52 protein-coding genes (2 of these 52 only partly in view) are annotated in these 55,682 nt (G+C 66.2%); 25 read left to right on the forward strand and 27 right to left on the reverse strand.

The window, feature by feature from the left end; translation table 11 throughout:
* Both WJ542_RS24295 and speB read left to right on the forward strand, forming a co-directional pair.
* On the forward strand, nt 1–77 hold the end of the coding sequence (locus WJ542_RS24295; RefSeq protein WP_411192020.1) for an aldehyde dehydrogenase. The gene continues 1,414 nt to the left of window position 1, outside the view; the window shows 77 of its 1,491 coding nt (coding positions 1,415–1,491); the start codon falls outside the window, past its left edge; it ends in the stop codon at nt 75–77.
* Between the two features lie 2 nt (nt 78–79).
* Nucleotides 80–1,042 (forward strand): agmatinase, encoded by a 963-nt coding sequence (gene speB / locus WJ542_RS24300; RefSeq protein WP_411192021.1) that lies wholly within the window; start codon nt 80–82, stop codon nt 1,040–1,042.
* Nucleotides 1,043–1,051: 9 nt separating this feature from the next.
* Here the strand turns inward: speB and WJ542_RS24305 are convergent, their stop codons facing one another.
* Nucleotides 1,052–1,495 carry a MarR family winged helix-turn-helix transcriptional regulator gene (locus WJ542_RS24305; protein WP_411192022.1) on the reverse strand — a complete coding sequence of 148 codons (444 nt, stop codon included), beginning with the start codon at nt 1,493–1,495 and terminating at the stop codon, nt 1,052–1,054.
* A gap of 145 nt (nt 1,496–1,640) precedes the next feature.
* Between WJ542_RS24305 and WJ542_RS24310 the strand changes: the two genes are divergently transcribed.
* Nucleotides 1,641–3,176 carry a DHA2 family efflux MFS transporter permease subunit gene (locus WJ542_RS24310; RefSeq protein WP_411192023.1) on the forward strand — a complete coding sequence of 512 codons (1,536 nt, stop codon included), beginning with the start codon at nt 1,641–1,643 and terminating at the stop codon, nt 3,174–3,176.
* A 72-nt stretch (nt 3,177–3,248) separates the two neighbouring features.
* Entirely contained in the window at nt 3,249–4,220 is a 972-nt protein-coding gene (locus tag WJ542_RS24315; protein ID WP_411192024.1) for an AEC family transporter, read from the forward strand.
* 14 nt (nt 4,221–4,234) lie between these two features.
* On the opposite strand, the gene WJ542_RS24320 is transcribed toward WJ542_RS24315, so the two are convergent.
* The 3 genes from WJ542_RS24320 to WJ542_RS24330 form a co-directional block, all read right to left on the reverse strand.
* Nucleotides 4,235–5,080 carry a carbohydrate ABC transporter permease gene (locus WJ542_RS24320; protein WP_411192025.1) on the reverse strand — a complete coding sequence of 282 codons (846 nt, stop codon included), beginning with the start codon at nt 5,078–5,080 and terminating at the stop codon, nt 4,235–4,237.
* Complete coding sequence (locus WJ542_RS24325; RefSeq protein ID WP_411192026.1) at nt 5,077–5,985, reverse strand: carbohydrate ABC transporter permease; 909 nt, start codon at nt 5,983–5,985, stop codon at nt 5,077–5,079. Before WJ542_RS24325 ends, WJ542_RS24320 begins: the two co-directional genes overlap by 4 nt.
* Nucleotides 5,986–6,171: 186 nt before the next feature.
* Nucleotides 6,172–7,404: an ABC transporter substrate-binding protein gene (locus tag WJ542_RS24330; protein ID WP_411192027.1), complete on the reverse strand. Its 1,233-nt coding sequence runs from the start codon at nt 7,402–7,404 to the stop codon at nt 6,172–6,174.
* Nucleotides 7,405–7,743: 339 nt separating this feature from the next.
* Here WJ542_RS24330 and WJ542_RS24335 point away from each other — a divergent pair, with 339 nt between their 5' ends.
* The 3 genes from WJ542_RS24335 (at nt 7,744) to WJ542_RS24345 (ending at nt 10,593) form a co-directional block, all read left to right on the forward strand.
* Complete coding sequence (locus WJ542_RS24335) at nt 7,744–8,517, forward strand: SDR family oxidoreductase (RefSeq protein ID WP_411192028.1); 774 nt, start codon at nt 7,744–7,746, stop codon at nt 8,515–8,517.
* 78 nt (nt 8,518–8,595) lie between these two features.
* Entirely contained in the window at nt 8,596–9,657 is a 1,062-nt protein-coding gene (locus WJ542_RS24340) for an ABC transporter ATP-binding protein (protein ID WP_411192029.1), read from the forward strand.
* A 60-nt stretch (nt 9,658–9,717) separates the two neighbouring features.
* Nucleotides 9,718–10,593: a MurR/RpiR family transcriptional regulator gene (locus WJ542_RS24345; RefSeq protein ID WP_411192030.1), complete on the forward strand. Its 876-nt coding sequence runs from the start codon at nt 9,718–9,720 to the stop codon at nt 10,591–10,593.
* Nucleotides 10,594–10,611: 18 nt separating this feature from the next.
* Here WJ542_RS24345 and WJ542_RS24350 read toward each other — a convergent pair whose 3' ends face one another.
* The 3 genes from WJ542_RS24350 to WJ542_RS24360 are packed head-to-tail and all read right to left on the reverse strand — an operon-like array spanning nt 10,612 to nt 13,832.
* A complete protein-coding gene (locus tag WJ542_RS24350) occupies nt 10,612–12,072 on the reverse strand; it encodes a cytochrome P450 (protein WP_411192031.1) in 1,461 nt (486 codons plus the stop codon).
* Between the two features lie 51 nt (nt 12,073–12,123).
* Nucleotides 12,124–12,954 carry an IclR family transcriptional regulator gene (locus WJ542_RS24355; protein ID WP_411192032.1) on the reverse strand — a complete coding sequence of 277 codons (831 nt, stop codon included), beginning with the start codon at nt 12,952–12,954 and terminating at the stop codon, nt 12,124–12,126.
* Entirely contained in the window at nt 12,942–13,832 is an 891-nt protein-coding gene (locus WJ542_RS24360) for an IclR family transcriptional regulator (RefSeq protein ID WP_411192033.1), read from the reverse strand. The genes WJ542_RS24355 and WJ542_RS24360 overlap by 13 nt, the downstream gene beginning before the upstream one ends.
* Nucleotides 13,833–14,132: 300 nt before the next feature.
* Between WJ542_RS24360 and WJ542_RS24365 the strand changes: the two genes are divergently transcribed.
* The 6 genes from WJ542_RS24365 (at nt 14,133) to WJ542_RS24390 (ending at nt 20,106) form a co-directional block, all read left to right on the forward strand.
* The gene (locus WJ542_RS24365) at nt 14,133–15,092 is read left to right on the forward strand and encodes an MBL fold metallo-hydrolase (RefSeq protein ID WP_411192034.1); all 960 of its coding nucleotides are present in this window, start codon (nt 14,133–14,135) and stop codon (nt 15,090–15,092) included.
* A 77-nt stretch (nt 15,093–15,169) separates the two neighbouring features.
* Entirely contained in the window at nt 15,170–16,882 is a 1,713-nt protein-coding gene (locus WJ542_RS24370) for an FAD-dependent oxidoreductase (RefSeq protein WP_411192035.1), read from the forward strand.
* A gap of 56 nt (nt 16,883–16,938) precedes the next feature.
* On the forward strand, nt 16,939–17,169 hold the full coding sequence (locus tag WJ542_RS24375; RefSeq protein WP_411192036.1) for a DUF2783 domain-containing protein: 231 nt from the start codon (nt 16,939–16,941) through the stop codon (nt 17,167–17,169).
* Between the two features lie 245 nt (nt 17,170–17,414).
* Nucleotides 17,415–18,632: a Crp/Fnr family transcriptional regulator gene (locus WJ542_RS24380; RefSeq protein ID WP_411192037.1), complete on the forward strand. Its 1,218-nt coding sequence runs from the start codon at nt 17,415–17,417 to the stop codon at nt 18,630–18,632.
* Nucleotides 18,633–18,657: 25 nt separating this feature from the next.
* Entirely contained in the window at nt 18,658–19,431 is a 774-nt protein-coding gene (locus tag WJ542_RS24385) for a flagellar motor protein (RefSeq protein WP_411192038.1), read from the forward strand.
* A 15-nt stretch (nt 19,432–19,446) separates the two neighbouring features.
* Entirely contained in the window at nt 19,447–20,106 is a 660-nt protein-coding gene (locus WJ542_RS24390) for an OmpA/MotB family protein (protein WP_411192039.1), read from the forward strand.
* Between the two features lie 15 nt (nt 20,107–20,121).
* Here the strand turns inward: WJ542_RS24390 and hydA are convergent, their stop codons facing one another.
* The 5 genes from hydA to WJ542_RS24415 form a co-directional block, all read right to left on the reverse strand.
* Nucleotides 20,122–21,576: a dihydropyrimidinase gene (gene hydA / locus WJ542_RS24395; protein ID WP_411192040.1), complete on the reverse strand. Its 1,455-nt coding sequence runs from the start codon at nt 21,574–21,576 to the stop codon at nt 20,122–20,124.
* Between the two features lie 40 nt (nt 21,577–21,616).
* Nucleotides 21,617–23,122, reverse strand: a complete 1,506-nt coding sequence (locus WJ542_RS24400) for an NCS1 family nucleobase:cation symporter-1 (RefSeq protein ID WP_411192041.1) — start codon at nt 23,120–23,122, stop codon at nt 21,617–21,619.
* A 37-nt stretch (nt 23,123–23,159) separates the two neighbouring features.
* The gene (gene preA, locus WJ542_RS24405; RefSeq protein ID WP_411192042.1) at nt 23,160–24,437 is read right to left on the reverse strand and encodes an NAD-dependent dihydropyrimidine dehydrogenase subunit PreA; all 1,278 of its coding nucleotides are present in this window, start codon (nt 24,435–24,437) and stop codon (nt 23,160–23,162) included.
* 58 nt (nt 24,438–24,495) lie between these two features.
* The gene (locus WJ542_RS24410) at nt 24,496–25,881 is read right to left on the reverse strand and encodes an NAD(P)-dependent oxidoreductase (RefSeq protein WP_411192043.1); all 1,386 of its coding nucleotides are present in this window, start codon (nt 25,879–25,881) and stop codon (nt 24,496–24,498) included.
* Between the two features lie 113 nt (nt 25,882–25,994).
* Nucleotides 25,995–27,260, reverse strand: a complete 1,266-nt coding sequence (locus tag WJ542_RS24415; RefSeq protein WP_411192044.1) for a Zn-dependent hydrolase — start codon at nt 27,258–27,260, stop codon at nt 25,995–25,997.
* A gap of 421 nt (nt 27,261–27,681) precedes the next feature.
* On the opposite strand from WJ542_RS24415, the gene WJ542_RS24420 reads away from it, so the two are divergent.
* Complete coding sequence (locus WJ542_RS24420) at nt 27,682–28,404, forward strand: TetR/AcrR family transcriptional regulator (protein WP_411192045.1); 723 nt, start codon at nt 27,682–27,684, stop codon at nt 28,402–28,404.
* Nucleotides 28,405–28,440: 36 nt separating this feature from the next.
* Here WJ542_RS24420 and WJ542_RS24425 read toward each other — a convergent pair whose 3' ends face one another.
* Nucleotides 28,441–28,923: an Lrp/AsnC family transcriptional regulator gene (locus WJ542_RS24425; protein WP_411192046.1), complete on the reverse strand. Its 483-nt coding sequence runs from the start codon at nt 28,921–28,923 to the stop codon at nt 28,441–28,443.
* 357 nt (nt 28,924–29,280) lie between these two features.
* Here WJ542_RS24425 and WJ542_RS24430 point away from each other — a divergent pair, with 357 nt between their 5' ends.
* The gene (locus tag WJ542_RS24430; RefSeq protein ID WP_411192047.1) at nt 29,281–29,907 is read left to right on the forward strand and encodes a LysE family translocator; all 627 of its coding nucleotides are present in this window, start codon (nt 29,281–29,283) and stop codon (nt 29,905–29,907) included.
* 73 nt (nt 29,908–29,980) lie between these two features.
* Here the strand turns inward: WJ542_RS24430 and WJ542_RS24435 are convergent, their stop codons facing one another.
* The 3 genes from WJ542_RS24435 to WJ542_RS24445 form a co-directional block, all read right to left on the reverse strand.
* The gene (locus WJ542_RS24435; RefSeq protein ID WP_411192048.1) at nt 29,981–31,054 is read right to left on the reverse strand and encodes a DUF2242 domain-containing protein; all 1,074 of its coding nucleotides are present in this window, start codon (nt 31,052–31,054) and stop codon (nt 29,981–29,983) included.
* A 205-nt stretch (nt 31,055–31,259) separates the two neighbouring features.
* Nucleotides 31,260–32,615, reverse strand: coding sequence for an APC family permease (locus tag WJ542_RS24440; RefSeq protein WP_411192049.1), 1,356 nt, complete (start codon nt 32,613–32,615; stop codon nt 31,260–31,262).
* 153 nt (nt 32,616–32,768) lie between these two features.
* Nucleotides 32,769–33,593: a carbon-nitrogen hydrolase family protein gene (locus WJ542_RS24445; protein ID WP_411192050.1), complete on the reverse strand. Its 825-nt coding sequence runs from the start codon at nt 33,591–33,593 to the stop codon at nt 32,769–32,771.
* Between the two features lie 156 nt (nt 33,594–33,749).
* Between WJ542_RS24445 and WJ542_RS24450 the strand changes: the two genes are divergently transcribed.
* On the forward strand, nt 33,750–34,589 hold the full coding sequence (locus tag WJ542_RS24450) for a helix-turn-helix transcriptional regulator (protein ID WP_411192051.1): 840 nt from the start codon (nt 33,750–33,752) through the stop codon (nt 34,587–34,589).
* A 45-nt stretch (nt 34,590–34,634) separates the two neighbouring features.
* On the opposite strand, the gene WJ542_RS24455 is transcribed toward WJ542_RS24450, so the two are convergent.
* The 3 genes from WJ542_RS24455 to WJ542_RS24465 all read right to left on the reverse strand — a co-directional run bounded on the left by WJ542_RS24455 (nt 34,635) and on the right by WJ542_RS24465 (nt 36,072).
* Nucleotides 34,635–35,060 (reverse strand): rubredoxin, encoded by a 426-nt coding sequence (locus WJ542_RS24455; protein WP_411192052.1) that lies wholly within the window; start codon nt 35,058–35,060, stop codon nt 34,635–34,637.
* 50 nt (nt 35,061–35,110) lie between these two features.
* Nucleotides 35,111–35,248, reverse strand: a complete 138-nt coding sequence (locus tag WJ542_RS24460) for a hypothetical protein (protein WP_411192053.1) — start codon at nt 35,246–35,248, stop codon at nt 35,111–35,113.
* 266 nt (nt 35,249–35,514) lie between these two features.
* A complete protein-coding gene (locus tag WJ542_RS24465; protein WP_411192054.1) occupies nt 35,515–36,072 on the reverse strand; it encodes an FUSC family protein in 558 nt (185 codons plus the stop codon).
* 62 nt (nt 36,073–36,134) lie between these two features.
* Here WJ542_RS24465 and WJ542_RS24470 point away from each other — a divergent pair, with 62 nt between their 5' ends.
* Complete coding sequence (locus tag WJ542_RS24470; RefSeq protein ID WP_411192055.1) at nt 36,135–37,088, forward strand: hypothetical protein; 954 nt, start codon at nt 36,135–36,137, stop codon at nt 37,086–37,088.
* A gap of 16 nt (nt 37,089–37,104) precedes the next feature.
* Here the strand turns inward: WJ542_RS24470 and WJ542_RS24475 are convergent, their stop codons facing one another.
* The 5 genes from WJ542_RS24475 to WJ542_RS24495 form a co-directional block, all read right to left on the reverse strand.
* Nucleotides 37,105–37,818 (reverse strand): GntR family transcriptional regulator, encoded by a 714-nt coding sequence (locus WJ542_RS24475; RefSeq protein WP_411192056.1) that lies wholly within the window; start codon nt 37,816–37,818, stop codon nt 37,105–37,107.
* 13 nt (nt 37,819–37,831) lie between these two features.
* Complete coding sequence (locus WJ542_RS24480; protein ID WP_411192057.1) at nt 37,832–39,190, reverse strand: aspartate aminotransferase family protein; 1,359 nt, start codon at nt 39,188–39,190, stop codon at nt 37,832–37,834.
* Nucleotides 39,191–39,326: 136 nt separating this feature from the next.
* Nucleotides 39,327–40,988, reverse strand: a complete 1,662-nt coding sequence (locus WJ542_RS24485) for a SulP family inorganic anion transporter (RefSeq protein ID WP_411192058.1) — start codon at nt 40,986–40,988, stop codon at nt 39,327–39,329.
* A gap of 208 nt (nt 40,989–41,196) precedes the next feature.
* A complete protein-coding gene (locus WJ542_RS24490) occupies nt 41,197–41,610 on the reverse strand; it encodes a DoxX family protein (protein ID WP_411192059.1) in 414 nt (137 codons plus the stop codon).
* Nucleotides 41,611–41,728: 118 nt separating this feature from the next.
* The gene (locus WJ542_RS24495) at nt 41,729–42,454 is read right to left on the reverse strand and encodes a pirin family protein (RefSeq protein WP_411192060.1); all 726 of its coding nucleotides are present in this window, start codon (nt 42,452–42,454) and stop codon (nt 41,729–41,731) included.
* A 111-nt stretch (nt 42,455–42,565) separates the two neighbouring features.
* Here WJ542_RS24495 and WJ542_RS24500 point away from each other — a divergent pair, with 111 nt between their 5' ends.
* The 3 genes from WJ542_RS24500 to ahpF all read left to right on the forward strand — a co-directional run bounded on the left by WJ542_RS24500 (nt 42,566) and on the right by ahpF (nt 46,075).
* Nucleotides 42,566–43,474, forward strand: a complete 909-nt coding sequence (locus tag WJ542_RS24500) for a LysR family transcriptional regulator (protein ID WP_411192061.1) — start codon at nt 42,566–42,568, stop codon at nt 43,472–43,474.
* 305 nt (nt 43,475–43,779) lie between these two features.
* On the forward strand, nt 43,780–44,343 hold the full coding sequence (gene ahpC / locus WJ542_RS24505) for an alkyl hydroperoxide reductase subunit C (RefSeq protein WP_027795001.1): 564 nt from the start codon (nt 43,780–43,782) through the stop codon (nt 44,341–44,343).
* Nucleotides 44,344–44,473: 130 nt separating this feature from the next.
* Nucleotides 44,474–46,075, forward strand: a complete 1,602-nt coding sequence (gene ahpF, locus WJ542_RS24510) for an alkyl hydroperoxide reductase subunit F (RefSeq protein WP_411192062.1) — start codon at nt 44,474–44,476, stop codon at nt 46,073–46,075.
* Nucleotides 46,076–46,186: 111 nt separating this feature from the next.
* On the opposite strand, the gene WJ542_RS24515 is transcribed toward ahpF, so the two are convergent.
* Both WJ542_RS24515 and mprF read right to left on the reverse strand, forming a co-directional pair.
* Complete coding sequence (locus WJ542_RS24515; protein ID WP_411192063.1) at nt 46,187–47,566, reverse strand: virulence factor family protein; 1,380 nt, start codon at nt 47,564–47,566, stop codon at nt 46,187–46,189.
* On the reverse strand, nt 47,563–50,172 hold the full coding sequence (gene mprF, locus WJ542_RS24520) for a bifunctional lysylphosphatidylglycerol flippase/synthetase MprF (protein ID WP_411192064.1): 2,610 nt from the start codon (nt 50,170–50,172) through the stop codon (nt 47,563–47,565). Before mprF ends, WJ542_RS24515 begins: the two co-directional genes overlap by 4 nt.
* 264 nt (nt 50,173–50,436) lie before the next feature.
* Between mprF and WJ542_RS24525 the strand changes: the two genes are divergently transcribed.
* The 5 genes from WJ542_RS24525 (at nt 50,437) to WJ542_RS24545 (ending at nt 55,286) form a co-directional block, all read left to right on the forward strand.
* Nucleotides 50,437–51,600: a porin gene (locus WJ542_RS24525; protein ID WP_411192065.1), complete on the forward strand. Its 1,164-nt coding sequence runs from the start codon at nt 50,437–50,439 to the stop codon at nt 51,598–51,600.
* A gap of 246 nt (nt 51,601–51,846) precedes the next feature.
* Nucleotides 51,847–52,062: a hypothetical protein gene (locus WJ542_RS24530; protein ID WP_411192066.1), complete on the forward strand. Its 216-nt coding sequence runs from the start codon at nt 51,847–51,849 to the stop codon at nt 52,060–52,062.
* On the forward strand, nt 52,040–52,771 hold the full coding sequence (locus WJ542_RS24535) for a GntR family transcriptional regulator (RefSeq protein WP_411192067.1): 732 nt from the start codon (nt 52,040–52,042) through the stop codon (nt 52,769–52,771). The genes WJ542_RS24530 and WJ542_RS24535 overlap by 23 nt, the downstream gene beginning before the upstream one ends.
* Before the next feature lie 378 nt (nt 52,772–53,149).
* Complete coding sequence (frc, locus tag WJ542_RS24540; RefSeq protein ID WP_411192068.1) at nt 53,150–54,397, forward strand: formyl-CoA transferase; 1,248 nt, start codon at nt 53,150–53,152, stop codon at nt 54,395–54,397.
* A 76-nt stretch (nt 54,398–54,473) separates the two neighbouring features.
* Entirely contained in the window at nt 54,474–55,286 is an 813-nt protein-coding gene (locus tag WJ542_RS24545; RefSeq protein ID WP_411192069.1) for a fumarylacetoacetate hydrolase family protein, read from the forward strand.
* A 43-nt stretch (nt 55,287–55,329) separates the two neighbouring features.
* On the opposite strand, the gene WJ542_RS24550 is transcribed toward WJ542_RS24545, so the two are convergent.
* A protein-coding gene (locus WJ542_RS24550; RefSeq protein ID WP_411192070.1) for a LysR family transcriptional regulator crosses the window boundary here: on the reverse strand, nt 55,330–55,682 show its end. 592 nt of this gene lie beyond the right edge of the window; 353 of the gene's 945 nt are visible here — the last part of the coding sequence; the start codon falls outside the window, past its right edge — the gene reads right to left on this strand; it ends in the stop codon at nt 55,330–55,332.

Genomic DNA, 55,682 nt, shown 5'->3' on the forward strand with positions numbered 1-55,682 from the left:
GCAACGGCCGCGACAAGTCGCTGCACGCCCTCGAGAAGTACACCGAACTGAAATCCACGCTCGTGCGGCTGCGCTAACCATGACCGACATTATCCATGGCGACGGCGCGATCCGTCGCCGGTCGCTTTACGGCTCCTCGGTCGAAAATACCTACGGCGGCGTGCTGTCGTTCATGCGGCGCAACTACACGCGCGAACTCGACGGCGTCGATGTCGTCGTTTCGGGCGTGCCGCTCGATCTCGCCACCACGTTCCGCTCCGGCGCGCGCCTTGGGCCCGGCGCCGTGCGCGCGGCCAGCGTGCAGCTCGCCGAGCTGTATCCGTATCCGTGGGGCTTCAATCCGTTCGACACGCTTGCCGTGACCGACTACGGCGACTGCTGGTTCGACGCGCACAATCCGCTCTCGATCAAGCCCGCCATCATCGAGCACGCGCGCACGATCCTGCGTTCGAACGCGAAGATGCTCACGTTCGGCGGCGATCACTTCATCACGTATCCGCTGCTGGTCGCGCACGCGGAGAAATACGGCAAGCCGCTTTCGCTGATCCATTTCGATGCGCACTGCGATACCTGGGCCGACGACTCGCCCGACAGTCTCAACCACGGCACGATGTTCTACAAGGCCGTGAAGGAAGGCCTGATCGATCCGAAGACCTCGGTGCAGGTGGGCATCCGCACCTGGAACGAGGACTTCCTCGGCATCAACATCCTCGACGCGGCGTGGGTGCACGAGCACGGCCCGGCGGCCGCGCGCCGGCGCATTCTCGACATCGTGGGCGACCGCCCGACCTATCTGACCTTCGATATCGACTGCCTCGATCCGGCCTTCGCGCCGGGAACCGGCACGCCGGTGCCGGGTGGGCTTTCGTCGGCGCAGGCGCTCGCGATCGTGCGCGGGCTCGAAGCCGTGAACCTGATCGGCGCGGACGTGGTGGAAGTGGCGCCGGCCTACGACCAGAGCGAGATCACCGCCATTGCGGCGGCGCACGTTGCGTGCGATCTGCTATGCCTGTGGCGCCAGCGCAAGGTGGCGGGCAAATAACGCGGCGCGTTAGCGCTCCACGAGCGGTCCCAGATTGGCGCGCACGCGTTGCAGCATCTGGCTGAACTGCCCGGCTTCTTCAGGCGTGAAGCCCGCAAGGGCTTCCGCCTGCACCTCGTCACCCACGCGGCGCGCGGCCGCGAGCACGCTTTCGGCCTTCGGCGTGAGGCTCACCTGTAGTTCGCGACGGTCGTTCGGATTCGCCGCGCGCACCACCCAGCCGTTTTCCTCCAGTCTTTCCAGCATCCGCCCCGCCGAGATCGGCGCCACCTCCAGGCGCTGGGCGAGACTCACCTGGTTCATGTCCCCGTAATGCGCGAGGTACGCGATGATCCGGCACTGCGCGCGCGTGAGGTCGAGCGACGACTTCGCAAGGTCGTCGTAGCGTTTGCCGTAGAGCCGGCCCACTTCGGCGATCAAGAAGCCGAAGCGTTGTTCGAGGTCGGTAGCCATGGCGGGATTATACGGAGGCGCGGCGCGGACAGGTCGCGCTGGAGCAGGTCGGGGGGGCGGTGGGGCCATTCCCCGATTGCGTCAGGGGGCTCGATCCGTATAATAAGCATGCTTATTATCTCCCTCACGCTCCGCTCTTCACACGATGACCGCAGTCGCGCCGGGCGGCCAGGCCGCGCCGCTCAACCGGGGCATGATCACGCTCTCGATCATGCTCGCCACGCTGATGCAGACGCTCGACAGCACGATCGCCAACGTCGCGCTGCCGCACATGCAGGGCTCGATGGCCGCTTCGCAGGACGAGATCACGTGGGTGCTCACTTCGTATATCGTCGCCGCGGCCATCGCCACGCCGCTCACAGGCTGGCTGGCCGACCGGATGGGCGTGAAAAAACTGCTGGGCGTGGCGATCGCCGGCTTCACTCTGGCGTCCGCGCTCTGCGGGCTTTCGGAGACGCTCAGCGAGATCGTTGCCTCGCGGCTCCTGCAGGGCGTGTTCGGCGCTTCGCTCGTGCCGCTCTCGCAGTCGATTCTTCTCGACATCAACCCGCGCGACCGCCAGGGCCAGGCCATGGCCGTGTGGGGCATGGGCGTGATGGTGGGCCCGGTGCTGGGTCCCACGCTCGGCGGCTGGCTTACGGATAGCTACAACTGGCGCTGGGTGTTCTTCATCAACGTGCCGATTGGCGCGTTCGCGTTCTTCGGCGTTTCGACCTTCATGCCCACGCGCGAGCCGGCGCGCGAGGCGCGCTTCGATATGTTCGGCTTCGCCACCCTCGCGCTGGCGATCGGCGCGTTGCAGGCGCTGCTCGACCGCGGCGAGCAGCTCGACTGGTTCGGCTCGATGGAGATCCGCATCGAGACGCTCGTCTCGGTGCTCAGCTTCGCATTCTTCGTCGTGCACACGGCCAGTTCCGGGCCGGGCACGTTCTTTCGCTACCAGTTGCTCAAGGACCGCAACTTCGCAACGGGCACGTTCTTCATCTTCGTGATCGGCGCGGTGCTGTATGCCACGCGTGCGCTGCTGCCGCCCATGCTGCAGGGCTTGATGGGTTATCCGGTAGCCACCACGGGCCTCGTTACCGCGCCCAGCGGTGCGGGTACCATGGTCGCCATGCTGATCGCCGGGCGCATGCTGAAACACGTGGATGCGCGCGCGCTGCTGCTGTTCGGCTTCGTGGTGTCGGCGTACGCGCTCTGGCAGATGATGCAGTACACGATCGTGCTCTCGGCCTCGGACATCGTGTGGCCGGGCGTGGTTCAGGGCTTCGGACTCGGCTTCGTGTTCGTGCCGCTTTCGGCGCTCACGTTCTCCACGCTCACGCCGCAACTGCGCGCGGACGGCACGGCCACCTACAGCCTGATGCGCAACATCGGCAGCAGTATCGGCATTTCGATCGTACAAACCTTCGTCACGCGCGGCACCCAGGTCGCGCACTCGGATCTCGCCGCGAACGTCACGCCGTTCAATCCTGCCTTCCAGACGATGCTTTCGTCCGGTTCGCGTTACGATCTCGCCGTGCTCAACCAGTCGATCACGCAGCAGGCGCAGATGATCGCCTATCTGAACGACTTCAAGATGATGTTCGTCGCGACGCTGCTGGTGATTCCGCTGCTCGTGCTGATCCGGCCTTCGGGCGGCAGCGCGGGTGCCGACGCGGGCCATGCCGCGATGGATTAGCTGTCCGCCGCCACGTATCCATCTTCGTCTCTCAACGCGCGCCGCTCATGCGCGCCTGCCACACCGGATCTCATGCTTTCCGCCGTATCCATTCTGTTGCCCGTATTCGGGCTGATCTTCGCAGGCTTCGCGTGCCGCCGCTTCGGCGTGCTCGGGCCTGCTGCCGCGTCCGAACTGAACCGCTTCGTCGTGTGGCTCGCGCTGCCGGCGCTGCTCTTTCATATCCTCGCGCACGCAAGCTGGCGCGAACTCTTCCAGCCGGCCTTCGTTGCCGCGTTCGGCGGCGCGGCGCTCATCGTATTCGCGGCCGTGGTGGGCGTGCGGCTCTTCCTGCGCCGCCCGCTTGCCGATGCGAGCATCGACGGCCTTGCCGCCGCCTATCCGAACACGGGCTACGTGGGTTTTCCGCTGTGCATGATCGCGTTCGGCCCGTCGAGTCTCACGCCTACCACCATCGCGACGATCCTCGTCGTCTGCGTGCTGTTTGCGATTGCGATCGTGCTGATCGAAACGGGCCTGCAAAGCGAGCGGCGTCCGCATCACCTCGCGATCAAGGTCGTGCGCTCGCTGCTGCGCAATCCGCTGCTGGTGGCGCCCGCGCTGGGCGCGATCGTTGCGGGCACACACGTCACGCTGCCCGAGAGCGCGGAGACGTTTCTCAAGCTGCTGGGCGGCGCGGCGAGCCCGTGCGCGCTGGTGAGCCTGGGGCTCTTCCTGGCGGAGCGGGGTAATGAGGCAGCCGCAAAAGCAACCGCGGATAAAACGACGGAGAAACGCGAATCCTCATGGTGGCTCACGCTTTCGAAACTCGTGGCTCAGCCGGCGCTGACCTGGTGGCTTGCCGAGCGCGTGTTCGCGCTGCCGGCGCCGCTCGTCCAGATGGCCGTGCTGCTCGCGGCGCTGCCAACGGGCACAGGCCCCTTCATGCTGGCCGAGTATTATCGCCGCGAGGCGCATGTCACGTCGCGCACCATTCTGCATTCCACGGTGGGCTCGCTCGTGACGCTCACGCTGCTGTTGCTGCATCTGCGGCACGGAGGCTGAGGGCGTAATCCGCCTTACTTGACGGCACCCAGCGCGAGCCCCTTCACCATATACCGCTGCAGCCACGCGAACACCACCGAAACTGGTAGCGTGGCGGCAAGCGTGGCGGCCATCACGAGCTCCCATTCGACGGTGTACTTGCCGGCCACCATGTCGGTGACCTGCACCGTGAGCGTCTTGTTCTCGGGCGAGCGGATCAGCGTATAGACCACTGCGAACTCGTTCCACGCGCTGATGAACGTGAAGATTGCCGTCACCACCACGGCGGGCACCGCGAGCGGCAGGAACACGCGGAACACGGCGCCCGTGCGGCTGCAGCCTTCGAGCCATGCCGACTCTTCGAGATCGCGCGGCACCGTCTGGAAGTACGACGAGAGCATCCACACCGCAAAGGCGATATTGAACGCCGCATACGAGACGATCACGCCGATCTTCGAGTCGACGAGATTGCCGTCGCCCCAGGGAATCATCGCGGCGAGCCGGAACAGACCGACGACGAGCAGAATGGGCGAGAGCATCTGCGTGACGAGCAGGAACTGGCGATAGAGGCCGCGGCCGCGAAACGGAAAGCGCGCGAGCGCGTAGGCGGCCGGCAGGCTCACGGCGAGCGCGAGCGCGGTCGAGCACACGCTCACCTCGATGCTGTTGCGCAGCGCGACCCCGAAGTTGGCGGCCTCCCACATGTCGACGTAGTTCTGCCAGCGCCAGTGCATGGGCAGCCAGCGCGCCGGATAGACGAACACCTCGGAGGCGGGCTTGACCGACGTGAAGAACATCACGGCGAACGGAAACAGCACGACGATCACGAGCGGCGAGAGCGCGAGCCAGCAGAGGAGCGAGCGTTTGAGTTTGCTGTTCATGCGAGGTCTCCTTCCGCGCTGCCTCCACGCTTTGCCTGCAGCCGCAGATAGGCCACGGAGAACGCGAACAGGATCACGAGCATGACGAGCGAAACCGCCGCCGCTTCGCCGGGGCGTCCCAGCCTGAAGCCCAGTTCGTAGAGGTAGGTAACGAGAATGTGGGTGCTGTCGTCGGGGCCGCCTTGCGTCATGACCCAGATGATCGGAAACGAGTTGAACACGTAGATCACGTTCAGCAGGATCGTCATGTTGATGAACGGCTTGAGGAGCGGCAGCGTGAGCTGGCGGAACTGCTGCCAGGCACTGGCGCCGTCGATGCGCGCCGCCTCGTAGATGTCGCCCGGCACCGAAGAGAGCCCGCCCAGCAGGATCGTGGTGGTGAACGGAATCGACACGAGGATGCCCACCGCGATTTCCACGGGGAAGGCATATTCGGGCGTCGCCAGCCAGTGGATCGGCCCCGAGGTGAGGCCGAGGCGTTGCAGCGTCACGTTGACCATGCCGTAGTCGTCGTTGAATGCCCAGCGCCATACCACGGCCGTCATCGTGAGCGAGACGGACCACGGCAGCATGATGATCGTGCGCGCGACGCCGCGCCCGTAGAAGTCCTGATTGAGCACGAGCGCAACCGGCACCGAGATCAGCACCGTGCCGGCCACCACGAAGAAGGTCCAGACGATGGTGTTCTTCAGCGCGGAGAGAAACACCGGGTCGCTCAGGACGTTATAGAAGTTCTGCAGGCCGCTGAAGTCGCGGATCTGCCCGAAGCGCGAAACATCGTGCAGCGAGTAGAACACGATGTTGAAGATCGGATAGCTGATGATGAAGAGCGCGAGCACCAGACTCGGCACGATCAGAAGCCAGGGCGCGCGGGGCGCGACGACGGCACGGTTGGAGCGGCTCATGCGGTTGGGTTCGCGGGTTCGGCCGGGAGCGCCGCCGGCCGCCTGACTGGCGGGCTGCGCTTGGCCCGGGTGTTTCTGGGGACCGGAAGTCATATCGTCAAAGCGTCGTTGCCCCGTCATTACGGCGAGGCTCCGGCGGCTCGGGGCATGTCGTGCGACACGCCCCGGGCCGCTTTCAGGCACGGCTTACTTGCCGAGCGACTTGTTCGCTTCGTCGGCAGCCTGGTTCAGCGCGTCGGCGGGCTTGGCCTTGCCGAGGTAGATCGACTGCATCCCGTTCGTCACGGCCTTCGCGGTGTCTTCCCAGCCCGTCACGGTCGGCGCGAACTTCGCGTGCGGCAGCAGCGCGACGAAAGCCTTCGTGTCCGGATCCTGGAACGCCGGGTCGGTCGCTTCAGCCTTCGTGGTCGGCAGGAAGCCTTCCGTGCTCGTGAACTCCACGCGCGGCTCTTTCGTGAACAGGAAGTCGAGGAACTTCCAGGCTTCCTTCTTCACCTTCGAGTTCTTGAACATCATGATCGAGTCGGTCACCGCGTAGGTGGCCGGCGTCGTGCCCACCGGGATCGGGTCGATGCCGTACTTGATGTTCGGGGCTTCCTTCTTCAACTGCTTCGCGAGGAACGGCGCCGAGATCATCATCGCCACGCGGCCCTGCTTGAAGAGGTTCTGCACGTCTTCGCGGCTGTAGCCCGTCACGCCCGGCTCCGTGAGGCCCTCGTCGATCATCGTCTTGTAGAGCGTCGCGGCCTTGATGCCGGCCGGCGAGTTGAACGCCGCCTTGCCGTCTTTGCCCACCACTTCGCCGCCGTTGGTCCACAGCGCGTAGTAGAAGTACACGTCGGTTTCGATTTCCTTGCCCTGCAGGCCGAAGCCGGCAATGCCCTTGGCCTTCAGCTTCTTCGAGGCGTCGATCACGTCAGCCCAGGTCTTCGGACCGTTCGGATAACCGACCGATGCGAGCATGTCCTTGTTGTAGTACAGCGCGCGCGCCGAGGCAGCGATCGGCAGGCCGTAGATCTTGCCGTTGATTTCGCCTGGAGCGAGGAACGGGCCGATGAAGCGCGCCTTGAAGCTCGGGTCCATGTAGCCGTCGAGCGGTTCGGCAATGTCGTCCTTCACGAAGTCGAGCAGCCAGCGCGTGCCGATGATCGCGAGGTCGGCGTTGGCGCCGCCGGAGATGTCCGTTTGCAGCTTCTGTTGCAGCGAGTCCCAGTTCACGTCTTCGATCTTGATCGTGGTGCCGGGGTTGGCGGCCTCGAACTCCTTGGCCATTTTCTCGAAGTACGGAGCGGTGGAGTCGCTGTAGTGCGCGACGGTCACGCGGACCGTATCGGCGTGCGCCGCGACCGCGAGGCCCGCGAATGCGAGCGCGGCGGCGAGCTTGCCGAGCGTGGTGGTTGCACGTTGCTGAAACGACATGCTGTCTCTCCTTGTGGTTGTTCCTGGCTGGTTCAGGTTCTTGCCGCCGCCGTCGCCGCGGTTGTCACGGTTCTCGCTGCCCGGCTGCCGGGTTGCGTTGTTTGAAAAAATCCTACAGGATGAAAAAAACATTGTCACCTGGGAAACGCGATATTGTTTTTTCCTTCGTAGCTTGCCTAACATGCTGTAAAACTGGGGAAATTCCTGCGTTGCAGCAGATTGGGCAGTGCGCGTTAACCCGAATGTCGCTGCGTTTCACGTAGCGAGTCTGTTGGAAATTTACAGGCCCGGCGGCACGGCTGGCGGACCTGGTGGGTGAATTCTTTCGGAGAGCCGACGATGAGCCGGGTGGTGCTGGTGACGGGCGCGAGCGGCGGCATAGGCCGCGCGCTGTGCAAACGCTTTCTCGACGCGGGCGATACGGTGCTCGCGCTCGACCGCAACGAGGCGGGCGTCGCGGCGCTCGCCGCCGAATTCGGCACGAGCCGGCTGGAGCCGCTCGTCGCCGACGTGAGCGATGACGGTTTCGTGACAAGTGCCATTGCGGCGGGCGTGGCCGCGCGCGGTCCCGTGGACGTGGCGGTGGCGAACGCGGGCGGCGCGGCCGGCACGACGCTCGCGCACACCGACGCCGCGAAGTGGCGGCGCGACGTCGACCTGAACCTGAACGGCACGTACTACACGATCGAGGCGGTGCGCCGGTCGATGATCGAGCGGCGGCGCGGGGCGATCGTGATGATCGGCTCGGTGAACGGGCTCAGCGCGCTCGGGCATCCGGCCTACAGCGCGGCGAAGGCCGGGCTCGTGAGCTACACGAAGGCGCTCGCGATCGAGCTGGGCCAGTACGGGATTCGCGCGAACCTGGTTTGCCCGGGTACGGTGAAGACGCCCGCGTGGCAAAAGCGCGTCGACCAGCATCCGCAGATCTTCGAAGAACTGAAGAAATGGTATCCGCTAGGCGACGTGGCCGAGCCGGAGGATATTGCCGATGCCGTGCAGTTTCTCGCTTCGCCGCAGGCGCGCGTGATCACGGGTGTCGCGCTGCCCGTGGACGCGGGCCTCATGGCCGGCAACCGGATGATGGCCAACGAGCTGACGCTCGATCCGCTCTGAAGCCGGATTCCGAACCGGCACACACGCACGAATAACGCCAATACGCGCACGAGAGCGCAACCAGCGAACGAGGACAGCATGGCAGCGGTACAACTGAACGGCATCTACAAGCGCTACGGCGAGACCCAGGTCGTGCACGGCGTCGACCTCGACATCGAGGACGGCGAATTCGTCGTGCTGGTCGGCCCGTCGGGCTGCGGCAAGACCACGCTCATGCGCATGATCGCCGGGCTCGAAGATATCAGCGGGGGCGAGCTCACCATCGGCGGCGCGCGCGCGAACCATCTGCCGCCGCAGCAACGCAACGTGTCGATGGTGTTCCAGAGCTACGCGCTCTATCCGCATCTTTCGGTGTACGACAATATCGCGTTCGGCCCGCGTATTCGCAAGGAACGCGAGGAGGGCTTCAAGCCGCGCATCGAGGCGGCGGCGAAGATGCTCAATCTCTCGAACTATCTGGAGCGCCTGCCGCGCGCCCTCTCGGGAGGCCAGCGCCAGCGCGTGGCGATGGGACGCGCGGTGGTGCGCGAGCCCTCGCTCTTCCTCTTCGACGAACCGCTTTCGAATCTCGACGCCAAGCTGCGCGTGCAGATGCGCACCGAAATCAAGGCGCTGCACCAGCGGCTGCGCAACACGGTGGTCTACGTGACGCACGACCAGATCGAGGCGATGACGATGGCCGACCGGATCGTCGTGATGAACTCGGGGCGCATCGAGCAGATCGGCCGGCCGCTCGATCTTTACGACAAGCCCGCGAACCTGTTCGTCGCGGGCTTCCTCGGCTCGCCCTCGATGAACTTCGTGGCGGGCAAGGTGATGAGCGACGCGCGCGGCACGGCGCTCGTGCTGGACGACGGCGTGCGCATTGCGATACCCGAAGGCAAGGCGGAAGCGGGCGCGTACGCGACGCTCGGCATCCGCCCCGAGCATATCGAGGCGGGCGGCGACGTGCCGTTCAACGTCGAGGTGATCGAACCGACTGGCGCCGAGACCCATCTGTACGGGAAAATAGGCGGTTCCACCTGGTGCGTCACCACGCGCGCCCGGCCGCAGGTCGGGCCGGGGCAGCGCATGACGCTCGGTCTGCCTCTCGCGCACCTGCATCTGTTCGACACCGAAAGCGGCAAGCGGCTCGATTGAGACTGAACGGAATACGACACTGAGCGTCGGGCGCATCGGTCAATCCATGGGATATTGAGCTTGCCGGTCTCCAACCTGATCCATCACATCCGCAATGTGGCCGAGTCGCTGCGGCCCGCGGAGCGCAAGGTCGCCGAGATGGTGCTCGCCGACATCGACTTCGCCATGCGCGCGAGCATCACCGAACTCGCGCAGCGCGCCGAGGTTTCGGAGCCCTCGGTTACGCGTTTTTGCCGCGCGGTGGGCGCGCACGGCCTGCGCGACTTCAAGATGCGGCTCGCGCAGAGCGCGGCGGGCGGGTTGCCGTATGCGGCGGCGTCGGCCGAGGTGGCTAGCGGCGACGCCGTCGGCACGCTGCTCGACAAGGTGACCGAATCGGTCGTCCAAGGCATGACGCTCGCTCGCGCGTCGCTCGATCCTGCCGTGTTCGAGGCTGCGATGGCCGCGTTGGGCAGCGCGCGGCGCGTCTATTTCTTCGGCGTGGGGGCGGGTTCGGGGCTCGTGGCGCAGGATGCGGCGCTGCGCATGCTGCAGCTCGACGTCGCCGCGAGCGCGTTCACGGACGCGCATTTGCAACGGCTCTACGCGGGCCTGCTCGAACCCGGCGACGTGGCGTTCGCGATCTCGCAGTCGGGCCGCAGCGTGGAGGTGAACGAAAGTATCCAGATCGCGAAGGAGCGCGGCGCGACCACCATCGCGCTGACGAATGCAGGCTCGCGGCTGGCCTGGATCGTGGACATTCCGCTGCTGCTGCGCGTGCCCACGACGACCGAGCCGCAGGCGCCGGGCGTGGCGCGCCTCGCGCATCTGGCGGTGATCGACGCGCTCGCGATAGGCGTGGCGCTCGGACTCAAGCCGAAGACGCTCGAGAAGATGCGCGACGCGCAGGCGCGCAGCGACGGCGAAACGCCCGAAGTGGCCAGCGACGATACCTGAGGCGGTGCTTGAAGCGGCTCAGGCCGCCGGGCGCGGTACGAGTCTCACTGGCATGGTGTCCGGCACCATCGTGAACTGCTGGACCTCGGTGATTTTCCCGGGGTCGATCATCAGTTCTACCTGGAATTCCTTCATCAGCATCGAAAGCGCGAGGCGCATCTCCACGGTCGCGAGATGCCGACCGGGGCATACGCGCGGTCCCGCGCCGAACTGCAGGTAGGCGCGCACGTCGTGCGCGCCGCGCGGCTCGCCTTCTTGCCCCTCTTGCTCCTGACGCTCCTGGCGGCGCAGCCAGCGATAGGGATCGTAGCGCTGCGGGTCGGCGAAATTTTTCTCGTCCAGCATCGCGGGGCGTGAGAGGAAGAACATGCGTGTGCCCTTCGGTAGCGCCACGTCGCCCACCACCACATCCTCCAGCGGCTCGAACGAATGGATCGAGGCCACGGGGCGCAGGCGCGTCGCTTCGATGCAGATGGCCTCGAAGAGGTCGAGGTCTTTCAGCGTCGCGTAATCGGGGCACACGGGGGCGTTGCCCAGCACGCGGCGGGCTTCGTCGCCAAGCGTTGCCTGTAACGCCGGATCGGCGGCGAGATAAGGCACGGTCCATGCGATCGAGTGCGCCGTGGTGTCTTCGCCGGCCAGCAGCAGCGTGATCACGTTTGCGGCGATGTGCGCGTCGGTGATCGTCGAGCCCGGCTCCTGCTGCTGCACGAGCATCGCTTCGAGCAGGTTGCGCGGCGTTTCTGGGGGATCGTCGCGTATGCGTTCGCGCGCGCGTTCCATCGTGGCGCGCACGTAGCGGTGCACCTCGGCCAGCGACGCCTCGAGCTTGCGGTCGCGCGGCAGCTTCACATAGCGCCACCAGGGGAACAGCGCGTTGGTGCGCGACATCACGCCCGGCAGGATTTGCGCCAGATGCTCCTGGATCACGCCCTGGTCGCGTTCGAGCGTGCGCGGGTCGTCGCCAAAGGCGAGCGCGCTCGTGACGTCGACGGTATAGCGCTTCAGGTCCTCCACCATTTCCACGGTCTCGCCGCGTTGCGACGCGCGCAGCCAGCGTGCGCGCAGGCGGGCGGTGATGTCGGCGAGCGTGGGGTAGAAGGCCTTGACGTTCGGGATCGAAAGCGCCTGCATCACGAGGCGCCGCTGCGGTTCCCAGGCGGCGCCTTCGGCGGAGAAGAGGCCGTTGAAGCCCATTTCGCTGAACACGGCTTCGATGGGCTGATAGCGGCGATAGCGGTGCGGCCGCTCGCGCATGATGCCCTGGATCAGTTCGGTATCGGTCCAGATCGTGATGGGCACGCCCGCGACTTCGAAGCGATACGGCGCCCCCAGTTGGGCGGCCCAGTCTTCGAGGATTCGGTGCAGCCGCGGCGGCGCGAGCTGCAGCAGGTTGCCGATGAGCGGCAGGCCGCGCGGACAGGGCAGGTCGGCGATGGTCCGCGGCGTCGTGCGGGGTCCGGCGGATGCCGTGCTCATGGATGGGGTCCTCGGGCCTGGGCCGTGTTTGGTCACGCGAATCGAGGGCGATTATAGCGGCGCGGCCGCTGCGCCCTCCATATACCCGAAGCGCCGCGAGAGCCGTTGCGCGGCGGCCAGCAGCTCCTGCGCGGGCGGGCATTCGCTGGCCGTTTCCATGATGCCCGAGGGGCCCATCAGCGCGAGCACGAGGCACACGTTGCCCGTGTGATCGAAGACCGGTGCGGCCACGGTGCTGATGCCGGGCACGGGCTTGTCGAGCGCCGTGTCGATGCCCGTTGCGCGGATCGCCGCGAGCCGCTCGCGGTACGCGGGTGTTTCGCCCTCGCGCGCGGGCGCGCCGGCAAGCCGCAGCGCGTCCTGCGCGAGCAGTTCGGCGCGCACTTCGTCGTCGAGCCAGGCAGCCAGGACTCGGCCGATCGCCGTGTGCACGATCGACATGACCGTACCGGGCCGCAGGCTCACGTGCAGCGGCCACGCCGATTCTTCGAGCCGCACGACCGTCGGGCCGAGCGGTCCCGGCACGGCCAGCGCGACGCTCATGCCGGTGGCGGCGGCGAGGCCCACGAGCTCGGCGTCGGCCTCGCGCACGGGCGAGAGGCGCGCGAGGCCGATGAGCCCGAGTTCGAGGCCAAGCGGGCCCGCTTCGTAACGGCCCGCCGCGTCGCGCGCGACGAGGCCGATCTTTTGCAGGCTCACGAGATGCGGGAATGCCTTGGCGGGGACCATGCCCGCCAACGCCGCAAGGTCGCGCAGCGCGAGCGGGGTGCCCGCCGCGACGAGCGCCGCGAGCAGCTCGCCCGTCACGTCGAGCGACTGGATGCCGCGTTGCGGCTTGTCCGCGGGCGCTTCCTGCGCGGTTTGCTGGCTTACTCGGGGCATGGTTGTGTCGATGGAAAAGCGGCCGCGCCGATCCTGCCGGCGGCATCGCGCAGCGCGCGTACGACCGCGCCGTTCTCGCGTACGTCGAGCGCGCCGGTGGCGCCGATGGCCGTGAGCGTGAGCGCCAGTTCCCCATTGCGGCCGCGCACGGGCACGCAGACGCTGCTCACACCGGGGCTGGGCGCGTCGACGCCGTAGTCGAAGCCGCGCGCGCGGATGGCCTCGAACGTGGCGGCGAGGGCGGCGTCCGGCGCGTCCGGGTGGGCCGTGGCCGGCACGGCGGCGGCGGCGTTGGCCGTGCCGCGCCATACCGGCTGCGCGCTCTGGCCGGCCCACATCGCGCGCAGCGCATCGGGCGCGAGGAACGCGCAGAACACGCGGCCCGTGGACGTGGCCGGCAACGACATCACGGTGCCCACGTGCAGGTTCACGTGCAGCGGCAGGCTGGCATGCTCGTAGCGCACGATCGTCGGCCCCTGCGGCCCGGCGATGCACAGCGCCACGCTGCAGCCGAGCGTTTGCGCCAGCGCCGAGGCCTGCGGCACCGCCTCGCGCAGCGCGCGCTGCTGACCGAGATGCAGCAGGCCGAGGCGCAGCGCGAGCGGCCCCGGCTCGTAGCGGCCCGAGAGGGAGTCGCGCTTGATGAGCCCAAGGCGCGTAAGGCTCACGAGATACGCGTGCGCCTGGCTCGACGGCAGATCGCCGCTGGCCGCGAGGTCGCCGGGCGCGAGCGGCGCGCGCGCGTCGGCGAGGGCGCGCAGCAGGCGGCCGGCCACCTCCACGCTCTGGATGCCGCGCTGGGTGCGCGCGAGGGCCTCCGTCCCGGTGTCGCCGGGGGGCTCGGTCAGGCTCGCGCGCTCGTTGCGACGTCGGTTCACAGCGATTCTCGGGTTCAAAAAGGGCACATGGTAACTGAACAACCTGCGCGAACGGCCCACTGCGGTGGTCTCGCTGTCTTATTAAACAATAGCGAGTATATTCGCTATTGACAAACAAAAACGGGAGAGCCTAATATGGCCTCACCCCGGCAGAACAGCCGTTCATTCAAAATCCAACACGGGGCGAGACATACACCGGCCGGCGCGCTGCCAGTGGCATTTGTCACTTCCGCGTCCCGGCACGGTCGGCCCTGAGCCCTCGCCCCGCGTCCCTCACGTCCCACGATACGGAGACTCACGATGGCAAAGGCGTTCGCATCCCAGGCCGACCTCGAAGAGAAAAAGGTCACGTTCACGCAGCTTTCCGAAAACGCGTACGCGTACACCACGGAAGGCGATCCGAATTCGGGCGTCATCATCGGTGACGACGGCGTGCTGATCGTCGACACCACCGCGACGCCGGCCATGGCGCAGGATCTCATCGCGAAGATCCGCAGCGTCACGGACAAGCCCATCAAATACGTCGTGCTCTCGCACTACCATGCGGTGCGCGTGCTGGGCGCTTCGGCGTACTTCAAGGAAGGCGCGCAGCAGATCATCGCGAGCCGCGGCACGTACGAGATGATCGTCGAGCGCGGCGAGGCCGACATGAAGTCGGAGATCGAGCGCTTCCCGCGCCTCTTCGCGGGCGTGGAAACCGTGCCGGGCCTCACGTGGCCCACGCTCGTGTTCGAGAAGGAAATCACGCTGTTCCTCGGCAAGCTCGAAGTGAAGATCGCGCATCTGGGCTCGGGCCACACGAAGGGCGATACGGTGGTGTGGCTGCCCTCGCAGAAAGTGCTGTTCTCGGGCGACCTCGTGGAATACGACGCGGCGTGCTATTGCGGCGACGCGCAACTGGCCGACTGGCCCGCCACGCTCGAAGCGCTGCGCGCGCTCAAGCCCGAAAAGCTCGTGCCGGGCCGCGGCCCCGCGCTTCTCACGCCCGCGGAAGTGGACAAGGGCCTCGACTATACGAAGGACTTCGTGACGACGCTGCTCGCCCAGGGCCGCAAGGCCGTGGAGCGCAAGCTCGACCTCAAGCAGTCCATGGCGCTCACGCGCGAAGCGATGGACCCGAAGTTCGGCCAGGTCTTCATCTACGAGCACTGCCTGCCGTTCGACGTTTCGCGCGCCTATGACGAGGCGAGCGGCATCACGCATCCGCGCATCTGGACCGCGCAGCGCGACAAGGAGATGTGGGACGCGCTGCAGGATTGAGGCACGGTGAAATGGCGCTTTGCATGGGACCAGAGTAAGTGCTGAAGCACTAACTCTGGTCGACAGGAGACACAAAGATGATCGATTATCAGGCGCTGACGTTCGAATACGCGCGCTGCCATGAACAGGGTGCGGCCGGGGATACGCGCCTGCACCCGGTAGCGGTGGTGGGCGCCGGGCCCGTGGGGCTCGCGACCGCCATCGACCTCGCGCAACAGGGCGTGTCCGTCGTGCTCGTCGACGACGATTGCACGCTCTCCACCGGCTCGCGCGCCATCTGCTTCTCGAAGCGCTCGCTCGACATCTTCGACCGCCTCGGCTGCGGCGAGCGCATGGTCGAAAAGGGCGTGAGCTGGAATGTGGGCAAGGTGTACCGCAAGGACGAACTGGTCTACACCTTCAACCTGCTGCCCGAGAGCGGGCACCATCGTCCGGCTTTCGTCAATCTTCAGCAGTACTACGTGGAAGGCTTCCTGCTGGAGCGCGCCCGCGAGCTGCCGAACCTCGAAATCCGCTGGAAGAGCAAGGTGACGGGGCTCGCGCAGCGCGGCACGCGGGGCACGGAGGGCGCGCACGTCGCGCTGACCGTCGAGACGCCCGATGGTCCCTATGAATTGCTGGCGCGCTACGTGGTGGCGTCGGACGGCTCGCGCAGTCCGCTGCGCAAGGCGATGGGCCTCGATAGCCACGGCCGCACGTTCAAGGACCGCTTCCTGATCGCCGACGTGAAGATGGAAGCCGACTTCCCGACCGAACGCTGGTTCTGGTTCGATCCGCCGTTCCATCCTAACCAGTCGGTGCTGCTGCATCGCCAGCCCGACAACGTCTGGCGCATCGACTTCCAGCTTGGCTGGGATGCCGATCCCGTGCTGGAGAAAACGCCCGAGCGCGTGATTCCGCGCGTGCGCGCGCTGCTCGGCCCGGACGTGAAGTTCGAGCTGGAGTGGGTCAGCATCTACACGTTCTCGTGTCTGCGCATGGACCGCTTCCGGCACGGCAACGTGCTGTTCGCGGGCGACTCGGCCCACCTCGTGTCGCCGTTCGGCGCGCGTGGCGCGAACAGCGGCTTTCAGGATGCCGAAAATCTGGCATGGAAGCTCGCCGCCGTGCTCGAAGCCCGCGCGCCCGATGCGCTGCTCGACACCTATGCGAGCGAACGCGAGTACGCGGCCGACGAGAACATCCGCAACTCCACGCGCTCGACCGACTTCATCACGCCGAAGAGCGCGGTGAGCCGCGTGTTCCGCGACGCCGTGCTGACGCTCGCGCGCGACCATGCGTTCGCACGCCAGCTCGTGAACAGCGGGCGGCTTTCGGTGCCCGCGGTGCTGAGCGAGTCGTCGCTCAACACGGCCGACGAAGACGCATTCGCCGGACGCATGGTGCCGGGCGCCTCCTGCGCCGATGCGCCGGTGACGGACGCGCAGGGTCGCGAAGCCTGGCTGCTCGCGCAGCTCGGCGACTGCTTCACGGAGCTCGTCTTTTGCGCGGCGGGCGCGGCTCTGGATACGCAAACGATTGCGTCGCTCGATTCGCTCGCGAATGGGCCCGTTCCGGCAAAAATCGTGGCGGTGGTGCAAGGCGAAGGTGCGGTGCCGTCGGGACTGCCAGGTTCTGCGACGATCCTGCGCGACAGCGAGGGGCTCGCGGCGCAGCGTTACGATGCCGAGGCGGGGGCGTTCTATCTGATTCGTCCGGACCAGCACGTCTGCGCGCGCTGGCGGCGTGTCGACACGGATCGCCTTGCGCATGCCCTCAAGCGGGCACTGTGCGTGCAAGGCACGGCATGACGGCTGGCTGCCGCGCGAGCAGCGGCCAGCGCAATGAAAACAGGCAGGAGACAACCATGCTCAACACCCAACCGAACCTCACGCGTCCCGACGACTTCTACGAAGCGCTGATCGACATGCATCGCGATCTGGACGAAGCACAGAGCCAGTCCGCCAACGCCCAACTGATTCTTTTGCTGGCCAACCACGTGGGCGAGCACGAAGCGCTCATGGAGGCGATCCGCTACGCGCGCGGCGGCGTGGTCGCGCCTTCGTCGAACGGCGCGGACGGCAAGCTGGCCGCTTGATTAGCACATGATCCGCATGGCCAGCGAGGGCTGGCCATGCAACGTCCTTTTCGTACTACCTTTCCCCCTCGCGCTTTCGCGCAACTTTCGCCGCGCTTACCGTATCGCCACCCATGCGTAATGATTAAAGAGCGTGGGGGTCAAAGCCGTTAACGCGCCATATAGCAGCCACGAAGCAGCCACGAACAGCCGCACCGCAACGGGTCGGCAGCGTGCTGCCCATATGCCACACCGGGGGAAAGGCTTTGAATCGCAATCAGACATGGTCGCGCACGGCGTCGCCGGGCGAGATCATCTACTCCGAAGGCTATTCGGGGGAACGCGTCATCTATGTGATCGCCGACGGAAAAATAGAAATCTCGACACGCTGTGACGAAAAGAAGGTCGTGGTGGCGACACTCGGGCGGGGCGAATTCTTCGGCGAGACCGCCTTGCTCGGCGCGGAGCCGAGAAGCAACACGGCGAAAGCGTTGACGTTCTGCCAGTTGACGGTCGTACCGGTCAGCATCGTGGAAGAAGAACTGGAGCGCGTCTCGCCGCTCCTGCGGCATATTTCGCGCACCCTGATCCGGCGCGTGAAGGCCAAGGACGATCTGCTAGCAACATACACGCACGCCGACTTTCTCCCCGGTGTACTGTCGTATGCCCATGTGCTCGCGCTGATGGCCGGCGCCGAAACGCGCGAGGAGCGCGGCGCCTGGGGCCGGCAGGGCGCCGCGGGCGAAGTCTCCGTCTCGCTTGCCGACGTGGTTCAGAAGTGCCGCGCCGTGGCGGGGCATTCGCGCCCGCACGTGATGGCCATGCTCAAGCGCATGGAGAAGCTCAACCTCATCGCGATCGAGGCGGCGCAGACCGCCGGCTATACCGGCTCGGGCCTGGCGGAGTCTGCCGTCGCCGAGGGCCCGCTCGGCCGCCAGGTCGTCAGCTTCGATCCGGCGCGGATCGTCGATCGCGCGGCGCAGGTGGCCGACCGCGATCTGGACGTTTCCATCAACAGCGAGCTCGAACTGATCGAGCTGGCCGACCTCGAGGCGCTGATCGGCGTGGAGCGCAAGATCATCCTCAACAAACTCTCGCACGGCGAGATCGCCGACGAAGTGTTCGCGTTCCGCAAGTCGAAGGTACTCAACTACGTCGAAGAGAAGGGCGTGGCGTACTTCACGAAGCGCACGGTTCGCGGCGCCGGGGCGCTCAACTCGCTCGACGACCTCGTGTTCGTGGACGAGCGCACGCTGTTCGAGGCCGTAAGCGGCATGGACACCTACGACCTCGCGAAGCTGCTGGCCTGCGTGAACGACGCGTCGCTCTCGTCGCGTCTCATCTCCGTGATGGGCGAGGTGCGCAAGAACGAGGTGTCGTGGCTCATGCGGCGCGAGATCAAGATCGATCCGGCGGAAGTGGCGGAAATCGAGCAACGCCTGATCGAGTCGGTACGCGCCCTCAAGCAGGTGCCCGCCATCTGAGACCGGTAACGACAGCGGAGAAAACATGGATTTTCTGACCTTGTTCGGAGTCCTGCTGGGCGGGGCGGCCGTGGTCGTGGGCTATGCGCTGGAAGGCGGGCACGTGGTGGCCCTCGTTCAGCCCGAAGCGCTCGTCATCGTGCTGGGCGGCACGCTGGGCGCGGTGATGATCCAGAACACGTGGGCGAAATTCGTCGACGCGCTAAGGCATCTGCGCATGGCGTTCGTCAAGGCGCCGCAGGTCGATCAGGCGAGTCTTGCCGCCGTGCTCGAATGGGGCGACGAAGCCAAGCTCAACGGCATGCTGGCCTTCGAATCGATGAACCTCGACCCTGTGCATCCGTTCGCGCGGCGTGGGCTGGAATTGCTGGCGAACGGCGTGACGACGGCCGTGCTCGAAGACGCGCTCAATCGCGAACTGGAGGCCTACGGGCGCACCCGCATGGCGGCGGCGCGGCTGTGGCAGCAGGCGGGCGGCTATGCGCCCACCTTCGGCATTCTCGGCTCGGTGCTCGGCCTCATCCAGGTGACGGGCCACCTCATCGACCCTTCGAAGCTCGGGCAGGGCATTGCCGTTGCTTTCGTGGCGACGCTTTACGGGCTCGCCTTCGCGAACCTCGTGTTCCTGCCGGTGTTCGGCAAACTGCGCGCGCATATCGAAAGCGAGCTGCGCCTGCGCAAGCTCTACCTGGATGGGTTGCTTGCCATCTCGCGCAAGGAAACGCCCGCCACGATCGCGACGCGTCTCGCGGGCGACGTGCGCGACCACGCCTCGCGCTCGCTCGAACTCGCGCACTGATCTGGACGCATGCCGATGCCGACCGAAAGCCATCTTCCGTTCATGGCGCAGGACGCTCAGGAAGAAGAGAGCCACGACGCGCAGTCGTCGCGCTGGCTCATCTCTTACGCCGACCTCATCACGACGATGATGGTCCTGTTTCTCGCGCTCTACGCCATGGAGCTCGCGAAGAACAAGGAAATGGAGATCCGCTACCAGTCGTTGGCGGCGACGTCGCAACCGGTGGCCGCCGCGCCGCCGGCAGCCGGGCAGACGCTGCTTGCGTCGCTCGAGCCGCTGCGCGAGCGCGGCGAGATCACGATCGTGCGCGCCGCGCACGGCGTGGAGATCGGCATCAACGCGAAGATCCTGTTCGACGCGGGCGACGCGCGCCTCCTGCCGGACGCGTTCGGCATGCTGGACAATGTGGCGGACGTGCTGCGCGAAGTGCCTTCGGGCAATGTCCTGGTCGAAGGCCATACGGACAGCACGCCGATCGCGAATGCGAAATACGCGTCGAACTGGGAACTTTCGTCGGCGCGGGCCGGCGCGGTGGTGCGCTACCTTGTCGAGCGCGGCGTCGCGCCCCGGCGGCTCACCGCCATCGGCCGCGCCGACAACTTTCCGCTCGTCGCCGCCGACGATCCCGCGAGCCGGGCGCAGAATCGCCGCGTGACGATCTTCGTGGAGTACTGACGAGCTGGCTGGTCTCTAGTTCTTGTCCCCCTCGCGATGCACGGGCTGCGTCTCCTTCAGGCTCTTCGCGAGCCGCGAGGCCTCCACATAGCCCGGATTCGCGGGCCGCTTGAGATAGCGGCCCGCGCCGCGCCGCGCGCGCAGATCGCCGTTGGCCCACACCAGTTCGCCCTGCGCGATCGTATGCGTGGGCACGCCGCGCACGGTCATGCCTTCGAACACGTTGAAGTCGACGTTCTGGTGGTGAGTCTTCACTGAGATCGTACGCGTGGCCTGCGGGTCCCAGACGACGACATCGGCATCGGCGCCGGCATCGATCACGCCCTTGCGCGGGTACAGATTGAAGATCTGCGCCGCGTTCGTGGAGGTGACGCGCACGAACTCGTTGGGCGTGAGGCGCCCCGTGTTGACGCCCTGATCCCAGAGCACGGCCATGCGATCCTCCACGCCGCCGCAACCGTTCGGAATCCTCGTGAAGTCGTCGCGGCCCATGGCCTTCTGCGAGGCGCAGAACACGCAATGGTCGGTGGCCGTGGTATGCAGCAGGCCGCCTTGCAGACCGCGCCAGAGGGCGTCGCGATGCTCCTTCGTGCGGAACGGCGGGCTCATGACGTGCGCGGCGGCGCGCGTCCAGTCGGGATCGCGGTAGACGGATTCGTCGATCACGAGATGCCCGGCCAGCACTTCGCCGAATACGCGCTGGCCTTCGCCGCGCGCGCGGGCGATGGCTTCGAGCGCATCTTTTGCCGAAACGTGCACGATATACACGGGCACGCCCAGCACCTGCGCGATGCGGATCGCGCGATTGGCCGCTTCGCCTTCCACCTCGGGCGGGCGCGAAAGCGGATGGGCTTCCGGCCCGGTGAAGCCGCGCGCGAGCAGTTGCCGTTGCAACTGGAAGACGAGCTCGCCGTTCTCGGCATGGACGGTGGGCAGCGCGCCCAGTTCGAGCGAACGCGCGAAGCTGTTCACGAGGATTTCGTCGTCGGCCATGATGGCGTTCTTGTACGCCATGAAGTGCTTGAAGCTCGACACGCCATGATCGTGCACGAGCAGGCCCATGTCGCGATGCACGCTCTCGTCCCACCACGTCACGGCCACATGAAAGCCGTAGTCGGCCGCGGCCTTCTCCGCCCAGCCGCGCCACTCGCGAAATGCTTCCATGAGCGGCTGCTTCGGATTCGGAATCACGAAGTCGATGATCGACGTCGTGCCGCCCGCGAGGCCCGCTGCCGTGCCCGTGAAGAAGTCGTCGCTCGCGGTCGTGCCCATGAACGGCAGTTCCATGTGCGTGTGCGGGTCGATGCCGCCCGGCATCACGTACTGGCCGCCCGCGTCGACCACGGTTGCGCCCGCGGGCGCTTCCAGCGCGGTGCCGACGGCCTGGATGGTGCCGCCCTCGCACAGGACGTCCGCGCGCCAGGATTTGTCGGCGTTGACGACGGTGCCGCCTCGAATCAGGATCGCCATGATGCAATGTCTCCTTCGGTTGATGCCGTGACGGATTCGCTCACGCGCTCGCGATGCTCGGGCGGCGGCTCTTGCCGAGCTTCATCAGCACGCCATAGACGAGCGCCGCGATAGCGAGGCCGACGAACCACGCATAGGTGTAGAGCCCCTTGAACGCGTCGGGTACGGCCGGAAACGCGGCCGGAAACGCCACGTTCAGAAAGCCCGGCAGGTTCGGCAGCACGCCCGCGAGGAGCGCGATGACGGCGGCCGGATTCCAGCCGTTCGAATAGGCGTATTCGCCGCTCTCCTCGAAGAGCTGTTCGGTATCGAGCCGCGTGCCGCGAATCAGGAAGTAGTCGACCATGAGGATGCCGGCCACAGGGCCGAGCAGCGCGGAATAGCCCACGAGCCAGGTGAAGATATAGCCTTGCGTGGTGGCGAGAATCTTCCACGGCATCATCACGATGGCGATGGTCGCCGTGATCAGGCCACCCGCCTTGTACGAGATGCCCTTGGGCCAAAGGCTCGAAAAATCGTAGGCCGGGCCGACGAGGTTGGCCGCGAGATTGCAGCACATCGTGTCGAGCGTGAGGATCACGAGCGCGATGCCCACGCCGATGCCTTCCATGCGGCTCGTGAGATCGATAGGGTCCCAGATGGCCTTGTTGTAGATGACCACGGTGGCCGAGGTCACCACCACCGAGACCACCGAAAGCAGGGCCATCGGCACGGGCAGGCCGATTGCCTGGCCCACGAACTGGTCCTTCTGGGTTTTCGCGAAGCGCGTGAAGTCGGGAATGTTGAGCGCGAGCGTGGCCCAGAAGCCCACCATTGCCGTGAGGCTCGGCCAGAACGTGACCCAGAAGAGCCCCGCTTTCTTGCCGCCGGGCGCGAACTGCGAAGGTTGCGAGAGCATCGAGCCCACGCCGCCCGCCTTCGAGCAGGCCCACCAGACCAGCGCGACGCACATCACGACCTTGATCGGCGCCGACCAGCTTTCGAGCCAGCGGATCGAGTCGGTGCCGTGCACGATGAAGTAGATCTGCAGCGCCCAGAACAGCAGGAAGCATGAGGCCTGGCCAATCGAGATGCCGAGGAACGGCAGCGCGTCGCCCACGAGCGCGTTGTGCGTGAGGATGTTGGCGAGCGTATAGATCGCGCTGCCGCCCAGCCAGGTCTGGATGCCGTACCAGCCGCAGGCCACGATCGCGCGCAGCATGGCGGGCAGCTTCGCGCCCTGGGTGCCGAACGACGAGCGCACGAGCACGGCATACGGAATGCCGTACTTCGCGCCCGCGTGGCCGATCAGCAGCATCGGCACGAGCACGATGGTGTTGCCCAGCAGCACCGTGAGCACGGCCTGCCACGGCGACATGCCCTGCTCCGTGAGGCCTGCCGCGAGCATGTACGAGGCGATGTTCATCACCATGCCCACCCACAGCGCCGCGAAGTGGTACCAGCGCCACGTTCGCTGCGCGGCGCCGGTGGGCGCGAGGTCGTCGTTGTATAGCTCGCTTTCGCTGCGGCGCGCGCTCGCGTCGCCGGGTACGGCTGGCTGGCTCATGGTGCGGGTTCTCCGTGGCTTGTCGTGTAGTGGGGAATCAGGCCGCCTTGGGATCGGCCACGCGCCCCGGGTTGTTCGGATGCGTGGTCCAGTTCGAATAGCGGCCCGCGTCGACGCGCTCCATCGTGATGCACTGGTCGACCGGGCACACATGCATGCATAAATTGCACCCGACGCAGTTCGCATCGATCACCTCGAAATGGCGCTTGCCGTCGCGCGTGGCGCTGATGGCCTGGTGCGAGGTGTCTTCGCAGGCGATGTGGCACAGGCCGCACTGGATGCAGCGGTCCTGGTCGATGCGCGCCTTGATGTCGTATTCGAGGTTCAGGTATTGCCAGTCGGTGACGTTGGGCACGGCGCGCCCGCGAATCGCGTCGAGGTTCGCGTAGCCCTTGTCGTCCATCCAGTTCGAGAGGCCGTCGACCATGTCCTCGACGATACGGAATCCGTAATGCATCGCCGCGGTGCAGACCTGCACGCTGCCCGCGCCCAGCACGATGAATTCGGCGGCGTCTCGCCAGTCGGAAATGCCGCCAATGCCCGAGATGGGCAGCCCCTGCGTTTGCGGGTCGCGCGCGATATCGGCGACCATGTGCAGCGCGATGGGCTTCGCGGCCGGGCCGCAGTAGCCGCCGTGCGTGCCCTTGCCGTCCACGGTGGGCAGCGGCGCCATCGCGTCCAGATCCACGCCCACGATCGAGTTGATCGTGTTGATGAGCGAGACGCCGTCCGCGCCGCCCTTGAGCGCCGCGCGGGCGCCGTGGCGAATGTCGGTGACGTTCGGCGTGAGCTTCACGAGGCAGGGCAGGCGCGTGCCTTCCTTCACCCAGCGCGTGACCATTTCGATGTATTCGGGCACCTGACCCACGGCCGCGCCCATGCCGCGCTCGCTCATGCCGTGCGGGCAGCCGAAGTTGAGCTCGACTGCGTCGGCGCCCGTGTCTTCCACCTGCGGCAGGATCCATTTCCAGTCTTGCTCGTTGCACGGCACCATCAGCGAGACGATCAGCGCGCGGTCGGGCCAGGCGCGTTTCACCTCGTGGATTTCGCGCAGGTTCACGTCGAGCGGGCGGTCGGTGATCAGTTCGATGTTGTTCAGGCCCGCCATGCGCTGGCCGCGCCAGGTGGTGGCGCCGTAGCGCGAGCTCACGTTGACGACGTGCGGGTCGAGCCCGAGCGTCTTCCAGACCACGCCGCCCCAGCCGGCCTCGAAGGCGCGGTTGACGTTGTAAGCCTTGTCGGTGGGCGGCGCGGAGGCAAGCCAGAACGGGTTCGGCGAATGGATGCCGGCTATCGTGCAGCGCAGATCGGCCATGTTGGGACTCCTTTCCTGATCGTTCGTGTTGGTCGTTCGCCAGGTGCGGCGGTTGGTTTCAGGCGGCCTTCCCGGCCTGTTCCGCGAGATAGCGGTCGATCGCGCGGGCGGCGAGCTTGCCGTCCTGCACGGCCTGCACCGTGAGGTCGGTGGCGCCGTGACCCGCGCAGTCGCCGCCGGCCCAGACACCGGGGAGCGACGCGGCGCCGTCCGCGTCGACGGCAATGCGCGTTCCGTTCGCCGTCAGTTGCAGTGCGTCGAGCCCTTCGGGCGACAGCTTCTGGCCGATGGCCTTCAGCACCATGTCGGCTTCCACGCGCACGGTCTCGCCCGTGCCCTTCACTATGCCGTCCGCCGCAAGCGCGCTGCGTTCGAACTCCACGGCCTCCACATGCGTGCTGCCCAGTATCCGCACGGGCCTGGCCCACTCCATCAACATCACGCCTTGCGAGCGCGCGAATTCCTGCTCGGCCCACGTTGCGCTCATCTGCGCGGTGCCGCGCCGGTAGGCCAGCGTCACCTGCTCCGCGCCGAGCTTGCGGCTCTGCACGGCGGCATCGATCGCCGTGTTGCCGCCGCCGATCACGACCACCCGGCGCCCGACCGGCAGCCAGGAGAGATCGCGCGTGGCGCGCAGGCGCGCGATGAAATCGACGGCATCGCGCACGCCCGGCAACGTTTCGCCTTCGATCCCGAGCGCTTGCGTGCCGCCAAGCCCGATGCCGAGGAACACGGCATCGTAGTGCTCGCGCAGTTGCGCAAAGGCGAAGTCGCGGCCGAGCTGTTGCCCTTGCCGCAACGAGATGCCGCCGATAGAGAGCAGCCATTTCATTTCACGCTGCGCGTAGTCGTCCACCGTCTTGTACGCGGCAATGCCGTATTCGTTGAGGCCGCCCGGTTTTTCCCGGGCGTCGAACACGGTCACGTCATGGCCGGCGAGCGCGAGCGTATGCGCGCAGGCGAGCCCGGCCGGACCCGCGCCGACCACGGCGATGCGCCGCCCCGTCTCGCTCGTGCGCTTGAAGAGCGGCGGCGCGCCTGCGGCTTCCCGCGCCATCTGGAAGTCGGTGGCGTGACGCTGCAGCGCGCCGATGCTGACCGGTTCGCCATCCTGATGATTTCTCACGCAGGCGCCTTCGCAGAGAATTTCCGTGGGGCACACGCGCGCGCACATGCCGCCCAGCGGATTCGCGCTGAGTATGTCGCGCGCAGCGCCCTTGAGATTGCCGTTGCCGATCTTGCGGATGAAGCCGGGAATGTCGATGCCGGTGGGGCAGGCGGCGACGCAGGGCGCGTCGTAGCAGTAATGGCAGCGATCGGCGGCGACGATGGCCGCATCGACCGAAAGCGGCGGTGCGACGTCGGCGAAATTGCAGCCGAGTTGTTCGGCACTGAGACGGCCTGCGGCGACATCGGCCGCGGCGTTTTTGGTGGGCTGGGACATCCGGGTGCTCCTTTCGAGGCAAAACACGGGTCCACCGGCTCGCGCAAGGCGCGAGCCGGTACGTGGGGAAACGGGGAGTGCAGCGCGGCGCTACGGCCGCTTTTCTTTCGCGTTTAGCCGGGCTCGCTCGCGCGTTCGAGCATCGCGTGCAGCAGCACGTTCGCGCCGGCCTCGATCCATTCGAGCGTCGCGTCTTCGATCTCGTTATGGCTGATGCCGTCGACGCACGGCACGAACACCATCGACGTGGGCGCCACGGTGGCCAGATAGCAGGCATCGTGGCCCGCGCCCGAAACGATGTCGCGGTTCGAATAGCCGAAGCGGTCGGCGGCGGCGCGCACGGACTTCACGCAAGCCTCGTCGAACGGCACCGGCGCGTAATAGAAGATCTGCTCGACCTGCGCTTCCAGCTTGCCTTGCTCCGCGATCTTCGCAATCCCATCGCGCAGTTCGGCGTCCATCTGTGCGAGTACCTCGTCCAGCGGATGGCGAAAATCGACGGTGAAGAACACGCGCCCGGGAATCACGTTGCGCGAGTTCGGGTGCACCTGCATCATGCCGACCGTCGCGCAGGCGAGCGGGGCATGGCGCAAGCCGATCTCGTTGACGAGCTGCACGACGCGCGAGGCACCCAGCAGCGCGTCGCGCCGGCGCGGCATCGGCGTGGGGCCGGCATGCGCCTCCTGACCCGTCAGGACAACTTCATACCAGCGCTGGCCCTGCGCGTCGGTGACCACGCCGATGGTCTTCTTCTCCGCCTCGAGGATCGGTCCCTGCTCGATATGCAGTTCGAACGCCGCGTGAATCTTGCGCCCGCCGCACGGCAGATCGCCCGCGTAGCCAATGCGCTTCAGCTCTTCGCCAATGGTCTTGCCGTCCACGTCCTTGCGCGAGAGCCCGTAGTCGAGCGTGAACACGCCCGCGAACACGCCCGAGGCCACCATCGCGGGCGCGAAGCGCGAGCCTTCCTCGTTGGTCCAGATCACGGTTTCGACCGGATGCTCGGTTTCGATGCCGTGATCGTTCAGCGAGCGGATCACCTCCAGCCCGCCCAGCACGCCGTAGATGCCGTCGAAGCGGCCGCCCGTGGGCTGCGAGTCGGCGTGCGAGCCCGTCATCACGGGCGGCAAGTCGTTGTTGCGGCCCGCGCGCCGCATGAAGACGTTGCCCATCTGGTCCACGCTGATTGTGCAGCCCGCCTCTTTGGCCCACTGCACGATGAGGTCGCGGCCCGCTTTGTCGAGATCCGTGAGCGCGAGGCGGCACACGCCGCCTTTGGCCGTCGCGCCGATCTTCGCCATTTCCATCAGGCTGTTCCACAGACGCTGGCCATTCACGTGGATCGCGGTGGTCAGCGCGGCTTCGCTTACTGCGTTCATGCCGGTCCTCCTTTCGAGCAGATCGGGTGGTCGAGGTCTTGCGGACTTCCGTTCGCAAGACGCGGTCGTGTTCAGAAAGCGTGCATCTCTGTCATCATCTGGGGCAAGTTGCGCAGCGGCGGTGCATGCGCGCAAGCGTCCTTCGAACCCGCGCATCCCGCACTCGCGAATCCTGTCCGATTGGACAGGTTGTAGGCGATAAACCACGCGATTTCAATACGGTATTGCCAGCGAAAAGCGTGCCATCGATGCTGCACTGCGTGATAAGCAAGCTCGCAGCAAGCCCACGATGAGCCCGCGGCGAGCAAGCGGTGCGCGATGCGATTGCGCACGGCGAAGCGGGCACTGTGACTACAATGAAACCGGCACGCTGCGGCCGATAGGCCGCGATGCCTTGTTTTCCTTGACCGGAACGAATGCCATGCGCGACGACGACACGACCACGCCAGCCGCGAACCTCGCGACGCGCCCTCCGCGAGCGGGTCGCGAAACCGCTGACGCGGCGCACAAGCCGGCGCCCCGGCGCAAGGCGGCGATACGGGCTTCGAACGAATCGCATCTGCTGGCGTGCGCGGAAGCCGTGTTCGCCGAACGCGGCTTCGAAGGCGCGAGCACGGCGCTGATCGCCGAACGCGCGGGCCTGCCGAAGGCGAATCTGCACTACTACTTCCCGACCAAGCTCGCGCTCTACTGGCGTGTGCTCGACGACGTGTTCGAGGAATGGAACGCGGCCGCCGACACCTTCGACGCGAGCGACGACCCGGTCGAGGCAATAGGCGGCTACGTGCGCGCGAAGATGGCGCTCTCGCGGCGCAGGCCGCTAGGCTCGAAGGTCTGGGCGAACGAGATCATCAGCGGCGCGGCGCACATGCAGGACATTCTGCTCGAACGCGTGAAGCCGTGGATGGAGACGCGCGTGAAGCTCATCGAGCGGTGGGTGGAGGAAGGCTTGCTTGCCCCCGTGGACCCGAAGGCGCTGCTCTTCATGATCTGGGCCACGACCCAGCATTACGCCGACTTCGAAGCGCAGATACGGGCGCTCGCGGGCAAGCGCGCGCTCTCGGCGGCGGGATTCGAGTCGAGCACCGAGGAAGTGGTGCGCATGATCCTGCGCGCGAGTGGGGCGCGCTCGCCGCAGGCGTAAAGGGGCAAGAGGGGTAAGGACTGCCCGCGCCGCGGCTCAAACCTGCATCGACGGCACGTCCTTCATGCAGCGCAGCGCGAACATCGACCGGCTATGCCGGATGCCCGCAATGCGATAGAGCTTCTCGCGCAGGAAGCGCTCGTAGCCGGCCGTGCCGTCCACGGCGACCTTGATCCAGTAGTCGTACTCGCCGGAGACCAGATAAGCCTCCAGCACCTCGGGCAGCGCCGCGAGCGCCTCGCCGAAGCGGGCGAGCGCGTCGTCCTCATGGCGGTCCAGCGTCACTTCGAGGATCACGATGTCCGCGTAGCCCAGCTTCTTCTGGTTCACGAGCGCGACATAACCGTCGATATAGCCGTCGGCTTCGAGTTGCCGCGTGCGGTTCCAGCATGCCGTGGTCGACATGCCGGCCTGCTCGGCCAGTTCGGCGTTGGAAAGACGCGCGTTCTTCTGCAGTGCGCGCAGGATCTTACGGTCCTGGCTGTCGAGCGTGCGGGCGGGGCGTTCGCGTGCGGTCATCGTCGGAAAAGAATCGTGTTCAGGAAAATGCGATTCTAGCGGAAGAACGTTCCGTCAATTTGCGCAATCAACCCTAAAACAGGAAGCCTTTCCAGCGCCTCGGCCGGTATATTTTCCAACGTGCCTTCATGCCCGGCACGACCCGCCCAGTCACCTCGCCGGTGCGGGGTGCGCCGCCGCAGCCACGAGCCAAGGCGGACCGTCAGGCCGACAGAGCGGTTCAGCCCGCCGTCCAACCGCCGGCCACCGGGCGTTTCGCGCGAACCCTGCGTCAGGAGGCGCGCCCGACGGGCCTGAAGGCATGCACACACACGCCGCTTCAATCGCACCCCTGCACTTCCCGTAGAAGAACCAACGATGTCGATCCAGTTGTACCTGTCTTTTTTCGCCGCCGCGCTCGTCCTCGTCTATACCCCCGGTCCCGTCAATGTGCTCACGATGAGCCAGGCCCTGCATGCCGGCTGGCGCGAGGCCTTGCCCTGCGTCTGGGGCGGAACGCTCGCCGTGCTGCTGCAGCTCGTCTTCACCGCGCTATGCCTCAACTCGCTGTTGCTCGTCAGTGAGCATTCGCTCACCGTGCTGCGCTGGCTCGGCGCGGCCTATCTCGTTTGGTTGGGGTGCAAGCAATGGCGCAGCCGCGATCCGGCCGGCTCCGGCACCCTCGCCGGGACCACCGGCGCGGGCCGCAGCGCGCTGTTCTGGCGCGGTTTCGCGACTTCGGGTCTAAATCCGAAAACCCTGCTGTTCTTTCCCTCGTTCTTCCCGCAATTCATGAGCGCGGACGCTGGCTGGAGCGCCGATCGCCAGTACCTGCTGCTGGCGACGACTTTCGCGGTCCTGTTTGCGGGCGGGGTGGCGTCGATGGCGCTGTTTTCGCACCGGCTGCGCCACGTCCTGCAGCGGCCAAAGCGCATGCGCGCCGTGAACCGCCTGATGGGCAGCCTGCTCGTCGGGATGGGGGCGATGATGGCCGGATTGCGCTGACGCGAGAATGGCCCGTACGAGGCAAGGAGCGGCCGTTAGTGGGCGCTCGCTTCCTGAGGATGCCTTCGTACGTTCAAGGTGCCGCGGGCGCCGTGGCGGCCGATTCTGCCGCGTTGGCGGCGCTCGCGGGCATCGCCATTGCCGCCGGCGTAGTGTTGGCCGGGGCCGCTTGCGCGGCGTTGGCTGCGGCCGGAGCGGCTGCCGAAGCGAGCGTGGTGGTGCCGCTGGCGAACAGGGGCGGTTCGGCATCCGCCTGGGCCGGGGCGGCGTCTCCCGTCATCGCGGCCGAGCTTGCCGCTGCAGCGGGGGCAGCGGGAGCGGCGGCCGGGACTGCCGCGGCACCCGAGGCCGGCGCCGGCGCGACCGGCACCGGGAGCGCCACGCCAGTCGCCGCACCGCTGTGCACGACGCCGGTCTGCGCCGCCTGTGCGGCAGGCGGCGTGGGCATCGTCGCCGGCGATGCGGCGGGATGCGCGGGCATGACGTCAGCAGGCGCGGGAGCCGTGGCCGTTGCCGGTGTCGTGACGGGGGCGAGCGGCGTGATCTTGATGCCGTCGTCGCCCGGCACCGGCTCGCTGCGCACCGCGGTGGACAGATAGTGCCCGACCAGATCGAAGAAACGGTCGTAGAACGCGCCGGACTGGATCGTCTCGCTCGAAATTTTGACCATCGAGTCGCTGTTCGAGCGGATCGGCAGCGAGACCGACCCCAGGATCGAGAGGCCCACGCTCGCCGAGGTATCGCTCTTCTTCAACGCATAGCCGCTTTGCACCGCGTTCACATAGACCATGCTCGCGTTCGTCGAATCGCCGGGCGTGCAGACCACGTGCACCTCCACGACGATGTGGGAGTCGGCGGCGGGCTGGAAATCCTTGCTGGCGTCGACGGTGTCGCTGTGCGGCATCGTCGTCATGTAGCCCTGGCTCAGCAGGGCGCGGCGCGCGCTTTCGCAGGCATCGGTGCTCGGGTAGCCGAAGCTGCGCGAGAACTGATTGGGCGCCGTGCTCAGCAGTTGATCCTCCTGGAACTTCGGCTGCGACGACGAGCACGCGCCGAGCGTGAGGACGGCGGCCGCACAGGCGGCAACCAGCGGACTGAACAGGGACGGGGCGACGGTCGGAAAACGGGACATATTCGGAGCGGACATTGCGGCAATGCATCGGACGGCATGCATTGTAGTTCGGTTCAGGGTGGCGTGACCGAAGTGTTATTTATCCGTTCGTACCCCGAAAGCTCGGTGAAGGGCGCGCGTGGTCCACGCACGCGGCCATAAAGCAAAAGCGGGCTGTGCCCGAAGGCGCAACCCGCTTGCAGTCCGATCAGAGTCCGGCGTTTCGGTCGGGCGTGACCGCTCAGACCGCCATTTCCGGCGGCGCGCGGCGGAAGCCCCGCGTAATCCAGCCAAGGTAGGCAAGGCCGACCACGAACCAGATGGCGCCGAGGACCAGCGCGGTCTTTTCGAGGCTGACGAGCAGCCAGATGTCGGTAATGGCGCCGATGAGCGGGAACACGAGGCCGCCGAGCAGGCCAAAGGCGCGCGTTTTCTCGCCGCCCGCGAAGTACTGGCGGATCACGCAGAGATTCACCGCCGTGAACGCGAGGAATGCGCCGAAGTTGATGAACGAGGTGGACGTGGCGACGTCGAGCTTCAGCGCGATCAGGCCAACCACGCCCGCAATCGCGATGTTGATGGCGGGGGTGCGAAAGCGCGGGTGGATGAAGCCGAAGATCGACTTCGGCAGCACTTCGTCGCGGCCCATGGCGTAGAGCAGACGGCCCACGCTGGCCTGTGCCGAGATGCCCGAGGCGAACTGCGCGAGGATCAGGCCGGCGAGGAAGATCGAGACGAAGATGTCACCGCCGACCTTGCGCGCGATTTCGAACGCGGCCGAGTCCGGGTCCTTGAAAACGGCACCCGGATGCGCGAGTTGCAGCGTATAGGCGGCAATCACGAAGATCGCGCCGCCCACCAGCGCGATCAGCACGATCGCACGCGGAATGGTCTTCTCGGGTTCGATGGTTTCTTCGGTGAGCGTAGAAACCGCGTCGAAGCCGAGGTACGAATAAGCGGCGATCGCGGCGCCCGCCATCGTGGCCGAGAGCGGCACGTGCGCCTGGAAGAACGGCTGCGCGGAGACGAGGCCGCCGGGGCCGGCCGCCGCCGCGACGTAGTGGCAGCACAGCACGACGAACATCGCGACGATGACGAGCTGCACGATCATCAGCACGATGTTGAAGCGGTTCGCGAGTTCGATGCCGAGGATGTTGAGCCCGCTCGTCAGCACGATGAACGCGACGATCCAGATCCAGGTGGGAATGCTCGGAAACGCCGCGCCGAGATAGGCCGCGCCGATCAGCCAGATCACCATCGGCAGGAAGAAGTAGTCGAGCAGCGTGGCCCAGCCGATCAGGAAGCCCAGATGCGCGCTGAACGTCTTGCGCGTGTACGTGTAGGCGGAGCCGGCCACCGGGAAGAGGCGGGCGAGCTTGCCGTAGCTGAGCGCCGTGAACACGATCGCGACGAGCGCGATCAGGTAGGCGAGCGCGGCCGTGTCCTGGGCTGCGCCGGCGAGCACGCCGTAGGTGCCGTAGACGATCAGCGGCGCCATGTAGGCGAGGCCGAACAGCAGCACGGAGGGCAGGCCGAGCGCGCGCTTGAGATGAGGTTCGTGGGCGCCTGGGGCGGTCGGCGGGGCTGAGGGCTTCATGATGCTTTGTCTCCTGATGGACTGCGCTGAGGTACTGCGGTCCTGCATGCGGGCGCGGCACGCCACGGCCGCCCGCGCGAGGGCGGAGCGGGCCACGGTAAGCCGTGCGGGGGGACCGGTCGGCGCGCGTCGCACGCCGCCGGTCGATTCGGGTCAGCGTGCGCGGATCTTCAGCGAGCGACGTCCTTGCGCGTCGTTCTCATCCGCGAGATTCAGCGCGATGCGCGCATCGTGCAGATAGCTGTAGTGTTCGCGGCTTTGCGTGAGCAGCGCGCGGTCCGCCGTCACGGCGAGCACGGCGTCTTCGTTCTTCAGTTCCGCGAGCACGTCGCCGAACGGGCTCACGAGCGCCGATTCGCCGGGGAACGTGAGGTTGTCGTCGCCGTCGCCGATGCGGTTCACGAGTGCCGCGAATACCTGGTTCTCCATCGCGCGCGTGACGATCGCGCGGCGATGCACGGGACCGTACGGATCCATGTTGCCGTTGGTGACGATCAGCATCTCGGCGCCGAGATGGCCGAGCGCGCGCGCGCCTTCGGGAAACTCGATGTCGTAGCAGATCAGCAGGCCGACGGTTATGCCCTTGAATTCGCAGACCTCGAAGCGGTCGCCCGGCGTGAATACGCCGACGTCGGTGGCCCACAGATGGGTCTTGCGGTAGCGCAGCGCGAGTTCGCCGCGCTCGTCGATCAGGACTGTCGTGTTGTAGAAGCGGTCGCCTTCGCGCTCGGCAAGGCCCACTGCCACCGCCACCTTCGCGGCGCGCGCGGCATCGCGCACGGCGGTGAGCGACGGGCCTCCGATGGCCTCGGCCACATCGCGCACGGTGTCGCGCGTGGGAAAGCCCGTGAGCGTGGCTTCGGGAAAGACGATGAGGTCGGTGCCTTCGCGGCGCTTGCCGATGGTCTCGATGACGCGGGCGAGGTTGGGTGCGACCACGCCATCCTGGAGCGGAATCTGGGCGAGTTCGAGTTGCATCGGCTGTCTCCGGTAATGCCTGTTTCTGCGGGCCTGCGAGCGACCGTGACCGGTAACGGTCCGATAACCCGGGCGCCTGGGCGTCTGAGCGGCTATTATCACCACGTTATTTTTGTCCAGAAATTCCCCAACCGGGGTACCCTGATCGGAGGACTCATGGAACACGACTGGCAGGACCGCGCGTTCCATCATCACATCGCGACCCTGATCGACGCCCTCGACAGCCCCGATTTCTGGACGCGCATGACGCGCGTGATCGAGCGCTACGTGGCCTTCGACAACTGGGTCTCGCTCGTCTTCATGCGGGACCGCGCGCCCTTCGTCTGCGCCGAGTCGCCGATGCCGGACGGCACCGTGGATCTGCTGTTTCGCGCCTACCTGGAGGGGATGTACCAGCTCGACCCGTTCTGGATCGCGGCGTGCGAAAGGGCGCGCACGGGCCTCGTCACGCTTGCCGAAGTCGCGCCCGACAACTTCCGCATGACGGACTACTATCAGCGCTACTTCAAGAGCAACATCATCGGCGACGAAGTGCAGTTCAACCTGCCGCTCGACGCGCAGCGCACGCTGATCTTCTCAATCGGGGCGAAGCACCATTACGCCGAGCGCGAGATTGCGCAGTTCGCGTTGTTCGCGCCGTGGATCGTGGCGCTCATGCGCCAGCGCGCGCCGTACGAGCATTTTGGGCAGGGCGGTTCCGAGGCCGTGCCGGACGAGGCGGCCGCACTCGTGGCGCCGGGCCGCGAACGCGACGACGCGCGCCGCTTCGAGGCCGTAGCCCAGCAAAGCGGCCGCGTGCCGCTCACGGCGCGTGAAATCGAAGTGGTGCGCCTGAGCCTCAGCGGCTTCTCCACGCGCGCGATTGCCGAGCGTCTGGAGATCTCGTTCGAAACCGTGCGTGCGCACAAGAAACACATCTACGCGAAGCTCGGCGTGAGTTCGCAGTCGGAGCTGTTCGCGCTGTTCTACGAGACGGGGGTGAGCGAGGGCGGTTGAGCGCCGGCGCACCCGGCGCGACGGCGCTGGATGCTCATCTGGCGCTCAGAATTCGACGAGCGCGAAATCTTCCTTGCCCACGTCGCAGAGCGGGCAGCGCCACCCGTCGGGTACGTCGGCCCAGCGCGTGCCGGGCGCGAGGCCGTCGTCGGGGGCGCCTGCCGCTTCGTCGTATACCCAGCCGCAGATCACGCAGACCCATTGCTTGAAACCGTTATCCGAAGCAGCTGCCGTCGCGGCGCTCGCTGGCGCTTGCGCGGCGATGGGGGCTTCGGCACGCGGCGGCGTATCGAGCGCCACGACGAGCGGCGCCGAGGTGCCGCCTTCGCGCGCGGCTAGTTGCGTTTGCAACGTTTCGAGGAGCTTCGCGGCTTCGTCGGCGGTAAGGTCGATCCAGTAGGGATCGCCTGCGCCGTCATTCAGGCGTTCGGGGGAGAACTGGATTTCGAGGGCGACGCCTTTCTTGTACATGCGTATCTAACCGAGAGCGGGAGAGCGGACTGCCCGCGCCCCGGCCGGCTTCAGAGGAAGTACCGGGCCGCGAGCGACACCGCGAGCCCGCTCGCGGCGATCAGCGCGAGCATCTGGAGCAGCGTGATCGACTTGTTCGACGAGGCGGGCAGGTTGGCGGGGGCAGGATTACGGGAAGTCGTGTTCATGGTGCGTGTGGCCGTGCAGTGAGCGTGTGTTGGCGTTTCGGCGCGCCCGGAGCGACGCGCGGCGCGAGAGTGTCGCACGAAATCGCATCTGCGGGGGCGCTTTGGCGCGGGCTGCGCCGCGCGGTCGCATGGGGTGGCCCCTGCGTAGCGGTTGGCGAGCCGTTGCACGGCGCCCCCCGATTATCGCCGCTAAACGGGGGCCGATTCGTGCGCGGGGGGAGATGAATTATTTCCCGATGGTGAGTATCGCGAGTATCGGCGGCCGCCTAGGCGTGCAGCCATTTGCGTTCGACGTAGGAGAACAGCCAGCACACCGGCAGCGCGCACAGCATGCCGAGGGTGACCTCGGCGCAGCGGAACAGCGCGACGGTCCAGACCGGGCCGTGCGTGGGCACGAGCAGCACGACGGTGGTCGTGATCCCGGCGAGCCGCGCGGCCGTGCTGACTTTCAGGCACCAGCACACGACGATCACCACGGCCACCGCCGCGAGATAGACCGCGATGTTCTCCGTGCCGAGCGTGGCCGCCGCGAAACCGCAGACTCCGCCGGCCAGCGCGCCGATGAACTGGTCGCGCGACTGGCTGAGCGTGTCCGCGTAGTCGTGCTGCGTGACGGCGATGGCGGTGATGGCGGCCCAGAAGGCCTGCTCGGTGTGCAGGGCGCGGCCGATGCTGTAGGCAAGGCCCGCGCCGCACACGGCGCGTAGCGCCATCAGCAAGCCCTGCGCGGCGCGGCTCTTGAGCGGCAGGCTCTTGAGCGCGCCCAGCGCGGATTGCTGCAGCGATGTCAGGTAGGCGAAAAGGTTGTCTTGCGAATCGGGCATCTAGCTTGGCGGGTGGAAGTAGGGCCGCGGGGCGGCTTGGGGTGAGGGAAGGATAGCAAGACTTGGTGGACGGCCTTGCGCGCAGGCTTCTGACTAAAGAATCCATTGCCCGTGCCGATAAGCGAGTCAAGCTGCTCCCCGTAGATGAGAGGCCGGCTGTGCCTCGAATGTTGACAGAGAATCCAAGAAAAATGAGATACAAAAATAACCGTCTGCTTATCGGCGCTTCGCTCATATCGGTTGCGCTATTGTCCGGATGCGCCCAGTTCGTGTCGGTCAAAGACATTGCGAATGACCAGCCCGGATATCTCGCGGCACATTTTGGCATCGACTCCTTGCCCACGAGCGTTCGAGACAGACTGCCTGCGGCAGGCAAGCACGAACTACCGTTCAAGATTTTGACGGTGTTGGGTACGGTGTCAGGTCATGTCGGCAATGCGGCGATTCAGAACGACTTCAAGAGCGTGCTGATCAACGCTCAAAATACCGGCATGGTTCAACAGGTATACGAAACGTCGGCGAACGGTGTGCCCGCCGGCGTAACGTTTAGCCTCTCCTACCTCAATATTTACAGCCTGAAAGAAGAAACGGCGATGTACTCGCAGCAGGTCGCGTTCATCCCGTTTGTGACGCACGACGTCGACAACAATCAGTTTGCTTTCAAAGCGCCGCAAGAGAACGAGACCTACACGACGGCGTTCAAGCTCGGCACGACGGTTCAGATCGTCAACTTCCAGACTCTCGTGTGGACTTGTCATGCGAGCCACTACTATCCGGCCTCGCAATTCAACTCTGCGTTGACCGGTAAAGCCATTGATCTGGACTGCGAGTCAACAAAAGATGGCATCGTCCAGAGCAGGCTGCGTCGAACCTATTTGACCGAATACGGAGTTGGTCTGCCTCGCTCGACCGCGACCTCGGTGCTCAAACTGGAATGGACTTACAGCGCATTCGACAAGGATGGTCAGGCGGCAAATCTGCCTGGCGGCCAGCCCCCCGTCGAAAAGCCGATTTGATAGAGAAGCATCCGGTTCAGCGTGGAGTTGCGCTAACGGTGCCGGCTGGTTGCGCCTCGCCAGAGGTTTCCTGAGCAACATCGGGCAGACAGTGCCCTCGCAGCTTCCGTGCCGCATGCCGCAAATCGCGCTCGATCGCGCGCCGCACGCCTTCGGCGTCGCGGCGCTTCAACCGCCGCATCAAACCGTCGTGAGCGTCGTTGAGCGTTGCTGAAAATGCCGCGTCGTCGAACAGCAGGTTCGAGATCGGCCCCACCTGCAGCCACACGGTCTCGATCAGTTCGACCAGCAGCGGCGATCCGCTCGCACGGTACAGCACGAGATGGAACGCTTCGTTGGCGTCCAGATAGCGTGTCGGCACGCCCCGCGCGAGCACCTCGGCCATCTGCGAGCAAAGCGCGTCCAGTTGCCCGATCTCTTCGGACGTAAGGCGCGGCGTGGCGAGGCGCGCCGCCTCGCCCTCCAGCATCACGCGCACGTTCAGCACGTCGTCGAACTGGGCGCGCGTGAGTTGCGGCACAAGCACGCCGCGGTTGGGCAGATTCACGAGCGCCGATTCGGCGGCGAGCCGCACGAGCGCCGCGCGCACCGGCATCACGCCCACGCCTAGCTGCTCCGCAAGCGCGTGAATGCGCAGGCGCTCGCCAGGCACGAAGCGGCCAAGGCTGAGCCAGCGGCGCAGCGTGGCGTAGGTTTCGTCCTGCAACGACTGATGCGCGCGGGTTTTCATCGCCGGGTTCCGCCTACTTCAGCTCTGCTAAACACGCATCGAACGCTTCGAGCAGCCGGTCGACGTCGGCCGCCGTCGTGTCGGAGCACACGAGCATCATGTTGTGGAACGGCGTGATCAGCACGCCGCGGTTCAGCAGGTACAGATGCACGATGTGTTCGAGTTCGTCGTCCATCGCGGCGCGCGCCTCGGTGCCGTTGCGCGGTGGTGTCTTGCAGAACTGGAACTCGGTGCGCGCGCCCACGCGCGTCACGCACCACGGCAGCCCGTGGCGCGCGATCGTATCGCTCAGGCCGTCCGCAAGCCGCTGCGCGAGTGCGAACATGTGTTCGTAGGCGGCATCGGTCATCACTTCGGTGAGGGTTGCGCGCATGGCGCTCATCGAAAGCATGTTCGCCGTGAGCGTCGTGCCGATGCCGGAATGGCCCGGCGGGGCATCGAACTTCGCCTGCTGCGCGCGCGCCGCGAATGCTGCGGAAAAGCCGTATACGGCGCACGGCACGCCGCCGCCCACGGGCTTGCCGAGCACGAAGAGATCGGGCTCGATGCCGTGCTCGCGCGCGTAGCCGCGCGGGCCGCTGGAGATCGTATGCGTCTCGTCGATGGCGAGCAGCGTGCCGTGGCGGCGCATCAGCGCCTGGGCTTCGCGCCAGAAGCCGGGCTCGGGCAGCACCATGCCGACGTTCGTCATCGCGGGCTCGGCCAGCACGCAGGCGACCTCGCCGTCGGCCAGCGCATGCGCTAACGCAACGAGGTCGTTGAACTCCACCACGCGCGTATAAGGCAGCAGGTCGTGCACCTGGCCGAGCAGGCTCGCGCGCTGCGTCGGCACGCCGTCGACGAGATCGACGAACACGTCGTCCACCGTGCCGTGATAGCAGCCGTTGAACACCACGATCTGCTTGCGGCCCGTGGCGGCGCGCGCCCAGCGCAGCGCGAAGCGGTTCGCGTCGCTGGCGGTCATCGCGAACTGCCAGTACGGTAGGCCGAAACGCTCGGCGAGCGCCTCGGCCACCACGACGGCGTCCTCGCCCGGCAGCATGGTCGTGAAGCCGCGCTGCGCCTGCGCGGCGAGCGCGCGGGAGACGGCTTCGGGCGCGTGGCCGAACATCGCGCCCGTGTCGCCGAGGCAGAAGTCGGCGTAATGGTGGCCGTCCGCGTCGGTGAAGGTGGCGCCGCGCGCGGCTTCGACGTAGAGCGAGAAGGGCGTGGACCAGTCGTTCATCCAGTGCAGCGGCACGCCGAACAGCAGATGTTGCGCGGCGCGTGCGGAAAGCGCTTGCGACTTCGGGCGGGCGGCGATGAACGCTTCGCGTTCGCGTGCGAGGACGCGCTGCACGCGGTCCCAGTTCACGCCTTGACGGTCGGGCATGGAGTGTCTCCTGTGTGTAGCGGTTTGCCTCCTCGAAGAGGATGGGCACCGCAAGATTTGATCAAATCATCGCATGGGAGGGGCCGCGATGTAAATTTGATCAAATTTCAGGAAAGCGGGAGAGCGGGACCGGGGATTAGCCTCCCGTCTCTCTTGTTTCCAGCAGAGAGCGCACGCAAACGTCCACGCTCAGTTCGTTCAGGGCTTCGAGCGGCAACGTTTCGTCCGCCGCGCGCGTCAGCACGCGCAACACCTTCGGCTTGAGGCGCGCGAGCACCAGCCGGCGGCCGTCGCGCGCGAGTTCGGCGGCGTAGGTATGCAGGCCTTCGATCGTCGAGCCGTCGATATCGGCGGATTCCTCGAGGCTCATGATCGTGGTGTGCAGTTCCCCGCCTCCCACCGCGCCCAGCATGCGCAGACTGGTCAGCACGCGTTCGACGTTGGCGAAGAAGAGCGGCGCTTCGGGACGCACGATCAGGATGCCCGGCACCGGCTGGGCGTCGTGGTGGATGCTCGTGTCGACGAAGTCGTGCGTGTCGCCAAGACGGCCAAGCACGCTGACCTTGGGCTCCGAGAAATTGCGCAGGGTCCAGAGCAGGCTCACGACGATGGAAAGCAACAGCCCGTCCAGCACGCCGAGAATGAGCACCGCGAGGCACGCGCCGAACGCGAGATAGATGTCGCGGCGCCATTTGACGTACGGGGCGAACACGCGCGGATCGATGGTGTGGCTTACCGCGTGGATCACGATGGCCGCGAGCACGGGCTCGGGAATGAGCGCGATCTGCGGCAGCAGCAGGGCGACCATCAGCGCGATGACGGCGGCGGCGCACCACGCGGCCACGCGTGTTTGCGCGCCGGCTGCCTCGTTGGCCGAAGTGGCCGAATAGCCCGCTCCCACCGGCATGCCGCCGAACAGTCCGGAGACGAGATTGCTCGCGCCGAGCGCGGCGAGGTCGCGGTTGGGCACGAACGGGTCGCCGTGCTTGAGCGCGAAGCCGCGAATCGAGCCATACGATTCGGCGTAGACGATCAGCATCATGGCGACGGCCAGTTCGCCGGAGCGCAGCCATTGGTTGCGTACGAGATCGGGCAGGCGGAAGCCGACGCGGTCGAAGTCGATGCGGCCCACCTGGGCGACGCCGTAGTGCGGCAGATCGACGGCGTAGCCCAGCGCGACGGCGAGCACGATGACGACGAGCGTGGCGGGCACGCGAGGCCAGCGGCGCAGCGCATAGAGGAGGGCGAGCGCCACGAGGGCGAGCGCGCCGCCGTAGAGATTCCATTGATGCGACGCTTTCAGGAGACCCAGGAAATAGCGCGGCGCGTCGGAGTGCGCGGGGCTCACATGCAGCGCGAGGCCGACCTGCTTGAGGACGATGGTGATGGCGAGGCCGAACGTAAAGCCGCGCAGGACCGACTTCGCGATGAAGTCGGACATGTTGCCGAGCCGTGCGAGGCTGGCGGCGAGAAAGAACGCGCCGGTCAGGATGACGATGCCTGCCCCGATCAGGAGCCGCGAGGCGGCGTCGCCGCCGGACTCGGCGAGCGTGACGGCGGCAAGCACGGCGGCCGATGAAGACGTGGACGAAACGACCGCAAAGCGGCTCTTGCCGATCAGGCCATAGATGACGAGCCCCGCGAGCAGCGCGACGATCCCCGCCTGCGCCGGCACGTTGCCGATGTTCGCGTAGGCGACGGCCTCGGGCAGCAGCAGCCCGGCGATGGCGCAGCCGGCGAGAAGATCCTTGAGATGGCGCTGCAGGAAGGGCGTGGCGCCCTGTGGGGTCGTGGACATGTCTGCCTCTCATCCTTGTTGTTGGTCGTGTGCCCGCGGGTGCCGACGAGGGTGTCGACGAGGGTGTCGAGGATGGTAGCGCAGACGCCGGAGCGTGGGATGCAACAGCGGCCGGCCGCATGATGCGGTGCAACGAAAAAAAAGGCGCGACGCCGGACGAACGGCCTCGCGCCTTCCCGCACGGCGAGCCGTGAGGCTCGCGCGCTGCTTACTTCCTGTCGATCGAGAACCGTCCCGGGCCGGTCACGGCGAGCGCCAGCAGGCCGCCCGCGATGCTGACGTTCTTGTAGAAGTTGATCATGTTTTCCATCTGCTCCATGCCGGTCTCGGTCCAGAAGTGATGGCCGACGAACCCGGTGGCAATGGTGTAGATCGCGAGCAGCACCGCGAGGGGACGCGTATAGAAGCCGACAAAGATCAGGACACCTACCACCAGCTCCATGACAACGGCGATGATCGCCGAGAGCATCGGCGCGGGCGCGCCCACGTGCTCCATATAGCCGACGGTGCCCGAAAAGCCCGTGATCTTGGCCCAGCCGAACAGCACGAACAGCGTGGCGAGGAAGAGGCGCGAGACGAGCAGGACGAGGTCGTTGCTCTGGCCGAACAGGTTGTATCGCATGTTGAATCTCCGAAGGAGGTTGCAGTTCGAATTGTTTCTGTGGGTTGCAGCGTCTGCCGGGAGAGGGGCCCGCCGGGCCCCCTCCAAGCCTACGCGATCTGGTGCGCGACGATCAACATCAGGACCAGAGTTCGGAGACTTCGTTGTTGCGCAGGTCGAAGACCAGCACTTCGGTGTCCTGGCCGTCGCTGAACGTCAGCTCGCGTTCGTTGCGGATGCGCGCGCCGTCACCTTCGCCCAGCGCTACGCCGTTCACGCTTACGCTACCGCGGGCCACGTGCACATAAGCGTAGCGGTCGGCGTCGAGTTCGAGCTTCGCCGTTTCCGCGCCGTCGAAGCGGCCGGCGTAGACGCGCGCGTCCTGGCGCAGCAGCAGCGAATCGTCGGCGCCGTCCGGCGAGAGGATGAGGCGCAGCTTGCCGCGCTTTTCCGTATCGGCGATGTTCTTCTGCTGATAGCGCGGCTGTGCGCCCTTCACGTTCGGCGCGATCCAGATCTGCAGGAAATGCACCGGGTCGCTGGCCGAGTGGTTGAACTCGCTGTGCGCGACGCCCGTGCCGGCGCTCATCAACTGCACGTCGCCGGGGACGATCACCGAGCCCGTGCCCATCGAGTCCTTATGCTCCAGTGCGCCTTCCAGCACGTACGAGAAAATTTCCATATCGCGGTGCGGATGCTTGCCGAAGCCGCGCGCCGGCGCAACGCGGTCGTCGTTGATCACGAGCAGGTCGGAGAAGCCGATCTGCTGCGGATCGTAGTAATTCGCAAACGAGAACGTATGGCGTGAGCTAAGCCAGCCATGCTCGCCGCGGCCGCGTTGGTCGGCATTGCGCAGTTCAATCATTTCGACCTCCATTGATGTTGTCCGATGGGATGAACGTCAGTTTAGGTCAATCCAGTTGATTATAATTGACTGAAAATTGGAATGACTGTCACGTTTAAGTGGACAATGGCAATGCAACTCGACGACATGCGGATCTTCGTGGCGACCGTGGAGGCGGGCAATTTCACGGCGGCGGCCAACCGCCTGCGGCTTTCGAAGCAGTTCGTGAGCCGCCGCGTGGCCGCGCTGGAGGCGAGTCTTTCCGTGCGGCTCCTCGTGCGCAACACGCGCAATCTGGCTGTCACGGATCTCGGGCAGGATTTCTACGAGCGGGCGAAGCGCATTCTCGCGGAGGTCGGCGAAGCGGAAACAGCCATGTCCGCGCGCCGCACCGAGCCGCGCGGCCTCTTGCGGGTGAGCGCGCCGATGTCGTTCGGCATGGCGCACCTCTCGCCGCTCGTTGCCGAGTTTCTGCGCGAGCATCCGGACGTGCGCTTCGACATGGACCTGAGCGACCGCACCGTCGACGTGGTCGGCGAGGGCTTCGACATGGCTTTGCGCATCGGGCAGTTGCAGGATTCGACGCTCGTTGCGCAAAAGCTTATCGACGTGCGCATGATCGCGTGCTGCAGCCCCGGCTACCGGCGCCGCCGCCGCGAACCGGCCACGCCGGCCGATCTCGCGCACCACGCCTGCTTGCCCTATGGACAGGAAGGCCGGGCGGCGTGGAGCTTCGTCGTGGACGGTGCGCGCACACCGTTCGAAGTGCAGGGCCCGCTGCGCGCGAACAACGGCGAGGTGATCCGCGATGCGGCTATCGCGGGGCTCGGCATCGCTTATTTGCCCGATTTCATCGTAGCGGGATCGGTGGATGCGGGGCTTCTGGTCGAAGTGCTCGCGCCGTTCATGCCGCCGCCGGGCGCGCTGCATGCGGTTTATCCCCAGCATCGCGAAGGTTCTGTGACGATCCGGGCGTTTACGCAATTTCTGCGAACGCGTCTGGCGGCCCGTGCGGCAACCGCGCGCGGCGGGGCGCTTTGATGCGAGCCGAGGTGCGCCCGCTCTTGCCAAATGGCCGTTGCGTCCGCATCTGTTCGATTGACGACGGCAAGGGGGCGCGGCGACTGAGGCGCAATGTCGCAGTTTCGTTGTATGCTCGACGCCCCCGGTGGTTGCGCCGGGTCGGCTCGAACGGGTGAGAGCGGGCGCGGGCGGGGCTTTCGGCGGTCTCTATGGAGGCCGATAGGAACAGACAATACCCGCGATCAAAGCAACCAATTTTTCAAACGGACGCGATTCCCGTAAATTTCGTCCATACCTTTTCCAACCCAGCGAGGAAACAACGCATGTCTCTCATCAACACGCAAGTCAAGCCGTTCAAGGCCACCGCTTATCACAACGGCAAGTTCGTTCCGGTTTCGGAAGAGAACTTCCTCGGCAAGTGGTCGGTTGTCGTGTTCTACCCGGCTGACTTCACGTTCGTGTGCCCGACGGAGCTGGGCGACCTGGCTGACCAGTACGCAGAATTCCAGAAGCTCGGCGTCGAAGTCTACGGCGTCTCGACCGACACGCACTTCACGCACAAGGCCTGGCACGACACGTCGGAAACGATCGCCAAGATCCAGTACCCGCTCGTCGGCGACCCGACCGGCGCGATCACGCGCAACTTCGACGTGATGATCGAAGAAGAAGGCCTCGCGCTGCGCGGCACGTTCGTGATCAACCCGCAAGGCGAGATCAAGCTGTGCGAAATCCACGACAACGGCATTGGCCGCGACGCCAAGGAACTGCTGCGCAAGGTGCAAGCCGCCCAGTACGTCGCCGCTCACCCGGGCGAAGTGTGCCCCGCCAAGTGGACGCCGGGCGCTGAAACGCTGAAGCCGTCGCTCGACCTCGTCGGCAAGATCTAAGCGTCGCATTCGCAATGCGATCGCCTTGATCGCATGACGCTGCTGTAATCCGGGCCGCGCCCTTGCGGCTGCGGCCCGGACGCCTGAACGGCATTCCCCTCTGCTTCACTTCTAGCCGGAAAGAAAAGCCATGCTCGACGCCAATCTCAAGACTCAACTGAAAAGCTACCTGGAAAAGATCACGCAGTCGATCGAGATCGTTGCGTACCTGGACGACGGCGAGAAGTCGCAGGAACTGCAGGGGCTCCTGCAGGATATCGCCTCGCTCTCGGATCGCATCCGCTACGAAGAACGCCGTGGCGCCGCAGCCGGCGACGCGCGTACCCCTTCGTTCGAACTGAAGCGCGCGAACTCGGACGTGTCGGTCACGTTCGCGGGCATTCCGATGGGCCATGAATTCACGTCGCTCGTTCTCGCGCTGCTGCAGGTGGGCGGCCATCCGGTCAAGCTCGAAAACGAAACGATCGAACAGGTGAAGGCGCTCGACGGCGCGTTCTCGTTCGAAGTCTATATGTCGCTCACGTGCCAGAACTGCCCGGAAGTCGTGCAGTCGATCAATGCGATGGCCGCGCTGAACCCGAACGTGAAGATCGTCACGATCGACGGCGCGCTGTTCCAGGACGAGGTCGAGAAGCGCCAGATCATGGCCGTGCCGACCATTTACCTGAACGGCGAAGTGTTCGGCCAGGGTCGCATGGGCGTCGAGGAAATTCTCGCGAAGCTCGATACCGGCGCCTCGGCGCGTGCTGCCGAAAAGCTGAGCCAGAAGGATATGTTCGACATGCTCATCGTCGGCGGCGGCCCCGCCGGCGCGGCGGCCGCGATCTACGCGGCGCGCAAGGGCATTCGCACCGGCGTGCTCGCCGAACGCTTCGGTGGCCAGGTGCTCGACACGATGGCGATCGAGAACTTCGTCTCGGTGAAGGAAACGGAAGGGCCGAAGTTCGCGGCGGCGCTGGAGCAGCACGTGCGTGCCTACGACGTCGACATCATGAACCTGCAGCGCGCCGAGGCGCTCGTGCCGGGCGACAAGTCGATCGAGATCCGCACCGCGAGCGGCGCGACGCTGCGCGCGAAGAGCGTGGTGCTCGCCACGGGTGCGCGCTGGCGCAACGTGGACGTGCCGGGCGAGCAGGAATACCGCAACAAGGGCGTGGCGTACTGCCCGCACTGCGACGGTCCGCTCTTCAAGGGCAAGCGCGTGGCCGTGATTGGCGGCGGCAATTCGGGTGTGGAAGCGGCCATCGACCTCGCGGGCATCGTGAGCCATGTGACGCTGCTCGAGTTCGGCACGCAACTGCGTGCGGACGAAGTCCTGCAGCGCAAGCTGCGCAGCCTGCCGAATGTCGCGGTGCACGTGAACGCGCAGACCACGGAAATTTCGGGCGACGGCCAGAAGGTTACGGGCCTCGCGTATCTCGAACGCACGAGCGGCGAGAAGCGTCATCTCGAACTCGAAGGCGTGTTCGTGCAGATTGGCCTCGTGCCGAACACCGAATTCCTCAAGGGGACGGTGGCGCTCTCGAAGCACGGCGAGATCGAAGTGGACGCGAAGGGACAAACGTCGGTGCCGGGTGTGTTTGCCGCCGGCGACGTGACCACAGTACCGTTCAAGCAGATCGTGATCGCCGTGGGCGAAGGTGCGAAGGCTTCGCTCGGTGCGTTCGAATACCTGATCCGCTCGTCGGCGGACCAGGAAGAGGATGCGAAGGTTGCCGCCGTGGAGGCTTGAGCCTTGGCGGGAAAATAGTCTCTCTTTGACGCGCCGGCTTTGCCGGCGTCTTTTTTGGGGGGTCTGGACTTCGTGGATGGATCGCGGGGCGTGCGGTATCTGGCCATCCCCTCACCCCCGCACCGCAATCTCCTTCTCCCACCCCTCAATAATCTTTGCCGCGAGCGCGCCGTAATTGCCGTCGAAGTGGTGGCTGCCGTTCGTCTTCACGATGTCCATGCCGGTATTCGCGAGCGCCGGGCACAGCGTGTCCTTCTCGTCGGCGCCGTAGACGCACTGCACGATGGCCGGCGGCACCTTCGCGAGTTCCGGCCGCACGGCGAGCGCCTTGTCGCTGGCGGGCATGCCGAGCCAGCCCGTCACGCGGACCTGAAAATCGGCGTCCGGCGCGAAGCCGAGCAGCGACATGTACGAGACCTTCGCACGCAGTGCGTCCGGCAACCGGTTGTACGCGAACGGCATGACGTCGGCGCCGAACGAGTAGCCCACGAGCGCTACGTGCTTCGCATGCCAGCGCGCTTCGTACGTCCGGATCACGCGCGCCAGGTCGCGGCTCGTTTCCTCGGGCGACTTCTCGCTCCAGAAGTAGCGCAGCGCGTCCCAGCCGACCACGTCGATGCCGTCTTTCTGCAGTGTTTCGGCGATCGTCTTGTCGAGATCGCGCCAGCCGCCGTCGCCGGAGATCACGATGGCGAGCATGTCGGTGGGATGCGCGGCAGGCAGTTCCACGAGCGGCAGGTCGGAGACATCCTCCTCGCTTTCGGCCTGCACGTGCAGATGCGGCGCGGCGAGCGCAACGAGCTTGTCCGCGTCGGGGACGTTCGCGGCGAACGTGCGCGGTGCTGTTGCGTCGTTCGTTGCATGCGCAACCTGAGTCGTGCGCGTTGCCGCTGACGTCACGCCCTGTTCGAAGAAGCCGGGCAAGCCCTTGCCGCGCGAAAGCGTCGGATCGGCCGGGCAGGGGACGAAGCGCGCGTCGAGCCGCGCGGCGGGATCGAGCGATACCGCGCCCGCCATCGTGTTGGCCGGCGCCTGCGAGAGCATGTGTTGCGCAATCAGCGCGCCTTCGCCGCTGCCGATCGCGATGGGCGCGAAATACTGGGTCGATGCCTGCCGGCGTTCGAGCTGGTGGCTCAGCGCTTCGGCGTCGCTGTACAGCTTGTGGCAGGTCTCCGTCTTGAGGGCCGCGAGATTCTGCGCATAGTCCGCCGTGTCCACGCCTACCACCATCGCGCCGTGCTGGGCGAGCGCGTCGGCGCGCGTCTGGTCGCCCGAGGTCCAGTGATCGCCCGCCGAGAACAGCACGGCGAAGCCGAGCATCGGACCGGCAGGCCTCGTCACCGCGACTTCGCCATAGCGGCCGCCCTGCACGTGGGTCACGGCCGCGGGAGCCGGATTGAGCGTGGCATGCGCCGCGCCGCACGCGAGCGTCGCGAACAAAGCCGTGGCCGCCGCGGCAAGGCGCGGCCGTTCGAAAAAGCGTTTCGTCATGAGCGCCAGCCTCCAGCCAGCAGGGAAAGATCGGCGAGGGTGATGAACACGCTGATCGAGCCCGAAGCGGCCAGATAGCGCGGTTCCCAGTGCGGCGCGAATTTGTTCTTGAAGCCGCGCAGCCCCCGGAAGTTGTAGAACTTGCCGCCGAAACGCCAGATCAGTCCGGCGAGGCGGTGCCATGGCGAAGCGAGCGGTGTCGGGCCCATGCCTGCAAGCGGCGCCATGCCGAGCGACAGGGCGTGATAGCCGGCGGCCTTGAGCTGAAGCGCGAGCTGTGTGAACAGATACTCCATCGCGTACGGCGACGCGCCCGGCAGGTGGCGCATCACGCCGACCGTCGCTTCGGTGGCGAGGTCGGTCGTCATGAACGTGACGAACGCCACGGGCTCGCCATGCTGGCGCACGAGCAGCACCGATTGCGCGGCCAGGTAGTCGTCGTCGAACGCGGCTACCGAGAAGCTCTTCTCGCGCGCGTCGCGGCTGTCGAGCCAGGCGTCGGAGATGGCGCGCAGCGCCGGCAGGTGCTCCGCCATCCGTGCCCGGCCAATCGGCTCGACCGAGAAGCCGTCACGCTCGCCGCGCTTGAGCGCATAGCGCAGATGCGCGCGCTGCGGGCCCTTGAGGTCGAACTCCTGCAACATCACGCGCGCTTCCTCGCCGAGCTTCATCAAGGTGAGGCCCGCGTCGAGATAGAGCGGCAGCGCGTCGGCGCGCACCTGGTAGAACGCGGCGCGTCCGCCGTGAGCGTGCGCGAGCGAAACGAACGTGCGGATCAGCGCGGGCCATTCCTCGCGCGGGCCGACCGGGTCGTGCAGCGCGGCCCACGTGCGGCCGTGTTTCGCGTACATGAGGAAGGCGTTGCGCGAGCCCGAGAACAGAAAGCTCTTGTCGCCCATCAGCGCGAGGCCCGCGTCGCTGCGCTCCTGGGCGCGCACGATGCGCCCGGCTTCTTCGAGGTCCTCGCTCGCGGGCTTCACGAAGCGGCCCGCCGCCGGCCGCAGCAATTGCCACGACGCGAGCGTGGCTGCCAGCACGACTGCGCCGAGCGTCGCGCGCAGCGCGCGCGGAGCGCGTCCGTCGAAGGCGAACTGCCACCAGAGGTGATGCGAGTACTGCACGTCGCGGAACGCGAAGAAGAGCACCCACACGGCGAGCGCGATCACGCAGGCCACCGAGGCGAGCCAGCCCGGGGTGAAGCGCTCGGCGAACAGCGACGAATGTCGGTTGAAGCGGCCGCGCGTGGCGAACAGCAGGACGATGAGCACGCCCAGCACGCCGGCTTCGACGAACGCGAGGCCCTTGGTCAGCGAAAGCGCGAGGTTGGCGAAAGCGATCAGGAGTGCTAGCCACCACGCGGCGTCGAGACGCCGCAGCAGGCCGCGCGCCACGAACAGCAGGAGCACGCCGAACAGGCTGCTGAGCAGTTGCGAGCTTTCGAGCACCCAGAGCGGCAGGAAGGTCTGCAGCATGGCGATGCGGTGCTCGAAGGCGGGGGTCGCGCCCGAGATCACGAGCATGCCGCCCGTGACGAAGGTGACGATCGCGAGAAAGAGCGGCGCGAGCTGCGAGACACCGTCGGCGCCGCGGCGCGCGAGGGTCGTGCCGAGCGGCTTCGCGAGCGCGCGGCCTTCGAAGGCCGCGAGCAACGCGGCCGAAGCGGCGAGCGGCGCGCCGAAGTAGATCGCGCGGTAGGCGAGCAGCGCGGCGAGCACGGGCGAGGTGGACACGTCCGGGCCGAGCGCGTACACCATCGCGGCCTCGAACACGCCGATGCCGCCCGGCGTGTGGCCGATCATCCCGAGCAGCATGGCCGCGCAGTAGACGGTCAGAAAGCTGCCGAAGCCGACCTGCGCGTGCGGCATCACCGACCAGAGCGCGAGCCCGGCGCCCGCGACGTCGAGCGCGGCGAGCAGCAACTGGGCGACGAGATCGCCTCGCGCGGGAACGGAAAAGCGCAGGGCGGCGCGGCCGAACGGCTCGATCTCGCGCGCTTGCGCCGGGCAGGCGGCAATGAGCGCGGCGCCGAGCGCGAGCAGCGCGCCGCCGATCCCGCGCAGCGTATCAGGCGCGAGGTGCAGCAGGCCGGCGAGCGTGCCGGCATTGCTTGCCATGCCGAGCGCCGTCATCAACGCGAGGGCGAACGCGAGCGTGACGCTCGTGAATACGGTCATGCGGCCGATCTGGGCTGCGGTGACGCCCGCACCGCCATAGACGCGGCAGCGCACGGCGCCGCCCGTGAGCGCGCCGAAGCCGGTGACGTTGCCGAGCGCCGAGCCGGCGATCGCACCGACCCAGAGTGCGCCGCGCGAGACACGGGCGCCGAGGTAGCGCAGACCGACGGCGTCGCGTCCGACGAGCGCGATGAAGCTGATGGCGGTGGCCGCCAGCGCGCCGGTCCATTCGGACGGCGCCAGATGCTGGAGCTGATGCGCGACCGACCGGTAATTGACGGATTGCGAGAGGTGCTGGAACACCACGAGCAGGAGCGCGCAGATGCCGAGCGCGAGGGCGGGCGCGACGAAGCGCTGAGGTTGCAAGGCGGCGAAGCGACGCCGCAACGCGGCGGTGGCCTGCGCCGCGCGCGAGGATCGTGAGTCAGGCATGGCAGGGTCCGGCACCCGAGGTCGACATCGGCTCAACATCCGCGTAAACGTCTGGTAATGGACTGGTAAAAGTCAGCAAACGCTTCAGAGCGCGATGTGGTTGACCCAGCCGGTCAAATCGGACCGGTTGGGGTCGGACCCAGCCAGGCGGTGGCCGCGCGGCTGTTAACAATTTGAGACATCACCTTTAATTTTTTTACTTCGCCGCCCGGGAGAGGTAGTCTCAGGTAACTGGAGGAGCAACAAGCCAGAAGGGAGAGCGACGTGAAAAGAATCGCCTTGACTTCTCTTTCGCTGGCGTTGGTCGGCGCCGCCAGCGTGGCCCACGCACAGACCAGCGTGACGTTGTACGGCGCCATCGATACTTCCCTCACCTATATCAATCACGCCCAGGGCAACGCGAACCAGTGGTCGCTCGGCAACAGCAGTTCGGGCAATCTTTCCGGGTCGCGCTGGGGCCTCAAGGGCGCCGAAGATCTCGGCGGCGGGCTGAAGGCGATCTTCCTGCTCGAAAGCGGCTTCAATCCGTCTACGGGCGGCAGCGAGCAGGACGGCCGGCTGTTCGGCCGCCAGGCCTTCGTCGGGCTGACTGCGGAGCAGTACGGCTCGCTCACCCTCGGCCGCCAGTACGATCCGCTGGTGGACCTCGTCCAGGGCATCACGGCCGACAACTATTTCGGCTCGGCCTTCGCCACGCCAGGCGACGTCGACAACTACGACAACAGTTTTCGCGTGAACAGCTCGGTCAAGTACACCACGCCGTCCTTCAACGGACTCCAGGCGGAAACGATGTATGCGTTCGGCGGCGTGGCCGGCGCAACGGGCGCCGAACAGTCCTGGGCGGCGGCCGTGGCCTACAACAACGGGCCGGTCGGGTTCGCGGGCGGCTACTTCTACGCGGCCAACAGCCAGGCCGCGCTGGGCATTCGCACGGACGGCTGGACCGGCACCTCGGACGGCACCTTCGACGGGCCGATCAACGCCGGCTATGTCTCGGCGCACTCGCTGGCGATCGCGCGCGCCGCCGCGCAGTACGAGATCGGCCGGTTCACGATGGGCCTCGGCTACAGCAACGCCCAGTACGCGCCGGATGCCAGCTCCGTGTTCCACGACACCGAGAAGTACAACACCGGCCAGGGCTTCGTGGACTATCACCTGAGTCCGGTTCTGCTGCTCGGCATTGGCTATAGCTATACGCACTCCAACGGCGACACCTCGGCGAACTACCATCAGGTGTCGATCGGCGCCGACTACAGCCTTTCGAAACGTACCGACCTCTACATGACGGCCGCCTGGCAGCACGCGAGCGGCGAAACGGGCGACGGCTCGGGCGGAGCGGCGCCGGCCGATGCGTCGATCGGCTCGTACGGCTATCCGGGCACGAGCACGCAGACGATGTTCAACCTGGGGTTGCGTCACAAGTTCTGACGCGGTTCCCGCCACCGATGCCGGGCGTCTGCCCGGCATCGGGCCCCTTGCCGCCGGGGGCGATTTCCTCCAGGATGGGTTGTTTATCGGACGAACCCGGCCGGAAGAGACGCCAGGCGGACATCCATCGAAGCCTTTGTCGCGGGCAAGCGACAGCGTATGATATATCACATACGGAATATTTATTTTTGCCGCAGTGCATCATAGGATTGAGTCATTGCATGACTCAATCTCGTGGAGCTTCACATGGATTACGCGTCTCTCGCGCTCGTTGGCGTGGCTGCCTTGGGCCTTGGCGCCGCCGCTACCTGGCTGATTGCCGCGCGGCTGCCGAAATCGGTCGTCGAGCGGGCTGCGGATCACGGCCGGTTCGTCGGTCTGGGCGAGGCGCCGGCCGCCACGCCGATGTATCGTCAGCAGGTCCGTAAAGAGGCAATGAATGTCGTCAGAACTTCGAACTGAAGCCATCACTCGATCTTCCCCGGCGCCGCTCAAGCTGGCGCTGCAACCGATCAGCGCGACACTGAGCTTGCGCGACCAGGCCTACGCCATGCTGCGCCAGGCCATCGCCGACGCCGACATCTATCAATCGCGCGAGGAAATCCGCCTCGACGAGCGCGTGCTTAGCGAAACGCTGGGCGTGAGCCGCACGCCGGTGCGCGAGGCGATGACGCTGCTCGAACAGGAGGGTTTCCTGCGCATGGTGCCGCGCCGCGGCATCTATATCGTGCGCAAGAGCAAGCGCGAGATCGTGGAGATGATCCAGATGTGGGCCGCGCTGGAGAGCATGGCCGCGCGTCTCGCCACGCTCCACGCCAGCGACGAGGAAATCGCGAAACTGCGCCACATGTTCGACAACTTTCGCGACAGCACGCCTGCCGAGCATATTGCCGAGTATTCGGACGCCAACATCGCGTTTCACCAGGCGATTGTCGAGCTTTCGAAGTCGCAGGTGATCCTCGACACCATCAAGAACATCTTCGTGCACGTGCGCGCCATCCGGCGCCTGACGATCTCGCAGAGCGATCGTGCGTCGCGTTCGATCGTCGATCATCTGCGCATCATCGAGGCGCTGGAGAAGCGCGACACCGAACGGGCCGAAAAGCTCGTGCGCCAGCATTCGCTCGATCTTGCCGCGCACGTGGAAAAGTACTGCGATTTCCTCGACTGAGGAGGGCGTAACGGGCAACAGCCGGGTGGCAGCCCGGTAGCAGCCGGACCGGCAGCATGGCGGAACGGGAGACCCGCGGGTTTCCCGTTCCGCGTTTACGGCTCGCGCTCCGGGGAGGGGCGGCCCAGGATTTTCCCGAGTGTGCGTCGCAACATGGCAGCGAGAAATCGCACCGAACCCAGTCTGGATAAGGCCTTGCCGCGTATTCCCGGCAACCGTGACGAGAGGGGGCTCCCGCTTGCCATGATTTGATATATCACATACCGTATTAATCATCGACGCGATCACACCTGGCCTCGAGGCCGGCGCTGACCTGCGACAGCGGTTCCTATCGATTTTCGACGACTCGCCCGGCCACGACCGACAAGGAGGCATGACATGGGCAAGGCACTGGATGGCGTGCGCATTCTCGATTTCACGCACGTTCAGTCGGGTCCGACCTGCACGCAGTTGCTCGCGTGGTTCGGTGCCGACGTCATCAAGGTGGAGCGCGTGGGCGCCGGCGATATCACGCGCGATCAACTGCGTGACATTCCCGACGCGGACAGTCTCTACTTCACGATGCTCAACGGCAACAAGCGCTCCGTCACGATCGATACGAAACACCCGCAAGGCAAGGGCGTACTGGAGCGCTTGATCCGCGATTGCGACGTGCTCGTCGAGAACTTCGCGCCCGGCGCACTCGAACGCATGGGCTTTTCATGGGAGCGCATCCAGACATTGAATCCGCGCATGATCGTCGCCTCGGTGAAGGGCTTTGGCCCCGGTCCCTACGAAGACTGCAAGGTCTACGAGAACGTGGCGCAGTGCGTGGGCGGCGCGGCTTCCACGACGGGCTTCGACGATGGCCCGCCGGTCGTCAGCGGCGCGCAGATCGGCGACAGCGGCACGGGCCTGCATCTCGCGCTCGGCATCGTCACGGCGCTTTATCAGCGCGTGCATACGGGACGCGGCCAGAAGGTGCTTGCCGCCATGCAGGACGGCGTGCTGAACCTGTGCCGCGTAAAACTGCGCGATCAGCAGCGGCTCGCGCGCACAGGCGTGATGAAGGAGTACCCGCAGTATCCGAACGCGGCGTTCGGCGAAGCCGTGCCGCGCGCGGGCAACGCTTCGGGCGGTGGGCAGCCGGGCTGGATCCTCAAGTGCAGGGGCTGGGAGACCGACCCGAACGCGTATATCTATTTCATTGCGCAGGCGCCGGTGTGGGAGCGCATCTGCAAGCTGATCGGACGCGAGGCATGGATCGACGATCCGGACTACGCCACGCCGAATGCGCGTTTGCCGCGCCTGAAGGCGATCTTCGACGAGATCGAGGGCTGGACCCTGAAGCGCAGCAAGTTCGAGACGATGGCCGTGCTCAACCGCTACGACATTCCGTGCGGCCCGATTCTTTCGATGAAGGAGATCGCCACCGACGCCTCGCTGCGCGCGAGCGGCACGATCGTCGAGGTCGATCATCCGGTGCGCGGCAAGTACCTCACCGTTGGCAACCCGATCAAGCTCTCGGACAGCCCCACCGAAGTGCTGCGTTCGCCGCTGCTTGGCGAACATACGGACGAAGTCCTGGCCGAATTCGGCTACTCGCACGACGAAATCACGGCGCTGCGCGTTGCGGGCGCCATTTGAACAACACGGGAAAAAGCGGGAAAAAAGCGGCGAACCGAACACCTGGCCGTCATGCACGGCAACGAGGGAGCGAAGCATGAACACCTGGATGCGCTTGATGGCGAACGACGGCAGTATCGTGTTCGGCCAAGTGGAGAACGGCAATCTGCACGAGTACGACGGACTCGATCAACCTATGCGGACCGGCGCGGTGCTTTCGCTGCGTACGCTGACGCCGCTTGCTCCGTGCGCGCCGGGCAAGGTGATTGCCCTCTGGAACAACTTTCGCGCGCTGGCCGCGAAGCTGGAGAAGCCGGTGCCTTCGCATCCGCTCTTTCTGCTCAAACCGCCCGGGTCGGTGATCGGATCGGACGCGCCGATACTTCGGCCTCCGCACTATTCGGGCAAGATCGTCTTCGAGGGTGAGCTCGGCATCGTGATCGGCAGGCGCTGCCGCAACGTGAGCGAGGACGAAGCCGAAGCTTCGATTTTCGGCTACACGATCGTCAACGACGTTACGGCAGCGAGCCTCGTGGCCGAGAACCCGCACTTTCCGCAGTGGTGCCGCGCCAAGGGGTTCGATACGTTCTGCTGCATGGGGCCGGCTATCGTCTCCGGTTTCGACTGGCGCCGTGCACGCGTGGTGACGCGGCTCGATGGCGTCGAACGCCAGAACTATCCCCTCGACGACATGGTGTTCACGCCGGCGCAGCAGGTGAGCCTGATTTCGCAGGATCTCACGCTCGAACCGGGTGACGTGATTGCGTGCGGCACTTCGCTGGGCGTCGGTTCGATCGGTGCGGGTGCAACGGTCGAAATCACGATCGAGGGTATCGGCACGCTGGTCAATACGCTAGCCGGAGTGCGAGCCGACGCGCGGGTGAACGCCGTGGCCGAAGACGCTGTCTGAGGAATCCGCGATCGCCACAGGAACCGTCCCGACCCACAACGCCTTACCTATGAAAGCTCGATTCCGAGACGCGGGTGATGTTTTCGATGAGCTGCGCGCCCTCTTCCATGAGGAAGCGCTCGAACGCGAGGGCGACAGGCGGCAGCCGCTTGTTCTTGCGATGCACGACATACCAGTTGAGCATGACCGGGAAGCCTTCGACGTCGAGCACGGTCAGATGCCCAACCTGCCGTTCGAGGCTGATCGTGTGCGCAGAGAGAAAAGCGATGCCCATGCCGGCGATCACGGCCTGCTTGATGGTTTCCGTGCTCTTGATCTCCATGGCGATCTTGAGGTTCGCAAGCTTGCCGGCGAACGCTTCTTCCATCGAGTTCCACGTGTCCGAGCCGCGCTCGC

This window comes from Paraburkholderia yinzeri (assembly GCF_046581065.1).
GTDB lineage: Bacteria > Pseudomonadota > Gammaproteobacteria > Burkholderiales > Burkholderiaceae > Paraburkholderia.

Bases quoted from the DNA above. Each gene is read 5' to 3' on its own strand.
- speB (WP_411192021.1), top strand. From the start codon at position 80: ATGACCGACATTATCCATGGCGACGGCGCGATCCGTCGCCGGTCGCTT.
- WJ542_RS24305 (WP_411192022.1), bottom strand. From the start codon at position 1,495: ATGGCTACCGACCTCGAACAACGCTTCGGCTTCTTGATCGCCGAAGTG.
- WJ542_RS24310 (WP_411192023.1), top strand. From the start codon at position 1,641: ATGACCGCAGTCGCGCCGGGCGGCCAGGCCGCGCCGCTCAACCGGGGC.
- WJ542_RS24315 (WP_411192024.1), top strand. From the start codon at position 3,249: ATGCTTTCCGCCGTATCCATTCTGTTGCCCGTATTCGGGCTGATCTTC.
- WJ542_RS24320 (WP_411192025.1), bottom strand. From the start codon at position 5,080: ATGAACAGCAAACTCAAACGCTCGCTCCTCTGCTGGCTCGCGCTCTCG.
- WJ542_RS24325 (WP_411192026.1), bottom strand. From the start codon at position 5,985: ATGAGCCGCTCCAACCGTGCCGTCGTCGCGCCCCGCGCGCCCTGGCTT.
- WJ542_RS24330 (WP_411192027.1), bottom strand. From the start codon at position 7,404: ATGTCGTTTCAGCAACGTGCAACCACCACGCTCGGCAAGCTCGCCGCC.
- WJ542_RS24335 (WP_411192028.1), top strand. From the start codon at position 7,744: ATGAGCCGGGTGGTGCTGGTGACGGGCGCGAGCGGCGGCATAGGCCGC.
- WJ542_RS24340 (WP_411192029.1), top strand. From the start codon at position 8,596: ATGGCAGCGGTACAACTGAACGGCATCTACAAGCGCTACGGCGAGACC.
- WJ542_RS24350 (WP_411192031.1), bottom strand. From the start codon at position 12,072: ATGAGCACGGCATCCGCCGGACCCCGCACGACGCCGCGGACCATCGCC.
- WJ542_RS24355 (WP_411192032.1), bottom strand. From the start codon at position 12,954: ATGCCCCGAGTAAGCCAGCAAACCGCGCAGGAAGCGCCCGCGGACAAG.
- WJ542_RS24365 (WP_411192034.1), top strand. From the start codon at position 14,133: ATGGCAAAGGCGTTCGCATCCCAGGCCGACCTCGAAGAGAAAAAGGTC.
- WJ542_RS24370 (WP_411192035.1), top strand. From the start codon at position 15,170: ATGATCGATTATCAGGCGCTGACGTTCGAATACGCGCGCTGCCATGAA.
- WJ542_RS24375 (WP_411192036.1), top strand. From the start codon at position 16,939: ATGCTCAACACCCAACCGAACCTCACGCGTCCCGACGACTTCTACGAA.
- WJ542_RS24385 (WP_411192038.1), top strand. From the start codon at position 18,658: ATGGATTTTCTGACCTTGTTCGGAGTCCTGCTGGGCGGGGCGGCCGTG.
- WJ542_RS24390 (WP_411192039.1), top strand. From the start codon at position 19,447: ATGCCGACCGAAAGCCATCTTCCGTTCATGGCGCAGGACGCTCAGGAA.
- hydA (WP_411192040.1), bottom strand. From the start codon at position 21,576: ATGGCGATCCTGATTCGAGGCGGCACCGTCGTCAACGCCGACAAATCC.
- WJ542_RS24400 (WP_411192041.1), bottom strand. From the start codon at position 23,122: ATGAGCCAGCCAGCCGTACCCGGCGACGCGAGCGCGCGCCGCAGCGAA.
- preA (WP_411192042.1), bottom strand. From the start codon at position 24,437: ATGGCCGATCTGCGCTGCACGATAGCCGGCATCCATTCGCCGAACCCG.
- WJ542_RS24410 (WP_411192043.1), bottom strand. From the start codon at position 25,881: ATGTCCCAGCCCACCAAAAACGCCGCGGCCGATGTCGCCGCAGGCCGT.
- WJ542_RS24415 (WP_411192044.1), bottom strand. From the start codon at position 27,260: ATGAACGCAGTAAGCGAAGCCGCGCTGACCACCGCGATCCACGTGAAT.
- WJ542_RS24420 (WP_411192045.1), top strand. From the start codon at position 27,682: ATGCGCGACGACGACACGACCACGCCAGCCGCGAACCTCGCGACGCGC.
- WJ542_RS24425 (WP_411192046.1), bottom strand. From the start codon at position 28,923: ATGACCGCACGCGAACGCCCCGCCCGCACGCTCGACAGCCAGGACCGT.
- WJ542_RS24430 (WP_411192047.1), top strand. From the start codon at position 29,281: ATGTCGATCCAGTTGTACCTGTCTTTTTTCGCCGCCGCGCTCGTCCTC.
- WJ542_RS24435 (WP_411192048.1), bottom strand. From the start codon at position 31,054: ATGTCCGCTCCGAATATGTCCCGTTTTCCGACCGTCGCCCCGTCCCTG.
- WJ542_RS24440 (WP_411192049.1), bottom strand. From the start codon at position 32,615: ATGAAGCCCTCAGCCCCGCCGACCGCCCCAGGCGCCCACGAACCTCAT.
- WJ542_RS24445 (WP_411192050.1), bottom strand. From the start codon at position 33,593: ATGCAACTCGAACTCGCCCAGATTCCGCTCCAGGATGGCGTGGTCGCA.
- WJ542_RS24450 (WP_411192051.1), top strand. From the start codon at position 33,750: ATGGAACACGACTGGCAGGACCGCGCGTTCCATCATCACATCGCGACC.
- WJ542_RS24455 (WP_411192052.1), bottom strand. From the start codon at position 35,060: ATGTACAAGAAAGGCGTCGCCCTCGAAATCCAGTTCTCCCCCGAACGC.
- WJ542_RS24460 (WP_411192053.1), bottom strand. From the start codon at position 35,248: ATGAACACGACTTCCCGTAATCCTGCCCCCGCCAACCTGCCCGCCTCG.
- WJ542_RS24465 (WP_411192054.1), bottom strand. From the start codon at position 36,072: ATGCCCGATTCGCAAGACAACCTTTTCGCCTACCTGACATCGCTGCAG.
- WJ542_RS24475 (WP_411192056.1), bottom strand. From the start codon at position 37,818: ATGAAAACCCGCGCGCATCAGTCGTTGCAGGACGAAACCTACGCCACG.
- WJ542_RS24480 (WP_411192057.1), bottom strand. From the start codon at position 39,190: ATGCCCGACCGTCAAGGCGTGAACTGGGACCGCGTGCAGCGCGTCCTC.
- WJ542_RS24485 (WP_411192058.1), bottom strand. From the start codon at position 40,988: ATGTCCACGACCCCACAGGGCGCCACGCCCTTCCTGCAGCGCCATCTC.
- WJ542_RS24490 (WP_411192059.1), bottom strand. From the start codon at position 41,610: ATGCGATACAACCTGTTCGGCCAGAGCAACGACCTCGTCCTGCTCGTC.
- WJ542_RS24495 (WP_411192060.1), bottom strand. From the start codon at position 42,454: ATGATTGAACTGCGCAATGCCGACCAACGCGGCCGCGGCGAGCATGGC.
- WJ542_RS24500 (WP_411192061.1), top strand. From the start codon at position 42,566: ATGCAACTCGACGACATGCGGATCTTCGTGGCGACCGTGGAGGCGGGC.
- ahpC (WP_027795001.1), top strand. From the start codon at position 43,780: ATGTCTCTCATCAACACGCAAGTCAAGCCGTTCAAGGCCACCGCTTAT.
- ahpF (WP_411192062.1), top strand. From the start codon at position 44,474: ATGCTCGACGCCAATCTCAAGACTCAACTGAAAAGCTACCTGGAAAAG.
- WJ542_RS24515 (WP_411192063.1), bottom strand. From the start codon at position 47,566: ATGACGAAACGCTTTTTCGAACGGCCGCGCCTTGCCGCGGCGGCCACG.
- mprF (WP_411192064.1), bottom strand. From the start codon at position 50,172: ATGCCTGACTCACGATCCTCGCGCGCGGCGCAGGCCACCGCCGCGTTG.
- WJ542_RS24530 (WP_411192066.1), top strand. From the start codon at position 51,847: ATGGATTACGCGTCTCTCGCGCTCGTTGGCGTGGCTGCCTTGGGCCTT.
- WJ542_RS24535 (WP_411192067.1), top strand. From the start codon at position 52,040: ATGTCGTCAGAACTTCGAACTGAAGCCATCACTCGATCTTCCCCGGCG.
- frc (WP_411192068.1), top strand. From the start codon at position 53,150: ATGGGCAAGGCACTGGATGGCGTGCGCATTCTCGATTTCACGCACGTT.
- WJ542_RS24545 (WP_411192069.1), top strand. From the start codon at position 54,474: ATGAACACCTGGATGCGCTTGATGGCGAACGACGGCAGTATCGTGTTC.